The following is a 57,671-nucleotide window of genomic DNA, read 5'->3' as shown; positions in this document are numbered from 1 at the left end:
TATATTCCATACAAGAAATTTGTCAAGAAGTATGATAGAATGGAAAAAAACTTGTCATTTGGAGGCAATTATGTCAGAACGTTTTCAACATATTCATCCTTCATACTTACAACTGACGAAATGGACAGCTGCTAATCCACAACTGAAAGCAGGTATGACGACTAGGCTTGGTGGAGAAGGGGTTGCACCGTATGACTCATTTAATTTAGGATGGCACGTACCAGATGCACACGAAATAGTGCTTCGCAATCGACAAAAGCTCGCTCAATTGTTGGAATTCCCATTACAAAATTGGGTAAGTGGACAACAAGTGCATGGAACGTTAATTCATCAAGTAACTAAGCAAGACGTAGGCAAAGGAGCATTATCTCAAGCTAGCGCCATTCCCCAGTGTGATGGCTTACTTACGAATGAAAAGGGTGTTCTATTAACGGCATTTTATGCTGATTGTGTTCCGTTATTATTTCATGACCCTATAAATGGATGGATTGGTATTGCTCATGCCGGCTGGCGAGGAACGGTTGCCGGCATAGGCTCAAAAATGGTACAAGCGTTAATAGAGCGCGGGGCAAAGGCTAGTAATATACGTGTTGCAATCGGGCCTTCTATTACAGGTGAAGCGTATGAAGTAGATGATCACGTAGTAAAGCACATCCCTTCTTGCTATCGGCAAGAACCTTTTGTTGTCGAGAAACATGACGGGAAATATATGCTTTACTTGCAACGCTTTCATAAGCAATTATTGTTAAATGAAGGGTTGAGCGAACATCATATTGATATTACGCAGTACTGCACATATCGAAATGAAGAGTTGTTTTTTTCTTACCGTAGGGATAATGGACAGACAGGTAGAATGTTAGCTTTCATTGGAATGAAGAGGTAATGGATTGACGTGGAAAGGAGCATGTTAGTGGTAAACGTAGCACAAAATGCAGATGCAATACAACAACAAATAAACCTAGCTTGTGAACAATGCAGGCGATCCCCGGCGGACATAACGACGATAGCTGTTACGAAGTATGTTTCTGTAGAGAGAGCACAAGAAGCGTTGAATATAGGAATAGCGCACATCGGTGAAAACCGTGTAGAAGGATTTCGGGAGAAGCATGACGCTGTTGGAAATCAAGCAAATGTTCATTTTATTGGGACGCTGCAGTCTAGAAAGGTGAAGGAGATTATTGATGATGTGGCGATGATCCATTCCTTAGATAGAATGTCCCTAGCAAAAGAAATTCAGAAGCGAGCAACTCGAAAGGTGGCTTGTTTTGTTCAAGTGAATGTTAGTGGAGAACAATCCAAGCAAGGTATTTCACCTGAAGAAGTAGTGCCATTTATAGAAGAACTGAGAGTTTACACGAATGTGGAAGTAGTAGGATTAATGACGATGGCACCTGCTATAACAGATGAAACTCAATTACGTTCTATATTCTCAACCTTACGAGCTTACAAGGAAGAAGTGGAGAGGCAAGGTTGGGAGCATGCCCCGTGTCATTACCTTTCTATGGGGATGAGTAATGACTTCCGCATTGCTATCGAAGAAGGGGCTACTCATATTCGCATCGGTTCTAAATTGGTAGGGAAACAATTTGAATAAAAAGGGGTGAAGGAGATGAGTTTTAAAAATAAAATTAAAAATATTTTTGCTCTTGATGATGAATATGAATACTACGAAGAAGAAAAGCAAGAACAAGAAGAAAAAGGCTATTATCAACAGGAACCCGCTCACCAAGAAACGAAAAAACAAAATGTTGTCAGCCTTAAGAGTATGCAGCAATCATCCAAAGTTGTTTTGTGTGAGCCTCGCACGTATAATGAAGCTCAAGAAATTGCTGACCATTTAGTGAACCGCCGTGCAGTTGTCATTAATCTACAACGTGTAGATAATCAAGCAGCAAAACGAGTAGTAGATTTTTTGAGTGGAACCGTTTATGCTATAAATGGAGACATTCAAAAGCTCGGTGACAAAACATTTCTATGTACACCAGATAATGTCGATGTTTCTGGTACAATAACAGAAGTAATAAATGAAAGTGAACAAGGTGATTTTAGACAAAGGTGGTAGAAAAGATTGGCAGCATTTAGCGTAATAAATACGATTTTAGATATTATAGGCTTGTTATTTCAACTGTATTTCTTCGCATTGATTGGATATATATTAATGTCGTGGTTCCCAGGAGCGCGTGATTCTTCCATTGGGCAATTTTTAACGACCATTTGCGAGCCGTATTTAGAACCATTTCGTAAAGTAATTCCTCCGTTAGGAATGATTGATTTTTCCCCTATCGTTGCGATTTTTGTATTGAATTTTGCAAGTAGTGCAGGTATATCGGCTTTACGATCATTTTTATTTAGTCTGTTCTACTAGGTGATCATCATGAATGGTCTCCTTTTTTAATTGTTTGAAGTGAGGGAAAGAAAGTGGAAATTTATCAACATTTTCGTAAAGAAGAACATGCGTTTATTGATCAAGTCATTCATTGGCGTGAAGCGGTAGAGCAACGATATGTGCCGAAGCTAACGGATTTCCTGCATCCACGGGAGTTGTTTATTATTCAATCCATTATAGGTCAAGCCAACGATATACAATGGCAAGCGTTCGGTGGACTGCAGAATGCGGAACGAAAGCGAGTCGTCATTGCGCCTTATTATGAAACGATTGAAGAGCAGGACTACGAGCTTGTGTTGTTAGAAGCATCCTATCCTAATAAATTCGTCACTATTGAGCATCGAGATGTTCTAGGCTCGTGTATGTCTCTAGGCGTGAAACGAGAAAAAACAGGAGATATGTATGTTCATGAAGACCGAATTCAAATAGTAGTTGCCAAAGGAATAGCGCCATATGTTATGATGAATTTAACAAATATTAAAAAGGCAACTATTCAGTTTGAGGAAAAATCGCTTGATTGCATCGTATCGAAACAAGAAGATTGGCTTGACACAAATGGTACTGTTTCCTCTTTACGTCTTGATACTGTCTTAAATGAAATCTATCATTTATCCAGACAAAAGGCTTCTCAATATATTCAAAAAGGCTACGTTAAAGTGAACTTTCGTATTGTAGAAGATCCGGCCTTTTTGTTGCAAAAAGATGATATGATTTCTTTACGTGGGAAAGGAAGAAGTCAAATAAAAGATATAGAAGGAAAAACGAAAAAAGATAAATGGCGAATTACAACAGCCATATTAAAATAATTGCTAAAGAATAGAAGGAAAAACGCAAGTGGTGTCGAAACAAATAATAACCATTACTGAACAAGAAAGTATTATACACATATTTTAACTCTTCAAGGAGGTGGCCCCTGTGGCACTTACACCATTAGATATTCATAATAAAGAATTTACTAGAGGTTTTCGTGGATACGATGAAGATGAAGTAAATGAATTTTTAGATCAAATTATTAAAGATTATGAAATGGTCATACGTGAGAAAAAAGGTTTAGAAGCCAAAGTTGAACAAATGGAAGAGAAATTAGGACACTTTAGTAATATTGAGCAAACGTTAAATAAATCGATTTTAGTAGCTCAAGAAACGGCTGAAGATGTAAAAGAAAATGCGAATAAAGAAGCGAAACTTATTGTGAAAGAAGCGGAGAAGAATGCTGATCGTATTATTAACGAGTCGCTTTCTAAATCTCGTCAAATCTCCATCGAAGTGGAAGAATTGAAGAAACAAGCTAAAGTGTTCCGTACCCGTCTGAAGATGATGGTAGAAGCACAATTAGATATGATTCATAATGATGACTGGGATGAATTGTTTAATGAAGAAGTAGAAGAGAGTATGGAGCAAATGACAGAAAGTAATGTATAACGGCGAAGGGAAATGCACTTGTAAGCCATTGCAATCATTTATGTTATCATGATGACATTGTATAATGAAAAGACCTTCTTATTCTTTTTTTATAAAGGATGAGAAGGCTTTTTTTATGTAGCAATATAGGCTTTGCTTTATGGTATGTAAAGTACGCCGTTCATTAAACCTTGAAATAAAGCATAAATACATGATGTATGATAAAATGCAAAAGGATAGTATATACGAATGATCGGAGGAAAGATTGTGTGGTATTATATGATAGCAGTTGTGGTTGTGATTATAGACCAAATCACAAAATGGATAGTTGTACAAACAATGGAAATCGGTGAACAAATACCGATTATAGAACCATTTCTATATTTGACATCCCACCGAAATACAGGAGCAGCTTGGGGAATATTAGAAGGAAGAATGATGTTTTTCTATATAATCACGACAATTGTGATCATTGGTATTGTTTATTATATGCAGACATATGCGAAGAATAGTAAATTGCTTGGAGTTTCTCTTGCTTTACTATTAGGAGGGGCTATTGGAAACTTTATTGATCGCCTCTTTCGTAAAGAAGTAGTGGACTTTGTTGATACGTATATAGGAAGTTATAATTATCCAATATTTAATGTTGCAGATGCCGCGCTTGTCGTCGGAGTAGCGCTTGTTTTTATAGCGACGCTGATGGATGAACGAAAGGTAAGAAAGGAAGCTAAATACAAATGAATGAACAGCAGTATAACATTACACAAGAAGAGCAAGGCACACGACTTGATAAATGGTTAACAGGGCATTTAGAAGAGACATCACGCTCACAAGTTCAGTCTTGGATTACAGACGGACATGTATTGGTGAATGGACAATCTGTAAAAAGTAACTATAAATGTCAGCTCGGTGATGATATTGAATGGAGTATTCCTGAACCTGAGCCACTTGAAATACAACCAGAAAATATACCGTTAGATATTGTGTATGAAGATGAAGATGTCATTGTTGTGAATAAGCCGAAAGGTATGGTCGTACATCCTTCTGCTGGCCATGAAAGCGGGACTTTGGTACACGCATTACTGTATCACTGCACGGATTTATCTGGCATAAACGGTGTTATGCGCCCTGGAATTGTCCATCGAATTGATAAGGATACGAGTGGATTGCTGATGGTTGCCAAAAATGATAAAGCGCACGCTTCTTTAGCGGAGCAACTCGTGAATAAAACAGTAGACCGGAAATATATAGCTATTGTTCATGGGGAAATTTCGCATGAATATGGTACGATTGAAGCACCAATTGGACGAGATTTGAAGGATCGTCAAAAGATGGCCGTTGTGGAAGGTGGAAAAGAGGCAACAACGCATTTTCGTGTGTTACATGTATACAAACAATTTAGTTTCGTGGAATGCGTATTAGAAACAGGAAGAACACACCAGATTAGGGTTCATATGAAATATATTGATCATCCACTAGCCGGTGACCCAAAATATGGACCGCGTAGAACACTAGATTTAAATGGACAAGCACTCCATGCTGGCCACATTGCGTTTACCCATCCAACTACGAATGAGCGTTTATCGTTTGACCGTGAAGCACCTGAAAGTTTTCAATTGGCATTACAGCAATTAGAGAAAAAAGCTTGACGTGTAACATACAATCTGTCATAATTCTTAATTAGAGAATAACATTAAGCCCTTTAACATAGTCCTGTGAGGCTAAGAAGGAATTCGGATAAAAGAGCAGAGTACTATACGTATGTATATCTGCATCCAAATCCCCTCTTGCCAATAGCGAGAGGGGATTTTTTTGGGGCGTAAAGTAGGAGGGAGTCCTTTTGGAACAAAAAGCAATTGTACTAGATGATGCAGCAATACGGCGTGCTTTGACAAGAATTGCCCACGAAATTTTGGAGAAGAACAAAGGAGTAGAGGGACTTATTCTAGTTGGTATTAAGACGCGTGGTGTTCCGCTAGCGAAGCGATTAGCGGAGAAAATTGCCGAAATTGAAAAGGTTGAAATTCCGTTTGGAGAAATTGATATTACGCTATATCGTGACGATTTAACGAAACAAAATGGAATTGAAGACCCTCAAATTAACGGTACCAATTTACAAAATGATTTAAATAAAAAGAAAGTGATACTCGTTGATGACGTCCTTTATACAGGCCGAACAGTAAGAGCAGCAATGGATGCATTGATGGATATTGGCAGGCCTTCCCAAATACAATTGGCAGTATTAATTGATCGAGGTCATCGTGAATTACCGATACGTGCTGATTATGTTGGGAAAAATGTACCAACGTCTCATGAAGAAGTGATTGCGGTTCAATTAGTTGAAGCAGATGGAGACGATCAAGTAAGTATTTATAACCCTTAAAAAAAAGACCTTTAAAATTAGTCCAGTGAGGCTGAAAAGGTCGCGATGGAGAATAGCATACGTATATCTTATAAAGGATACGTATACCTCCTTGCGAGCTTTTCGCAAGGAGGTTTTTTTGTGGAAAGAAACCGAGGAGGAATAAAGATGAGTCAACAAGAACGAGTGATGGATGTACGAGACGTCCCCGCTTTGCATAAATGGATTACATTAAGTTTACAGCACTTATTTGCAATGTTTGGTTCAACAATTTTAGTACCTTTTTTAACAGGATTATCACCAGCCGTTGCGTTAGTATCAAGTGGATTAGGAACGCTTGCTTACCTTCTAATCACAAAGGGAAGAATACCAGCGTATTTAGGTTCAAGCTTTGCGTTTATAACGCCTATTATTGTAGCTACGAACGTATCAGGAATAGAAGGAGCTATGATAGGAAGTTTCTTTGCCGGAATCGTATATGGGATTGTCGCTTTGATGATTAAGGCGTTAGGTCTCAATTGGATTGTTAAGATATTACCACCTATTGTAGTAGGGCCAGTCATTATGGTAATCGGTTTAGGATTAGCGTCGACCGCAGTTGATATGGCAACTTACGATGCAGACGGAAATTACTCGATTACGTACTTAACAGTAGCATTGATCACGTTAGGGGTAACGATTATTGCAACGATTTTCTTTAGAGGATTTATGAGTATTATCCCCATTTTATTCGGAATTGTCACAGGCTATATCGTGGCACTAACACAAGGTATTGTAGATACTTCTGGTATAAAAGCAGAATGGAATGAGATTACATCGGCAAGTAGTATCGGAGAATTTTTTGGAGCCGTGTTCGAAATGCCGGAGTTCGTTATCCCATTTGTTACGTATGCACCAATGGAAGTGTTCAGCTTACAACTGTTATGGATATTAGTACCTGTCGCTTTCGTAACGATTGCTGAACATATCGGAGATCAAATGGTACTGTCGAAAGTAGTCGGCAATAACTTTTTACAACAACCAGGTTTACACCGTTCCATTGCTGGTGACGGGGTGGCAACAATTATCGCATCCATGCTTGGTGGCCCACCAAATACAACATATGGTGAGAATATTGGTGTGTTAGCGATAACGCGAGTGTTTAGCGTCTTCGTTGTTGGAGGAGCGGCAGTCATCGCCATCTTCTTCGGGTTTATCGGTATCGTAACAGAGGTCATTAGTGCCATTCCTTCTGCAGTCATGGGTGGTGTATCCATTCTACTATTTGGAATTATCGCATCAAGTGGTTTGAGAATGATGGTCGATAATGAAGTAGATTTAGGGGAAAAACGTAACTTAATTATTGCGTCTGTCATACTAGTCATTGGAATTGGCGGAGCGACGATACAATTAGGGGATAATTTAGAAATCACTGGCATGTCCCTTGCAGCTTTAATCGGGGTCATCTTAAATCAGGTGCTACCAGGACAAGATAAAGGTCAAGGTAATGGCAACATGTTTCAGAAAAAAGATGAATTAAATAAAGATGGATCAGCAGCATAACGTCGAGATAACACATTTTAATAAAGTCCAGAGAGGCTTTCAAGGGTGTTAGGTCGATTGATGTCACATGGGGAGAAAGTATACCCAGGTCACATCGATTAACCAGCATTCCTGTAAGTAGGGGTGCTGGTTTCTTTTATCTCAAAATGGAAGGATGGGGTCGATATGCAGCATTTGTTAAAAATGAGCGACGTTACCGAACTAGAAATTTACAACATTTTAAAAAGTGCGAAAGAATTACAATCAACAACTATACCGTTCAATACTCAAGGGTTTATCGCTAACCTTTTCTTTGAACCAAGCACAAGAACGAAATTGAGCTTTGAAGTAGCGGAGAAGAAGTTAGGGTATGAAACGATTGATTTCACATTAGAATCTTCGAGTGTACAGAAAGGTGAATCGCTTTATGACACGGTTCGAACAATAGAGTCCCTTGGTGCATCCGCAGTAGTAATCCGACACCCAGAAGATAATTATTTCGAAGCTTTAAAAACAAACATACAAATTCCGATTATTAATGGAGGGGACGGAAAGGGAGAGCATCCAACCCAATGCTTGCTAGATCTCTACACCATTTATGAAGAATTTGGGACGTTTACTGGTTTAAAAGTCGTTATTGCTGGTGATATAAGGCATAGTCGAGTAGCACGTTCGAACGCGTTAACGTTGCAACGACTTGGAGCAAATGTTGCTTTTTCTGGTCCAAGTGAGTGGCAAGATAACAACTTACAATTTCCATATGTGTCCATGGGGGAAGCTGTATCCACTTGTGATGTGCTTATGTTGTTACGTATTCAAAATGAGCGTCATGATGCGGAATTAGGTGGTAGCGATTATTTAACACAATATGGTCTTACAGTAGAGCGAGAGAAGAAGATGAAAGAAAAAAGTATTATCATGCATCCAGCACCTGTGAACAGAGGAGTTGAAATTGCAGATGAATTAGTGGAATGTAGTCGATCGCGAATTTTTCAACAAATGAAAAACGGAGTGTTCATTCGTATGGCGGTCATTCACATGTTATTACATAAAGGGGGAGTATCAAATGAAACAACAACTAAAAAACGTTCGCTTATTTGAAGGAGAGGAAATGGTGGAGCGCCATATTACGATTGAAAATGGTGTCATTGCATCCGTCCATACCGAATTGCAAGAAGTAGAGGAAACGATTGATTGTGAAGGGCTACTATTATCGCCAGGTTTTGTTGATGTACACATTCATTTGCGAGAGCCAGGTGCAACGAATAAAGAAACAATTGCAACTGGAACACAAGCTGCTGCACGTGGAGGTTTTACAACGGTATGTGCCATGCCTAATACACGACCTGTTCCTGACAATGAAGAAAATATGCAGCTCGTATTAGACTTAATAAAGGAGAATGCAGTTGTAAACGTACTACCATATGCCTCTATTACGGAAAGACAAATTGGCAAACAGTTAACACCAATGGATCGACTTCAACAAATGGGGGCTGTTGCTTTCACAGATGACGGTGTAGGGGTACAGACAGCGAGTGTAATGTATGAAGCAATGGAACAAGCTGCTTCGCTGAATGCCTCCATTGTAGCCCATTGTGAAGATAATTCTTTGATTTATGGCGGTGCCATGCATAAAGGGAAAGTGAGCGAAAATCTAGGCATTCCAGGTATTCCAAATGTGTGTGAATCGGTGCAAATTGCGCGAGACGTACTACTTGCAGAAGCAACAGGGTGTCATTACCACGTCTGTCATGTGAGTACAAAAGAGTCCGTACGAGTGATTCGAGATGCGAAAGCTGCTGGTATTCCTGTTACAGCAGAAGTGACACCGCACCATTTATTATTAACGGAAGAAGACATTGTTGAAAATGATGCCATGTATAAAATGAATCCACCACTTCGCTCAAAGGAAGATAGAGAAGCATTATGTCAAGGACTACTAGATGGCACCATTGATTGTATTGCTACTGATCATGCACCACATACAGAAGAAGAAAAGCAACAACCAATGGAAGGAGCACCATTTGGAATTGTCGGTTTAGAAACGGCTTTTTCCTTACTTCATACACACCTTGTGAAAACAGGATTTTGTAGCTTAAAGCAATTACTCGATTGGTTGACGATTAAACCGGCAAGCGTATTCGGTATTAACGCTGGTGAAATAAAAGTAGGGGGAAAAGCAGACCTTGTTTTACTCGATGTAACGAAGCAAGCGGAAATTAATCGTCATGCGTTCGTTTCAAAAGGAAAAAATACTCCATTTCACAGCTGGAATGTAATAGGAGCACCGAAATGGACGATGGTAGCAGGAGAAATTGTTTGGGAAGGGGATGGGCAACATGGCAAAGCGTAAATTAATTTTAGAAGATGGCACGACATTTGTAGGGGAAGCGTTAGGAAGTGTGAAAGAATCGATTGGAGAGGTAGTCTTTAATACAGGGATGACAGGGTATCAAGAAATTATGTCTGACCCATCCTATTGCGATCAAATTGTTACATTCACATATCCTCTTGTAGGAAACTACGGTATTAATCGAGAAGACTTTGAAACGATTCATCCTTCTGTCAAAGGTATTGTCGTGAAAGAAGCTTGCCATACTCCTAGTAATTTTCGCTCTGAAGAATCGTTGCACACCTTTTTGCAGGCGAAAGGGATACCAGGAATTAGTGGTATAGATACACGTAAGTTAACGAAAATAATCCGCCAGCACGGGACAATGAAGGCGAAATTGACTGCTGCAGATGCATCCTCCTTAGCAGCAGTACAGGAACTACAATTAAGTGAGCTCGCAACAGATCAAGTGAAACGTGTATCTACTATCAAGCCTTATGTTGTACCAGGTAGAGGGGAGCGTATCGTACTTGTTGATTTCGGAATGAAGCACGGAATATTGCGAGAGTTTACAAGGAGAAATTGTCATGTAACAGTCGTACCATACAACATTACTGCTGAGGAGATTATTCAATTAAAGCCAGACGGTATTATGCTATCAAACGGTCCTGGAGATCCGAAGAGTGTACTTGTGGCTGTCGATATGATCAAAGGTGTGCTTGGTAAAATTCCATTATTCGGTATTTGTTTAGGGCATCAATTATTTGCATTAGCTTGTGGAGCAAATACACTGAAAATGAAATTTGGACACCGCGGTTCTAATCATCCGGTTAAAGATATTGAAACAGGAAAAGTATATATGACTTCTCAAAACCATGGGTATGCAGTCGAAGAGGCAACTATTGATGAACGCATTCTTACTGTTACTCAGTACGCATTAAATGATGGCAGCATTGAAGGATTGAAGCACAATCATTTCCCAGCATTTTCAGTACAGTATCACCCAGAGAGTGCTCCAGGGCCCCAAGATTCTAATGAACTATTTGATACGTTTATACAGATGATTCAACAGCACACGAAAAGGGAGAGAGTTTAATGCCAAAACGCACAGATATTCATAAAATACTAGTTATCGGATCAGGTCCCATTGTCATCGGACAAGCAGCAGAATTTGATTATTCAGGAACACAAGCGTGTCAGGCTTTAAAAGAAGAAGGGTATAAAGTCGTTCTTGCCAACTCGAACCCAGCAACCATTATGACGGACGAACAAATTGCCGATGAAGTCTATATGGAACCATTAACCGTTGAATTTATTGCAAAAATTATTCGCAAAGAAAAGCCTGATGCTTTACTGCCAACTTTAGGAGGCCAAACAGGTTTAAACATGGCAGTAGAATTAGATAAACGAGGAATATTAGAAGAGTTCGGTGTAGAGTTACTTGGTAGTTCCCTTGATGCTATTCAAAATGCAGAAGACAGAGAGAAGTTTCGCACATTGATGAATGAAATCAATGAACCAGTTCCAGAAAGTACAATCATTAACACGGTAGAAGAAGCTTTGACATTTGCAGATGAAATCGGTTATCCAGTCATTGTTCGTCCCGCGTATACGATGGGAGGTGCTGGTGGTGGCATGTGCTATAACGAAGAAGAGCTTCGTACTACTGCAAGCAACGGGTTAAGCCTTTCTCCAGTCCATCAGTGTTTAATTGAACGCAATATTGCTGGTTTTAAAGAAATTGAATATGAAGTGATGCGAGATAAACGGGATCATGCCATCGTTGTATGTAATATGGAAAACGTCGACCCTGTCGGTATTCATACGGGAGATTCAATCGTTGTAGCACCTAGTCAGACGTTAAGTGATCGTGAATATCAAATGCTACGTAACGCATCACTGAAAATTATTCGCTCCCTAGGGATAGAAGGCGGATGTAACGTGCAATTAGCACTAGATCCACATAGTTTCCAATACTACGTCATTGAGGTAAATCCACGTGTTAGTCGTTCATCGGCATTAGCATCGAAAGCAACAGGCTATCCAATTGCCAAGATTGCGGCTAAAATTGCAGTCGGATTAAGCCTTGATGAAATGAAAAACCCTGTAACAGGAACGACATATGCATGCTTTGAACCAGCATTAGACTACGTCGTTTCCAAAATTCCACGTTGGCCGTTTGATAAATTCACAAACGGCAATCGAGTGTTAGGTACACAAATGAAAGCAACGGGAGAAGTAATGGCAATTGGAAGAACGTTTGAAGAATCATTGCTTAAAGCTGGTCGTTCATTAGAAATTAGTGCAGAGGAATTTTTCTTAGAAGAGGCGTCCGAACTAAGTACAGAGGTACTAAACCATCGTTTAGAAAAAGCAGATGATGAAAGAATGTTCCTTATTGGTGAAGCGTTTCGTCGCGGGTACACTACCAACCAATTACATGAACTGACGAAAATCGATTTGTTTTTCCTAACGAAACTACACGCCATCGTGCAATTAGAGCAACAATTAGGTGATCACCCTTGGGACATAGATTTGATGAGAAAAGCGAAGGAAAAAGGATTCTCCGATCAAGCGTTAGCTCGAGTGTGGAAAAGCACAGAAGAAGAAATTTACACCTTTAGAATGAAGCATAGCTTAGTACCAGTATATAAAATGGTCGATACGTGTGCAGCTGAGTTTGCATCATCTACCCCTTATTTCTACAGTACGTATGAAGAGGAAAATGAATCGTCCGTTTCTTCACGTGAAAAAGTGCTCGTATTAGGTTCTGGACCTATCCGTATTGGTCAAGGCGTAGAATTTGATTATGCAACCGTTCATTCTGTGCTTGCCTTAAAGGAAGCGGGTTATGAAGCCATTATTATGAATAACAACCCAGAAACGGTTTCAACAGATTTCAGTATCTCTGACAAGCTTTATTTCGAACCACTTACACTAGAAGACGTGATGCATGTAGTGGATTTAGAAAAACCAAAAGGCGTTATCGTTCAGTTTGGTGGCCAAACAGCCATTAATTTAGCGGATGGCTTAGCAAAATTAGGGGTAGAAATTCTCGGCACGCCACTTGAAGCAATTGATCGTGCAGAAGATCGAGATAAATTTGAAACTACGTTATCCAAATTAAATATTCCACAGCCACAAGGGGTTTGTGTCACAAGTACGGAAGAAGCGATACACGCATCGGAAACGCTAGGATTTCCATTAGTTGTGCGTCCGTCTTACGTACTTGGAGGAAGAGCGATGGAAATTGTGTATGATTACTCCGATTTAAAACGCTATATGGATGAAGCTGTTCGCATTCACAAAGAGCATCCTGTGTTAATCGATCGTTATATGACAGGAATCGAAGTAGAAGTAGATGCCATTAGTGACGGAGAAACGGTTGTCATTCCAGGAGTTATGGAACATATCGAACGTGCTGGAATTCACTCGGGCGATTCCATTGCAGTATATCCAACGCAACGCATCTCTCAACGTCTTAAAGATATATGTGTAGAGAATACAGTAAGAATTGCAAAGGAACTCGGTATCGTCGGCCTAATTAACATTCAATTTGTACTGCATCAAGACAACGTGTATGTATTAGAAGTAAACCCGCGAGCTAGTCGGACAGTTCCGTTCCTAAGTAAAATTACCGGCGTAACAATGGCAAACATTGCAACCCAAGTTATGTTAGGGAAGAAACTTACAGATTTCGGCTTAACAGATGGCATTTTACCAGAGCCTGAGGATGTATATATTAAAGTACCAGTCTTCTCTTTCGAAAAATTGCGCAGTGTTGATACTTACTTAGGGCCAGAAATGAAATCAACAGGTGAAGTAATCGGTGCTGATAAAACGATTGAAAAGGCGCTATACAAAGGATTAACAGCATCAGGTATTCATATTCCAACAGCTGGAAGTGTGCTGTTAACTGTTGCGGATAAAGATAAAGAAGAAATGCTTGAGATTGCACAACGTTTCTATCAATTAGGATTTGATCTCTATGCAACAGGTGGTACAGGAACAGCTTTATTACATGCAGGTCTTCCAGTTCAAATCGTGGAGAAAATCGGCGCAGAAGGTAAAACCGTGCTAGATGTTGTGAAACAAGAACAAGCTCAATTTGTCATCAATACATTGACTGGTGGAAAACAGTCTCGATCAGATGGATTTAGAATACGACGAGAAGCGGTAGAGCATGGTATTCCTTGTTTAACTGCATTAGATACAGCAAAAGCAATTTTACGTGTAATGGAGTCGATGACATTCACAGCAAAGGCAATGCCAAAGAAAAAGGAGCAACACGTATGATTCATCAGGAAGCAGTAACGGTAATGAGTAATAAACAAATTGCAGAAGCAACGTTTGAAGTTGAACTAAAAGGCGCATGCGTAGAAGCTATGACGACGCCAGGACAATTTGTACATGTGCAAACAGGGGGCGGCTGGGAGCATGTACTCCGCCGTCCGCTCTCCATCGCGAATGTAGAAGATGATGTTGTTTCTATTGTCTATAAGGTCATTGGACAAGGAACCGAATGGCTTACGAATCAAAAGCCGGGTCAAATGATAAACGTGCTTGCACCATTAGGGAATGGTTTTCCGTATGAAGCAATCCATAACAAACGGATTCTATTAATTGGTGGTGGTGTCGGAGTACCCCCACTATATTACTTAGGTAAGAAACTACAAGAACGTGGAAATGAGATTACAACCGTTCTCGGCTTTCAACATAAAGCCGCCGTTTTCTATGAAGAAAAGTTTCAAAGCCTAGGCAATTGTTATGTTGCGACAAATGACGGTAGTTACGGTACAAAAGGATTTGTTACCGACATTACGAAAGAACTTTATCCTAATATGGATCACTACTTTACATGCGGGCCAACACCGATGCTACAAGCTGTTACAAAGCAGTTACCAATTCCAGGGCATGTTTCCTTAGAAGAGCGGATGGGCTGTGGAGTGGGCGCATGTTTCGCATGTGTGTGTAAGACGACAGATGCGCATGATCCAAAAGGGTACCGCAAAATTTGTCAAGATGGTCCTGTGTTTGAAGCAAATAAGGTGGTGTTAACATGAAGTTAGCTGTAAATTTACCTGGTTTAGCAATGAAGAATCCTATCTTACCAGCATCAGGTTGTTTCGGTTTTGGAAAAGAATATGGCGCTTTTTACGATTTAAATAAGCTAGGAGCAATTACGATTAAAGCGGCAACAGAGACTGCTAGATACGGGAACCCCACTCCAAGAGTCGCTGAAACGTCTAGCGGGATGCTGAATGCAATTGGCTTACAAAATCCTGGTGTTGACAGCATCATGGAAGAAGAGCTTCCTTATTTAGCGAATTTCGAAACACCAATAATTGCAAACGTGGCCGGGAGTTCGGAGGAAGAATATGCGTTTGTGGCTGAGAAATTATCTCAATCTCCATATGTTCACGCTCTTGAGTTAAATATCTCTTGTCCAAATGTTAAAGAAGGTGGAATTCAATTTGGGACTGATCCAACCTTAGCAGCCTCTTTAACGAAGCAAGTAAAGGCGGTTAGTTCTTTACCTGTTTATGTGAAGTTATCGCCTAATACAGCAAATATCGTAGGTATGGCCAAAGCGGTAGAAGAAGCCGGGGCAGATGGTTTATCAATGATCAATACGTTAGTTGGAATGCGTCTTGATTTGATGACAGGGAAACCGATTTTATCCAATAAGACGGGTGGTTTATCAGGCCCAGCCATTAAGCCTGTGGCGATTCGAATGATTCACGAAGTAAGCCAAGCAGTGAACATTCCTATTATCGGAATGGGCGGGGTGACAAATGCGGAAGATGTGTTGGAATTTCTTTTGGCAGGAGCAAGCGCAGTAGCAGTTGGAACAGCTAATTTCCGTAATCCATTTGTTTGTCCAGAGATCATAGAAGCATTACCAGGGGTGTTGGAACGGTATGGTTATGATTCAATAGAGTCATGTATCGGAAGGAGCTGGAATCATGTTAGCAACTAAACCGATGTTTATCGCATTAGATTTTCCAAGTGGCGAAGAAGCGTTATCCTTTTTAGATCAACTTGCTATAGAAGAGGTAGCAGTAAAAGTTGGGATGGAGCTGTTTTATAAAGAAGGCCCATCCATCATTGAGCAACTAAAACAGCGTAATTATAAAATATTTTTAGATTTAAAGCTTCATGACATTCCGAATACAGTAGAGCGCGCCATGAAAAACCTTGCTTCTTTAGGTGTCGATGTTGTGAATGTTCATGCTGCTGGTGGCAAACGAATGATAGAAGCAGCGCAAAAAGGATTGCAAGAAGGAGCTATTAATGGGCAGAAGCCGCTGTTGTTAGCTGTTACTCAATTAACTTCAACAGATGATGAAATGTTATCGGAACAGTTGCTTATTCAGGAAGAAATGGAGCAAGTCGTCAAGCATTATGCATACAACGCAAAGCAGGCAGGAGCAGATGGAGTCGTATGTTCAGTGTGGGAATCACGCTTGGTTCATGACATATGTGGAACTGACTTTTATACGGTGACCCCAGGAATTCGGATGGAAAATCAACACAACCAAGACCAAGTACGTGTTGCGACACCTACTGTAGCTAATGAGCAAGGGGTTTCAGCAATTGTAGTTGGTAGAGGGATTACAAAGGCAGAAGATCCAGTACGTGCGTATCATCAATTTGAAGGAGCGTGGAACAATGGAAACGAAACAACAATTAGCTAAAGCGCTATATCAAATAGGCGCATTACAAGTAAATGATGTGACGCCGTTTAAATGGACGTCAGGTATTTTATCCCCAATATATTGTGATAATCGATTAACGATGAGTGAAGTGTCGTTACGCAACCAAATTGCTGATCAATTTGCTACATATATAAAAAAGAACTATCCAGATGTTGACGTCATTGCAGGTTGTGCAACAGCTGGCATTCCTCATGCGGCATGGGTTGCAGATAAGCTAGCTTTACCAATGGTTTATGTTCGTGATAAAGCAAAAGGGCATGGCAAACAAAACCAAATTGAAGGGTCTGTACAGAAAGGCCAAAAAGCAATTGTAGTAGAGGATTTGATTTCTACTGGAAAGAGTTCTTTAAACAGTGTACGAGCTCTTCAAGCTGCTGGAGTAGAAGTAGTGGAAGTAGTAGCCATCTTCTCTTATGAGTTAGCGGAAAGTGAAGAAGCTTTTGCAGAGGCAAAGGTGAAGTATCACGCTCTAACCAATTTCGTTGAATTGTTACATTTCATGAAAGAAGAGGGAACTTTATCGGAGGAACAAGTAGAACATTTACTTACTTTCAAGCAAGATCCTAGGACATTTTCTACCCACTTTTCTTCTTCAAATGACTAATATAAAAACTGCACCTTCCCTGGTTTTTATTAACCTTGAAGGTGCAGTTTGTTTGTTAATCGACTTTTGTATTTTCTTTTAATGTTTGGATAAAGTGTTCGTCAGGAGTAACGAATAACGTTTTTTGGTTATCATACGTTACAAATCCGGGTTTTGCTCCACTTGGTTTTTTAACGTGTCGAATACGTGTATAATCAACTGGAACGGTGGAGGATGCCCGTGATTTACTAAAGTATGCGGCAAGGATCGCTGCTTCTTGTAACGTTTCTTCACTAGGATCATCAGATCGAATGACGACGTGTGAACCAGGAATGTCTTTTGTATGCAACCATATTTCATCACGGCGGGCAAGTCGATTGGTCACATATTCGTTTTGCTTATTATTTTTCCCTACAAGAACGGTTGTGCCGTCAGATGAAACATACGTGTCAGGTTGTGGCTTTTGCGCTTTCTTTTTCTTCTTTTGTTGGTTTCTCGCCTTTAAATATCCTTCTTCTTGTAATTCATCTCGTATTTCTTCGATATCCTCTTCTCGAGCTGTTTCAATTTGTTGCATTAATTGCTCTAAGTAGCTCATTTCCGCTTCAGCTTTTTTCATTTCTTGTTGCACATACCGCTTCGAGTTTTTTAATTTATTGTACATTTGGAAATAGCTTTGAGCATTTTCGCTTGGGGTTTTATTCGGATTTAAACCAATTGTTACTTGTTGCTGTTCTGGATCATAATAGTCAATGACCGTAACGTTCTCGTCGCCTTTTGTAATTAAGTGCATATGTGCTGTCAATAGCTCCCCTTGCTTTTGATAATACTCCGCTTTTTCCGCCTTTTTTAACGTCTCTTGGTGCTTTTTCATTTTACGGACATTTTTGTTATGCTCATTTTTTAAGAAACGAGTTAAATCTCCGGCACGCTGTTTTACTCTGTCCCGTTCCGCTTTACCAGAATAAAAGCATTCTAGCATCTCATTAACGGTCGAGAACGGTTCTTTTTTGGCATCCTTCGACTGTAAATCTACTACGTAAAAATGTTCTTTTATCCCCGTGTAAATCGTTGGTTCGTAGTCATTTTGTAAAATGCGTTGTTGCATTGCTTCAAAGGCTTCTTTATACCGATCAATAGCACCAAGTCCAGCGCGGTGAACAATTTCATGCGCAATCATTGGGGAGAATCCTTGGCAAATGTCCATGATTTGTTTGTCGAGCTTTCCTTTGTTGAAATCTAATTTACGAATAAGGGTTTGCCCATCTATAGTTAAAGGATTATCCTTTCCTTGATTCGGTGGTAGGACGTAAGTATGTCCGGGCAATAAGGTACGATGACGATTGTGTGCTGTGGAAACGTGCTTAATACAATCTAATATCCTATCTCTTTCATCATCTACCAAAATAATGTTACTATGCTTTCCCATTATTTCTATTACTAATGTTTTCGTTGTTTCATCGCCAATTTCATCTTTACTACGTATGCGAAAGCGAATCAATCTTTCCATTTCTTCTTGCTCAATTGCTTCAAGGAATCCTCCTGTTAAATGTTTGCGTAGCAACATACAAAACATAGGAGCTTCCTTTGGATTTTTAAATTTCTCTTCTGTCAAATGAACGCGTGCATAGGAAGGGTGAGCAGATAACAGCAAGCTGTAATTCTGTCCTTTACTACGCACAGTGAAAATTAGTTCTGTTTGCGTTGGTTGATAAATTTTCATAATTCGTCCGGGTGTTATCTGCTCATGTAATTCATGAGAGATAGCCCGAGTGACAACGCCATCAAATGACATAACAATCACCTCACATTATTCCGATTATAGCATGTTTAAGGACGAGTCTGAATACATATAGAAAAGACTTGCTCACATGGAGGAATGCGTTGTGAAATGGTATCAATATCATACGGAAGATGTTGCTCGTAAGCTGTCAGTTGATGAGAAGGAAGGATTGACGGAAAAGCAAGTACAACAACGGTTGAAACAGTTCGGCTTTAACGTATTGGAAGAAGGAAAACAAACTAACCTTCTCATGTTATTTATTCGGCAGTTTCAAGATTTCATGGTATTAGTACTACTAGCTGCTACATTAGTATCGGGTTTGCTAGGGGAATATGTGGATGCAATTGCAATTATGGCAATTGTGATTATGAATGGTGTACTAGGGTTTATGCAAGAACAAAAAGCAGAGAAGTCATTAGCGAAGCTCAAACAATTATCTGCCCCTCAAGCGCATGTACGAAGAGAGGGAGAGTGGAGGAAAATACCTTCTGCCGAATTAGTAGCAGGTGACATTGTGAAACTGGCTACGGGAGATCGATTAAGTGCAGATGTTCGACTCGTCCGCGTCAACGGATTAGAAGTGGAGGAATCTTCCTTGACAGGCGAATCCATTCCCGTTGCCAAAAAAATCGAACCTTTATATGAAGATGTAGAACTTGGGGATCAATATAATATGGCCTTTAGTGGCACCCTTGTCACAAGGGGAAGTGGTACTGGTATTGTCGTAGGAACTGGAATGGATACGGCGATGGGGCAAATTGCATCATTGCTCGTACATACAGAAAGAGTTCCAACGCCACTAGAGCGTAAATTAGCGCAGCTTGGCAAAGTGCTTATTGTGACGGCGTTACTTCTAACAGCCTTCGTCGTGTTTTTAGGTGTGTATCAAGGCCATCCGCTGTACAATATGTTCCTTGCCGGTGTTTCGTTAGCGGTGGCTGCTATTCCGGAAGGGTTACCTGCTATAGTTACCGTTGCGTTATCTCTAGGTGTTCAACGCATGATTAAACGGAAGGCCATTGTCCGCAAACTGTCAGCAGTAGAAACATTAGGGTGTGCGACGGTCATTTGTTCGGATAAAACTGGTACGATGACGGAAAACGAGATGACGGTAAAGCAGTTGTGGACGATGGATGAGCACCTATCTGTTACAGGAGAAGGGTATGATGTGCAGGGGACATTTTATGATGGCTCTAGCCAAGTCCAACCTGCTAATATACACGATATTCAGCAATTATTAACATTCGGCGCTCTATGCAACAATACAACACTGCTTCATAAACAAGGGCGTTATACGATTGATGGTGACCCGACAGAAGGTGCGTTACTCGTTGCCGCACGAAAAGCAGGGATTACAGACGATGAATTGAATCGATTTAACGTCATTTATGAAATTCCTTTTGACTCGACGAGAAAGCGGATGAGCGTTGTGATTGAAGATGAATATAAGCAACGTTTCGTAATTACTAAAGGTGCACCGGACGTGTTAATACCGAGGTCATCTTATCGCAAACATATAGCAGGGTATGTCCCTTTAAAGCATAAGGACCAACAACGAATGAATCGTTCCATAAATAATATGGCAGAGCAAGCACTAAGAACGATTGCCGTTTGCTATAAGCCATTAAAAAAAGACAAGACGTACACAGATTTGGAGTTAGAGCAGGACTTAGTTTTCATCGGTTTTACTGGCATGATTGATCCACCTCGAAAAGAAGTAAAAGAGGCAATTGAACAATGCAAACAAGCAGGCATTAAAACCGTTATGATTACAGGTGATCACGCTAAGACGGCTGAAGCAATTGCGGGTGATTTACAATTAATACCTGAAGATGGAAAAGTGATGGAGGGCTATGAATTAAATGCCATGAATGAAGAACAATTGGCTGCTGCAATAGAAGATGTGTATGTATTTGCCAGGGTGACACCAGAACATAAATTGAAAATCGTTAAAGCATTTCAGCGAAAAGGACATGTCGTGGCAATGACTGGTGATGGCGTTAATGATGCACCCGCAATTAAAGCGAGTGACATTGGCATAGCGATGGGACGAAGCGGAACAGATGTAGCCAAAGAATCTTCTTCACTCGTTTTATTAGATGATAATTTTGCTACAATTAAAGCAGCGATTCATGAAGGACGTAACATTTATGAAAATATCCGCAAATTTATCCGATATTTATTAGCTTCTAATGTTGGAGAAATTCTCGTCATGTTATTTGCCATGCTGCTCGCTTTGCCTTTGCCATTAGTTCCAGTCCAAATTCTTTGGGTGAATTTAGTGACAGACGGCCTTCCTGCCATGGCATTAGGATTAGACAAATCAGAGGGAGATGTCATGAAGACACCGCCACGTAATGCACGAGAAGGTGTTTTCTCAAGAGGGTTAGGATTTAAAGTTATTTCCCGTGGCATTATGATAGGGCTCGTCACATTACTCGCGTTTATAATGGCTTATCAAGGAGATCCAGAACGTTTGGTGTATGCTCAAACAGTCGCCTTTTCTACTCTTGTGATGGCGCAGTTAATTCACGTATTTGATTGTCGTAGCGAACGTTCGGTTTTTGCCCGTAATCCGTTTGGTAACCTTTATTTAATTGCTGCTGTACTGTCATCAGTCGTCCTGCTGTTCATCGTCATTTACTACGAACCGCTACAAGGACCATTTCACACGACAGATTTAGCAGCGCGAGATTGGCTTGGTATATTAGGGCTGAGTGCGATTCCAACTTTATTATGGGGATATTCCAAAAGATAACTCGTTTCAAGAAGCACTTCGGAAATGGAGTGCTTTTTTGCATTTACTAAAGACAATTCAGCACTCACTATCAAAAAAAGAGGGTATTCGCTTATTCGCAAGTTCCTAATAAAAATATAAACTCTTGGAACAATAGGTTTAGCTTGGTCCATTTCGTCGGCTACCAAAAGTGGCGATTACCCAAGAATCCTCCACTTCAAGCAGCACGTAAGGGTGGTAAGTGGTGGGAGTAGTTCACGGGATTTACGTTCCAATAGCTCATACTATCATAAGGTAGTGTACATCATAATAAAATGATTTGAATTGAGAGATATGTTTCATATAAAGAAAATCCTTGCTTAGAAGATGGATATTTACGTTGAAAAATGACATGTACATAAAAAAACTATTGAAATCATGGTTGAAAACGAATATTATGTAACATGGTCTTAATAATTATTCGTGAATAGTGGTGTTTAATATGAATTTTTTGCATAAACGATTTCAATTAGCGGAGAATCATACAACCGTTCGTACGGAGGTAGTGGCTGGCTTCACAACCTTTTTGGCGATGGTCTACATTATTATTGTCAATCCTACCATCTTAAGTTCCGCTGGTGTTCCGTTTGATCAAGTATTTATGGCAACGATTATTTCAGCGGTAGTAGGTACTCTTATCATGGCATTTGCCGCGAATTATCCAATTGCGATTGCACCTGGTATGGGGTTAAATGCTTATTTTGCTTCTGTTGTAGCAACACAAGGGTTGTCCTATGAAATCGTGTTTGGTACAGTTTTTATGGCTGGTGTGTTATTTATATTATTGAGTTTCACGAGCTTCCGTGAGAAATTAATTGAAGCTATTCCGGCTTCGTTAAAATACGGTATTACATCAGGTATAGGTTTATTTATCGCTTTTATCGGTTTAGAAATGGCTGGTATTCTAGATAAATCAAATGAGACGAATTTCTTAGGTGATTTGTCTAATCCGATGGCACAGTTGTCGCTAGCAGGACTTGCAATTACGTTAATTTTATTAGCTCGACAAGTGAAAGGTGCTCTATTTATCGGGATGATGATTACGACTGCAATAGCGTTTTTTACAGGTCAAATTGGCTTGGGAAGTAGTGAAGGATTTGTCAGCTTACCACCTACACCTGTATTTTTTGAAATGGATATTGTAGGCGTGTTTACGAACAGTTTATACATTGTTGTGTTTTCTTTCTTGTTAGTGACGATTTTTGATACGACAGGGACGTTGGTAGGAGTCGCAGAACAAGCTGGTTTTATGAAGGATGGGAAGCTACCAAGAGCCAAGCCAGCATTAATGGCAGATGCGATTGCGACAACGACTGGTGCCATGTTTGGAACGAGTCCTTCAACTGCCTATGTAGAGTCGACAACAGGGGTTGCTGTAGGTGGAAGAACAGGCCTGACTTCTTTAGTCGTAGCAATGCTGTTCGCGTTATCTATGTTTTTCTCTCCTATAGTCGAAATGGTTGCGAGTACACCAGCAATTACAGCGCCAGTACTTATAATTGTTGGCTGTTACATGATTGAGGGGCTGGCTCGTATTGATTGGAAAACGTTTGATGAAGCTTTCCCAGCGTATGCTACCTTGTTAGCTATGCCTCTATCAGGTAGTATTGCAACAGGAATTGCTGTCGGATTTATCTCCTATCCATTAATGAAGATTGTAAGTGGAAAAGGGAAACAAGTCCACGGCTTGCTATATGTTTTTGCGATTATTTTCTTTATTTATCTCGCTTTTATGCCGATGTCTTAATTGGTTGAAGGACTCCTATTCATATGGGTCCTTTTTCTGTATTAACGATGCGTTATGACCATGTTTCGTGATAGGATAGACATATTGATAACGATTTAGTGGAAAAGGTGTGTTATGATTCGTGAAAAGCATGACAGGATATGGCAGGCATACAGTAACGATTGAAGATACAATGATAACGATAGAAGTGAAAACGGTCAATCACCGCTTTCTTGATATATCGACGAAAATCCCTCGTTCCCTATTGTATTTAGAAGGTGAGATACATAAGCGGATTAAACAATATATTCAACGAGGAAAAGTAGACGTTTATGTAACGTTTGAAGGAAGTGGTTTCCTTTCTAAACAAATACAAATGGATTGGGCATTGCTTGATCAATGGATGTCACAACTGGAACATGCGAAGAAACGGTATAAATTACAAGGAGAAGTGAATATTGACGCTTTAACGACATTGCCAGAAGTGATGACCCTCCAAGAGAAAGAAAACTATGAACCATTTGAGGGGGAGTTATTACAATATTTAGATATAGCACTTCAACATGTTTCTGATATGCGAAAAAAAGAAGGACAGGCGTTGTGTAATGATTTAGAGCAAAGACTTGAACGCATAAGAAGCATATTATATGATATGATGTCTAGGAGAAAAATTGTTATTCAAATGACACGTGAGCGCATTTTGAAACGGATGGAAGAATATGTGGACGTAAATGGACTGGAAGAAGAAACGCGCATGTATCAAGAAATTGCACTTATGGCTGAAAAAGGGGATATAACGGAAGAACTTACCCGTCTATTCAGTCACTTAGAACAATTTTGTGAGTTATTACAAGTGAAAGAGCCTATTGGCCGCCAACTAGAATTTATCGTTCAAGAAATACAACGTGAAATGAATACAATTGGATCTAAATCGAATGATACCGAGATAAGCTTATGGGTTGTTCAATTGAAAAGCGAAACAGAAAAAATAAAAGAACAGATACAAAATGTTGAATAATTATTGAGTTTAGTCTATAGTTTTTCATATAATTATTGTATTAGAATCATCATTTGTTTGTTTTGTTATTATGAAGGAGGAGCCATTTTGAGCTTACGTTTAATCAACATTGGATTTGGAAATGTTGTATCTGCAAATCGGATTATATCCATTGTATCTCCGGAATCTGCACCTGTGAAACGAATTATTACAGTTGCTCGTGACAATAATAAATTGGTAGATGCTACATACGGACGTCGTACAAGAGCGGTTATTATTACAGATAGTGACCATGTTGTGTTATCAGCTGTGCAACCAGAAACAGTTGGTGGTCGAGTAATTAGCAATGACGACATGTCAGACGAAGGGTAGGATTTTTATTGTGATTGAAGAAAGAGGAATATTATTTATCTTATCAGGGCCATCTGGTGTAGGAAAAGGAACGGTTCGTAAGTCTCTATTTGAGAAAGACACAGACTTGAAATATTCTATATCCATGACTACTCGTTCCCCTCGTGAAGGAGAAATTGATGGAGTGGATTACTTCTTTAAGTCTAAAGAAGAGTTTGAAGCAATGATAGAAGAACGCAAAATGATAGAGTACGCACAATATGTAGGTAATTATTACGGTACGCCGAAAGAATACGTGCAAGAACAATTGGAGAACGGAAATGACGTTTTTCTAGAAATTGAAGTGCAAGGCGCCTTACAAGTGAAGGAAAACTTTCCGGAAGGTGTATTTGTTTTCCTTATTCCACCAAGTTTTGAAGAGTTAAAGGACCGTATTATAAATCGCGGGACAGAAACAGAAGAAAAGGTAAGAAATCGTTTAGCAGCCGCAAAGCAAGAAATTGAAATGATGGACTATTACGATTACGTTGTAGTGAATGATCGAGTAGATAAAGCAGTACAAACGATTCAATCGATTGTTCGAAGCGAGCACTGCAAACGAGAACGAGTAGCTATTCAGTATAAAAAAGCATTGGAGCGTGATGAATAATGTTAGAGCCATCTATTGATTCATTATTAAAAAATATTAATTCAAAATACACATTAGTCACTTTATCGGCGCGTAGAGCGCGTCAAATGCAAGAAACAAACAAGTATTTAATCGAGGATCATTTTTCTGATAAATACGTTGGCATTGCATTAGAGGAGATCAACAATGGCAATCTTCACTACACTTATGAAGGTGACGAAGCTCCAGAGATGAAATAACAACCTAATTTAGGTTGTTTTTTTATTTGTAAGTAGGTAATTCATGTATGATAACAAATAAATATTGGATTCGATTACATGGAGGATGATTACATGAACGTACAAGGAAAAAAAATAGTACTAGCAGTATCAGGTGGAATTGCTGCTTATAAAGCATGCGCATTAACGAGCAAATTAAAGCAAGCTGGTGCGGAAGTAATCGTGATGATGACGGAAGGGGCTAAACAGTTCGTCGCTCCTCTTACCTTCCAAGCTCTTTCAAGAAACCCAGTTTATACCGACACATTTGATGAGAAAGTTCCAAAACAAATTGCACATATCGATGTAGCAGATTGGGCCGATTTAATCATTATTGCACCTGCAACAGCGAACATCATAGGCAAGCTAGCAAATGGGATTGCGGATGATATGGTTACAACGACATTATTAGCTAGTAAAGCACCTGTTTATATTGCACCAGCAATGAATGTGCATATGTATGCTCATCCTGCTGTAGCGCGTAATATGAAGCAATTAGAGGAGGATGGTTATCGTTTTATCGAGCCGGGTGAAGGATATTTAGCTTGTGGTTACGTTGGAAAAGGCCGTTTAGAGGAGCCAGAAACGATTATTAAAGTACTTGAACAACAACTAACAACTGCCCAACTTCTTCTTGGGAAAAAGGTATTAGTAACTGCTGGTCCTACTAGAGAACAAGTAGATCCTGTTCGCTTTTTTACGAACCATTCGACAGGTAAAATGGGATATGCAGTGGCGAAGCAGGCGGCAAAATTAGGGGCAGAAGTTACGCTTATTTCTGGTCCTACCAATTTATCTACACCTAAAGGGGTACACCGCATCAATGTTCAGTCCGCTCAAGAAATGTATGAACAAGTGATGCGTCATTTTGAGCAGCAGGATATTATTATCAAGTCAGCAGCAGTTGCTGATTATCGACCGAAGCAAACCTATGACAATAAAATGAAGAAAACAGGTGGACCGCTCGTTATGGAAATGGAGCGTACACCAGATATTTTAAAAACAATTGGTGAACAAAAAACTTCTCAATATGTCGTAGGCTTTGCAGCGGAATCGACAGATGTATTGCATTATGGCGAGCAGAAGTTAAAGAAAAAAAATCTCGACGCTATAGTCATTAATAACATTCAAGAGCAAGGCGCAGGATTTGGCGGTGAAACGAATAAAGTAATTTATTTAACTGCAGTAGGCGAGCGTATTGACTTCCCGCTTCAGTCGAAAGAAGATGTTGCGCTCCACATTTTACAACGAATTGCTTTACAATTAAAGGATGATAGAAGGTGAATATAGCTCGTGTTATCGTAGACGTTCCATCGAGTCAAACGAATCGCTTGTTTGATTATCTTATACCGGAAGAACTACAATCAGTTGTTACGGTTGGCGTTCGTGTCATCGTCCCATTCGGACCTAGAAAAGTAATGGGATTTGTATTAGAAAAAACAACAGAAACAAATGTGCATAAATTAAAGCCAATCCAAGATGTAATGGATATTACTCCCGTTATCACTTCTGAATTAGTTGAAGTAGGGAAATGGCTATCGGATACAACACTATGCTTTTATGTGTCAGCGTATCAAGCAATGTTACCTCAAGTGTTAAAGGCAAAGTATGATAAGGAGCTTTGTTTGCTAGCAGAACATGATTCTATTTCTTATGAGCTTCAACACTTATTTGCAGGAAGAGGCATCATTCCCTATGAGGAAATAAAGCAAAGAAATGTAGCTTATTCCGTCATTCAAAAAGGGGTTCGGGAAGGAATATTAGAAGTCCAATACAACGTTCAAAGCAAAGAAACGAAGAAAAGGGAAACCTATATTTCCCCGGCAATAGAATCGCAACGACTAGATGAAATGTATGTGGATTTACCAAAGCAAGCCACGAAACAAAAGCGTATTCTTGCTCATTTTTTGCATAACCCGGCAGAAATAAGGCAAAAAGAGCTATTACACCAATTATCGACAACTAGAGCGTTAATAAAGACGTTGATTGATAAAGGGATATTAAAAGAAACGTATAGAGAAGTGTATCGAGATCCGTATAATCAACGGGAGTATAAACAAACTACTCCTTTTCCATTAACAGAAGAACAAACGAATGCTATTGAACCAATCCATTATGCTATTCATATGAATCAGCATGAAACGTTTTTATTGCATGGTGTCACTGGTAGCGGAAAGACAGAAGTGTATTTACAATCCATTCAACACGTGCTGGAAAAAGGGAAAGAAGCAATCGTGCTTGTACCGGAAATAGCATTAACCCCACAAATGGTCGAGCGTTTTAAAGGGAGGTTTGGTTCTAGGGTAGCTGTCTTACATAGTGCATTATCTGCTGGAGAGAAATATGATGAGTGGCGTAAAGTGCTAAGAAAGGAAGTACAAGTCGTTGTTGGTGCCCGTTCGGCTATATTTGCCCCATTTGAGAATCTAGGTATTATTATTATAGATGAAGAGCATGAGTCGAGCTATAAACAAGAGGACTACCCACGTTACCATGCAAGAGATGTGGCGATATATCGAGGGAAGTATCATCAGTGTCCTGTTGTATTAGGGAGTGCTACACCAACTTTGGAGTCATTTGCAAGAGCAAAAAAAGAAGTGTATACGTTGTTATCTTTAACGAAGCGTATGAATGATGCTTCAATGCCTGAAGTTGAACGTATTGATATGAGAGAAGAACTTCATGCAGGTAATCGTTCGATGTTTTCTCGTGTTTTACATGAGAAATTGCTAGATCGATTGCAAAAAGGGGAACAATCTGTTTTATTTTTGAACAGAAGAGGATACTCGACGTTTGTTATGTGTCGGGATTGCGGGCATGTGATAGAATGTCCCCATTGTGATATTGCATTAACGTATCATCGCAATACAGAGCGACTGAAATGTCATTATTGTTCGTATGAAGAAGCGATGCCACATGAATGTCCTGAATGTGAAAGTGATTCCATTCGTTATTTTGGCACAGGGACACAGAAAGTTGAAGAGTCTTTACAGCAGTTAATGCCAGAGGCGCGCATTATTCGGATGGACGTGGATACGACAAGAAGGAAAGGATCCCACGAACGATTACTAACGAAATTCGGTAATCATGGTGCGGATATTTTGCTAGGTACTCAAATGATTGCTAAAGGTTTGGACTTTGCAAAAGTAACACTTGTAGGCGTTTTAGCAGCAGATTCCTTGTTACACTTACCTGATTTTCGTTCGGCCGAAAAAACATTTCAATTGTTAACGCAAGTGAGTGGGCGAGCTGGAAGGCATAAGTTACCAGGAGAAGTAGTTATTCAAAGCTATACGCCTGAGCATTACAGTATTGATCTAGCTAGTCAGTACGATTATGACTCGTTCTTTCATAAAGAAATGTCTGTAAGAAAAATGTTTCAGTATCCGCCGTATTACTTTTTGACACTTGTAACGGTATCACATCCGAATCATTTGTACACAATGGATGTAACACAAAAAATCTCGCAACTATTAAGAGAGCAACTATCTTCCCAGTCGGTCATTCTCGGTCCTACACCGTCTCCTTTAACTAGGATAAAAGATAGATATCGATACCAATGCGTGATAAAATACAAAAATGAACCTACCTTATATAAAGTAATGAAACGGATTTTACAATTATATGAAGAAGCGATGCAAAAAAATGATTTACACATCACGATTGATTTTCAACCGCATCAAATGATGTAGTTTTAGAGAGGAGTTTGAAATAGATGAATCGTATTGTATTTATGGGGACGCCAGATTTCGCAGTACCAGTTTTACAGCAATTAATTCATGATCAATATAACGTAGTAGCAGTAGTGACACAACCTGATCGACCGAAGGGAAGAAAGAGGGTTTTAACACCACCGCCAGTTAAAATAGAAGCGGAGAAGCACAATATACCAGTACTACAGCCGGAGAAAATTCGCAATGAGTATGAAGACGTGCTCGCATATGAACCGGACCTTATCGTAACGGCTGCTTTTGGACAAATATTACCGGCACAATTGCTAGATTATCCGAAGTATCGTTGTATTAACGTTCATGCTTCTTTGCTACCAGATTTTCGTGGAGGCGCGCCAATTCATTATGCGATTCTAAAAGGAAAAGAAGAAGCTGGTATTTCGATTATGTACATGGTTGAAGCGCTAGATGCAGGAGATGTGTTAACACAAAGAAGTACTCCAATCGAAGACGATGATCATGTGGGGACGCTCCATGATAAGTTGTCCGTTATCGGTGCAGAACTATTAAGTGAAACTCTATCTAAACTAGAGAAGAATGAAATTACGCCAATGAAACAAGATGAAAATAAAGTAACGTTTGCTTCAAATATTAAAAGGGAGCAAGAGCAGTTGGATTGGGAACAAGATGCTAAGACGATTTATAATCATATTCGTGGCCTACACCCATGGCCAGTCGCCTTCACGAACTATCAAGGTAAGCCGATGAAGGTTTGGTGGGGGGAAACTGTGAATGAAACATTTACAGGCCAACCAGGAGAAATTGTTCGTTTAGAGGAGGATGGATTTGTTGTCGTTTGTGGAGATGGAAAAGCGTTAAAATTAACCGATATACAACCGTTTGGTAAGAAAAGAATGTCCGCAGGTGACTATCTTCGAGGTGCCGGTAAAGCATTGGAAATTGGAGAAGTGTTAGGTGAAAATGATGAGTAAAAATTCAGTGCGAGAAGTCGCGTTAGATATCGTGACGAGAGTAGGCCATCAAGGTGGATTCAGTCACTTATTGATTAACAAAACAATCCAACAAAAAGGGCTTAGTCATAAAGACACAGCCCTTTTAACGGAAATGGTATATGGAACAATCCAACGCAAAGACACGTTAGATTATTTCTTGAGTCCATATATTCATAATAAGAAAAAGCTAAAGCCTTGGGTGCTTTGGCTTCTTTACATGTCTTGCTACCAAATGGTTTATTTAGACCGTGTTCCCGACCATGCCGTCATTCATGAAGCGGTCGAGATAGCGAAGAAGCGAGGGCATAAAGGTATTGTGTCGATGGTAAATGGTGTGCTACGCAACTTGCAACGTAAAGGTCCAGCTTCATTAGAGGAAATAGCCGAACCAATGCAACGATTAGCTATTGAAACGAGTCACCCTCTATGGCTTGTGAACCGTTGGGTCGAGATGTATGGAATGGATGAGACAGCACGTATGTGTTATAAAAATCTAGAACGTTCCATGATGACCGTCCGTGTTAATACGACTCGAACCACTCGTGAAGAGGTTATCAAACATTTAACAGATGATGGGTTTAAAGTAGCTCCGACAACGTTAAGTGAACAAGGAATTGTAATCCATGAAGGAAATATTATTCAACATCCGCTCTTTCAAGAAGGGGCGCTAACGGTCCAAGATGAAAGCTCTATGCTTGTAGGAGAAATGATGGATGTACAAGAAGAAATGAATGTGTTAGATGCGTGTAGTGCTCCAGGTGGAAAATCTACTCACATTGCAGAGAAGATGAACAATACTGGTGCTGTTCACGCTTATGATTTACATGCGAAGAAAGTAGCGCTTGTTAAGCAAAAGGCGGAGCAATTAGGGTTAACGACGATTAAAACTGCAGCATCAGACGCTCGCATGCTACCGCAACAATACGATGAGCACACATTTGATCGTATATTGCTTGATGCACCATGTTCAGGTTTAGGTGTTGTCCGTGGTAAACCAGATATCAAGTATGCTAAATCTGAAGATGATGTCATCAAGCTCGCAAATATTCAATTACAATTGTTACAATCGGTTAGTCGGTTGTTAAAAAAGAATGGTAAACTAATTTATAGCACATGTACGGTCGACCGGAAAGAAAATGAGGAAGTAGTAGCATCCTTTTTACGTGAACATCCAGAATATGAAGTAGATCCTAGCTTCTTTACCGATTTACCAAAGGAAACGAACGGACTAGTGGGATTGTCACAATGGGGATTACAATTATTCCCTCATGATTTTGATAGCGACGGCTTTTTCTTAACGAGATTACAACGAAAGGATGGACATCATGGCTGAAGTGATGAAGAAGAAACGGGAGAAAAGCAATCGTCCGAATAAACGAGATTCTATTTATTCGATGACGTTTGATGAATTGCAACAATGGTTAGTAGATAATGGGGAGCCTAAGTTTCGTGCAACGCAAATCTTTGAATGGCTCTATCAAAAACGAGTAGAAGACTTTGAGGATATGACGAATTTATCTAAAGGGTTGCGTGAAAAATTAAAGGATTCCTTTAAGATAACAACGCTTGAGACAGTTGTCCAACAAAAGTCTTCTGATGGAAGAACAATGAAGTTTCTTTTTGAAATGAATGATGGGTACACGATTGAAACTGTACTAATGAAGCATGATTATGGTTACTCTGTTTGTGTAACGAGTCAAGTAGGCTGTCGCATAGGTTGTACGTTTTGCGCTTCTACGCTAGGTGGATTAAAACGCCAACTAGAGTCAGGAGAAATTGTTAGCCAGGTGCTTAAAGTTCAGCGCGCTTTAGATGAGCAAGGGGAGCGAGTATCTTCCATTGTATTAATGGGGATTGGGGAACCTTTTGATAATTATGAAGAAATTATGGCATTTTTACGTACAATCAATCATGATAAAGGAATCAATATCGGTGCTAGACATATAACACTTTCTACAAGCGGGATTGTACCTCGTATATATGATTTTGCTAATGAGAAATTACAAGTTAATTTCGCTGTTTCGTTACACGCTGTGACGAATGAACGGCGTTCTAAATTAATGCCGGTAAATAAAGCTTTTCCATTAGAAAAGTTGTTACCATCTGTAAAGTATTACAATGAAACGACCGGAAGACGTGTCACATTTGAATATGGTTTAATGGGTGGAGAGAATGATTCTGTTGAAGAAGCCCAAGCATTAGCGAAGTTAATTAAAGATTATCACTTAAATATACATGTTAATTTAATTCCCGTTAATTTCGTTCCTGAACGTAATTACGTGCGAACAGAGAGAAGTCAAATTTTTGAATTCGAAAGAACGTTGAAAGAAAATGGGATTAATGTCACCATTCGTCGTGAACAGGGACATGATATTGATGCAGCTTGCGGTCAGTTGCGAGCGAAGGAGCGTAAAAGTGAAACGAGGTGAATGATATGGACGCATATTTTTTAACAGATATCGGCCAAGTAAGAAGCCATAATGAAGATGCAGGTGGATTGTTCTATAATGAAGGTTACCAGTTGTTGGCGGTTGTTGCAGACGGGATGGGTGGTCATAAAGCAGGTGATGTAGCAAGTAGCATTGCTACATCATCCTTACATAATAAATGGAAATTCACTCCGACTATTTCAACACCGGAAGCTGCTGAAACATGGTTAGAAGAAGCTGTGAGGCACGTGAATTCAGAAATATATGAGTATGCCAGTCAACATGAGGACTGCCATGGAATGGGTACAACAATCGTAGCAGCCATATGTACAGAAGATTATGTAAGCGTTGCTCATATTGGAGATAGCCGATGCTATATGCATGTTAATAGTGAATTGAAACAAATCACAGAAGACCATTCGTTAGTCAATGAACTTGTCCGAACAGGCCAAATATCACCTCAAGACGCCAAGCACCACCCGAGAAAAAACGTACTGATAAAAGCGCTTGGAACGGAACGCGCTGTTGATATGGATGTAAGAACGATAACATGGGAATATCAACACAAATTATTGCTTTGTTCAGATGGACTTTCGAATAAACTAACTGACGATGAAATAGGTAGCTTTTTAACGGAGCCAGTACAAGTGCAAGAAAAAGTAGAAAAGCTTATCCAAGTTGCCAACAAACGTGGTGGAGAAGATAACATTTCCATCGCAATCGTAGAGCGTGAAACGGAGAGGGAAGCTGGTGATGTTTCATGCTAAGAGGCCACGTCATAAATGATCGCTATGAAATAAAAGAGATGGTCGGCGGTGGCGGTATGGCAAACGTCTATTTAGCTATTGATACTATTCTTAATCGTCACGTAGCGATTAAAGTACTGCGGTTAGAATATGCCAATGACGAAGAATTTATTGCCAGGTTTCGAAGGGAAGCACATTCCGCAACAAGTTTATCCAATCCGAATATTGTTAATATATTTGATGTTGGTGAAGAAGAGCATATTTATTACATCGTGATGGAGTATGTAGATGGAATGACGTTGAAGCAATATATTCAAAAGCATGGCCCACTTGATGTGAAGGATGCTGTTGATATAGCGAAGCAAATTACAGCGGCAATATCTCATGCCCATGACAATGATATAATTCATCGCGATATAAAACCGCAAAATATATTGATTAATAATTATAAACAAATCAAAGTAACAGACTTCGGCATTGCTATGGCGTTAAGTGCTACGTCACTAACACAGACGAATAGTGTATTAGGTACAGTTCATTACTTATCACCAGAACAAGCTCGTGGAGGTATGGCTACAAAGAAGTCGGATATTTATTCAATCGGCATCGTATTATTTGAAATGCTAACAGGACGCTTACCTTTCTCAGGTCAATCAGCGGTATCTATTGCAATCAAGCATTTACAAAGCGAAACCCCCTCTTTAAGACGATGGAATGAAGCGGTTCCTCAAAGCGTAGAGAATGTAGTATTGAAAGCGACAGCGAAAGATCCATTTCATCGTTATGAAGACATTTACGATATGGTCGATGATTTAGAGACAGTGCTACATCCGGATCGACTACATGAAGCGAAGTTTACTGTACCACAAGGGGAAGACGAAGAAATCACGAGAGCAATCCCTATTATAACGGATGATATGTATAAGGATCATGAAGCACAAGAGAACACCATTATTCATCATACTAATGCTTCGCAAACAGTACCGACGAAAGTTTCCAAACAGAACGAGCAAAATCATGCCAATAAGAAGGCCAAAAAAGCGAAAAAAGAAAGTACCTCATCAAAGAAATCCAAAAGAGCATGGAAAATTATTGTTGGGATTATTGCTTTTCTTACGTTAGTTCTTTTGGCGTTTTTTGTTTATATCAAAGTGACCATGCCGGAAGAAGTGCAAGTGCCAGATGTGACTGAAATGTCGTATGAAGAAGCTTATAGTGAATTAAGTGATTTAAAGCTTGCTGTTGAACAAGAAAAGGTGCATTCGGAGGAAATAGAAGAAGGGCTTGTCGTACGAACTAGTCCAGATGGAGGAAACACGGTTCGTGAAGGGGCGACAGTTTCGATTTACACGAGCTTAGGGAAAGAGAAAGTAGAATTTGCTGATTATACTGGAGAAGAGTTTTCTCAAACAAAAGAAACGCTTGAAGAAGAGGGATATAGTGTAATTAGTTACGAACAGTATTCGAATGAGCCAGTTGGCCAAATTATAGGACAAGTACAACCTTCACCAGGAGATGAAGTGCTTCCAGAAGATACAAAGGTGATTTTTGATGTTAGTAAAGGTCCTGAATTAATAACTATTAAGAAGCTTGAAGGTAAAACGCTAGAAGAAGCGCAACAGTATGGTGAGGAAGAGAGTGGGATATCCGTAAAAGATCCGAATTATGAGCATTCAGATTCGGTTCCTGAAGGGGAAATCATTCGTCAAGCTCCGGATCCTTACGAAGAGGTACAACCGGGTTCAGAGGTTGAAGTATGGGTGTCTAAAGGTCCTAAAGAGAAGCCACCAGTGACCAATTCGATTTCTTATACGGTAGAAATTCCTGAGGAATCATCTCCTCCTAAGAAAAAAGAGGAAGATGAGCAACAAAAGGAAGACAAACCTAAAGAAAATAATGAGCCAACCGATAAAGAAACGGAGAAAGGCCAAAAACAAAAAGAGTATGTCGTTCGCATTTATATAGAAGATATGAATCGGGATATTGAAGAAATTTCCATCGAAGAGCGGATTACGAAAACGACACAGTATGAATTTGACCTAACCATTGCAGATGGTCAAAAAGGGCAATATAAAATCATGCTTGATGATAAAGTAGTGAAGGAAGAAACTGTGCCTTATGAAGAGGGTGAGAGTGAATAAATGCCGAATGGACAAATTATGAAAGCATTAAGTGGATTTTACTATGTGCGATCGGAAGGAAACCTTTATCCTTGCAAAGGAAGGGGGAATTTCCGTAAGAAAAAAGTTACACCACTGGTGGGGGATTACGTAACATTTGAAACGGATGTAAATGATGAAGGGTACATTTTAGGTGTACAAGAGCGAAGAAATGAGCTCATTCGTCCTCCAATAGCTAACGTCGACCAAGCGATTGTTGTTGCTTCGGTCGTAGAGCCAGAATTTAAGACATTTTTGTTGGATCGTTTTCTAGTATTAGTAGAGTCGAAATCGATTCAACCAATCATTGTATTTACAAAAACAGATTTAGCATCCGAACAACAGATGGACCAAATGGAGCAATATAAACGAGATTATGAAGCATTAGGATATGTTGTAATCATGGGGTCAGTGAAAGTGGAACAGAATATGGAGATGATTATTCCTCATCTTCGCGGCAAAACATCTGTCGTTGCAGGTCAATCAGGTGTTGGGAAATCCTCCCTGTTAAATGCTTTACATCCGTCATTAGCGATTGAAACGAATGACATCTCAAAAAGCTTAGGACGGGGGAAGCATACGACAAGACATGTGGAATTAATTGAATTGGAGGAAGGGCTTGTTGCAGATACTCCGGGATTTAGTTCTTTAGAGTTGCATGATATTGAATTAGAAACGTTACGAGATTATTTTCCCGAATTGAAGCACTATGGTGAGCAATGTAAATTTAGAGGATGTATGCACCATAAAGAACCAAAGTGCGCCGTAAAAGAGGCGGTTGCTTCAGGGCTAATTTCAGCGTATCGTTACAATAACTACATGCAATTTTATGAAGATATACAAAATAGAAAGCCGAGGTATTAACTAATGACTAAAATAGCACCATCAATTTTATCAGCCGATTTTGCAAAGCTAGGAGAAGAAATTAAAGACGTAGAGCGTGGTGGCGCACACTACATTCACGTAGATGTAATGGATGGACATTTTGTACCGAATATTACAATTGGTCCTCTCATTGTAGAGGCGATTCGTCCAGTGACTGATTTACCTCTTGATGTACACTTAATGATTGAGAACCCTGACTTGTATGTTTCGACATTTGCAAAGGCTGGTGCCGATATAATTACTGTTCATCAAGAAGCGTGTACACACTTACACCGTACCATTCAATTAATTAAATCAGAAGGGTGTAAAGCAGGTGTCGTTTTAAACCCTGCCACTCCTGCAGAATGGATTAAGCCTATTTTACCTGATGTGGATATGGTATTGCTTATGACGGTTAACCCAGGTTTCGGAGGTCAGTCCTTTATTGATTCTGTTGTGCCGAAAATTGAACAAGTAGCTACATGGCGTAAAGAACTAGGGCTTTCTTTTGAAATTGAAATTGATGGTGGTGTGAAAGTAGGAACGGCTAAACAATGCGTAGATGCGGGTGCAGACGTTCTTGTTGCGGGCAGTGCTGTCTTTAATCAAGATGATCGTGCAAAGGCTATAGAAGCCATTATAGCAGATACACAGTCTAAATAGTTTTAACTTCTATTCATTCTAAAAAACTGCCTAAATGGCAGTTTTTTGCTACATATGTACATTTTGTGAGAAGGGTTGGTGTTTCACTTGACTAAGGTAGCGATTGTTGGCGGAGGCCCAATGAAACATATTCCGAATTTAACGGAATATAATGAAGAGAATATGATTTGGATAGGTGCAGATCATGGATGTAAGGTGTTAATTCAGCAAGGTATCCGTCCGAATTACTGTGTGGGAGATTTTGATTCAGTTACAGAGGAAGAGTTACAGTTGATTCGTGATGCATCACATAGCATAGAAGAATATGAAGCGGAAAAAGATGAAACAGATTTAGAGATTGCACTGCGCAAAGCGCTTAGTTTTCACCCGACTGTACTGTATTTTTTCGGTGTAACAGGTGGACGTCTTGATCACGAATTGGTCAATCTTCAACTATTGCACACAGTAGAACAACATAAGGTGAGAGGTATTATAGTGGATAATGGAAATTGGGTAGAATTAAAAGTTCCAGGGACATATAAGATAGAACACGATGACGCTTTCTCTAACCTTTCTTTTATCCCATTTACACCAGAGATTAAAGGGCTAACACTTTCCTCCTTTTACTACCCATTAGAAAATGCAACAGTTCAGTGGGGTTCAACGTTGAGTATATCCAATAAGCTTATTTCAGAAAGTGGTACTTTTTCATTTCGAGAAGGCATAGTATTACTAGTAAAGAGCCGCGATGTACTAGAACCATAACGGGTTGGCTTACTTTATATCGATTGTTGGATCTCTGTTAGAGGAGGGGAACCTATGAAGTTTTATACTATTAAACTCCCACGGTTCATTGGTGGTTTCGTCCGTGTTATAATGGGAACATTCAAGAAGAATTCCTGAAAAATGTATGTTTTCATTCATTAATGGCTTCATTCTTACAATTCGCATTTCATACTTCGTTAGGTAGTACAAAAGGAAAATGGAACCTTTCGTATGGAAATACAAAAAAAGCACCGTTTAACAGGTGCTTTTTTTGTATTTAATAAATGTCTAATTATACGCGTTTAAGTTTACCTGATTTAAGCTCACGAGCAGAAACGTAAACTTTTTGAGGTTTACCGTCAATCATAACACGTACCTTTTGAACGTTTGCTTTGAATTGGCGTTTAGATGCGTTCAACGCGTGTGAACGGTTGTTACCAGTTGTAGTTTTACGGCCAGAAACGACACATTTACGACTCATAATTTTCCCTCCTACTTGCAATAAAGCTCTTTTAAGCTTTATATAAATCTTCAAATACCTATTTAATTTATCACATGAAAAGTTGTTTTTCAACACTATTCCATAAATATATCAAGAAAACTTACTTGACAGATGGAGTGTTTTCGTCCATTGTAGAAAGGGGTTTTTGTGCGTAGACACGACGGATGCTATACTTATTATAGTTATAGCAATAACGGTTGACGTATGAAGTAGACGTGCATCCATACCTCACTGTCTTGAAAGATGGAAGGACGTCATTGGTGCATCATCCATAGCTATTTCGTGCTTACTTTTAAATTCATGAAGGTTGTAGTAAAATTGACCTTAAGTTTAAGAAGAACGAAGGAGGAAATAAAATGTCCATTGACTTAACAAACAATTATGGCCATGTAACGATTACGAATGAGGTAATTGCAACAGTTGCTGGTGGAGCTGCGATAGAATGCTATGGCATTGTCGGTATGGCTTCTAAAAAGCAATTAAAGGATGGAATTGCTGAGATACTTCGTAAAGAGAATTTTTCTCGAGGCATAATGGTACGACAAGAAGAAGGTCAAGTACATATTGACATGTACATTATTGTTAGCTATGGTACAAAAATATCGGAGGTTGCACATAACGTTCAATCTCAAGTGAAATATACATTAAATAAGACAGTAGGATTATCAGTAGACTCTGTAAACATTTATATTCAGGGTGTGCGTGTAACAAACGAATAAAATAGGGGATTCTGTAAGGAAATGAAGGAGGAAATTCGAGTGACGACACAAAGGTTAGATGGAGTTACTTTTGCAAAAATGGTACTCTCAGGAGCAAACCATTTAACGAATAATGCCAAGATGATCGACGCTCTTAATGTATTTCCAGTTCCAGATGGGGATACAGGAACGAATATGAATTTATCGATGACTTCTGGAGCGGAAGAAGTACGTAATGTTCAAGACGATCATGTAGGCATTGTTGCACAAAGGTTAGCTAAAGGACTTTTGATGGGGGCTAGAGGGAATTCAGGAGTAATATTGTCTCAATTGTTTAGAGGATTCGGTAAATCTGTTGCCGACAAAGAAACCATCACACCAACAGATTTTGCAGAAGCGTTACAAGCAGGCGTTCAGACAGCTTATAAGGCGGTGATGAAGCCTGTAGAAGGAACGATATTAACTGTTGCCAAAGATGCCGCTAATGCTGCAGAGACAATTGCTAACGAAGAAGTAGAAATGATTCCATTTTTAGAAAAAGTAATAACAGAAGCAAAAGCATCTTTAAAACGTACACCAGAGTTGTTACCTGTATTAAAAGAAGTCGGAGTAGTTGATAGTGGTGGTCAAGGGCTCGTAACGATTTATGAAGGATTTCTTGCTAATTTGAAAGGAGAGCCATTACCAGAATTAGGTGATACAACTCCGAGTATGAATGATATGGTTAATGCAGAACATCATAAATTAGCTCAAGATTTTATGGATACTGATGATATAGAATTTGGTTACTGCACAGAGTTTATGGTGAAGCTTGAAGAGGAGAAATTAAACGAGTATCCTTATGATGAAACAGCATTCCGAAATGAGTTATCTGAAATTGGTGACTCATTATTAGTTGTGTCAGATGAGGAGTTAGTGAAAGTACACGTTCATGCTGAGCACCCAGGGGAAGCAATGAACCTAGGACAACGATTTGGAAGCTTAGTCAAGATTAAAGTAGAAAACATGAGAGAGCAACATACTTCAATTGTCGGCGATAAGAAACAGGATAAGCAACCTAAGCAACGTGAAAAATCAGAGTTTGGTATTGTGACGGTAGCGATGGGGGCAGGGATTAAAGAGATATTTGAAAGCCTCGGGGCAACCTATGTAATTGAAGGCGGACAAACGATGAATCCAAGCACACAAGATATTACGCAAGCGATTAAAGAAGCAAATGCAAAGAACATCCTTATAATACCGAACAATAAAAATATTTGGATGGCTGCAGATCAAGCTGCTGCTTTAGCAGAAGAGAATGTGGCTGTCGTACCAACACGAACGGTTCCTCAAGGTATGAGTGCCCTTCTATCCTTTAATGCCGAGCAAACGTTAGAAGAAAATCAAGAAGCGATGAAAGCTGCTGCTAAAGGGGTTAAGACAGGTCAATTAACTTATGCTGTCCGTGATACTCAAATCGACGGAATGACGATTGAACAAGGAAACTTCATGGGTATTTTGGAAGGGAAGATTACTTCTACTCATGGAGATAAATTAGAAACAGCTAAACAACTTTTAAACACAATGATTGATGAGGAAGAAGATGAGATTTTAACGATTTTACGTGGGGAAGAAGCTACACAAGCTGAAGTAGAAGCGTTAGAAGCTTATTTAGAAGAAACCTTTGAAGATCTAGAAGTAGAAATACACAACGGCGAGCAGCCGATTTATTCATTTATTTTCTCTGTTGAATAATATGAAGCAGTCATTCTCTATTCTAAGGATGACTGCTTTTATGCGTAAAAAAGGAGTAAGCTCCGTCTAGGGAGTTACTCCTTTATAATTATCATTAGTGTCCAGACGCTTTCAAAATGAAATCTGCCAAAAACATACATGCAATAATGATAATAGGTATCGAGATTTCGTTTCTTTTCCCAATCGCTAACTTAACGATAGGGTAAGCAATAAATCCGAAAGCCATCCCGTCAGCAATGCTGTATGTGAACGGAATCATCACAATAATAAGAAAAGCTGGTATTGCTTCAGACATATCTTCTAATGAAATGTGCTGTATGCTTTGAACCATTAAAGCACCGACGATAATTAAAATCGGGCTAATTGCCATCGAAGGTATCCACGTAATAAATGGGATAATGCCAATGGTAAGCAAGAAAAGAATTCCAGTCGTAATAGATGCTCTTCCAGTTTTTCCTCCAGAGGCAATGATGGCAGCACTTTCTGCTGAAGAAACAGTTGGTGATGTTCCAAAAAAAGCACATGTCAATGCCGATAATGATGTCGTTTGGAAAGCACGATCGAATTTCTCTGGTTGACGAAGCATGTGTAGCTGTCCATTGATTAAACCGATATTCTCAAATACTAACACCATTGTTAGTGGGAACACGCTCAACCAAAATGTTAACTCATCAATAGCACTAAAAGAAGGTAGGAAAATCCAATCTGCGTCTAAGGAGAAAGTACTTGGATCCTCTCCTTCTAACACGCCAAAGAAAAAGGCAAGAATAGTTCCGCATAGCATCGTAATGAGGAAATTCCCTGGCACATTTCTGGCGAATAGAAAGATTCCAATAGCCAACGTTAATAAACTGACCATTACTATCGGAGAAGAGAAGTCTCCTATTGCTATAAGCGAATGGTCACCTCTTATTACGAGACCACCCTTTTCTAAACCAATCAGTGTGATAAACAATCCTAATCCAACTGTAATAGCGTGTTTTAATGAATCAGGTATCGCTAACTGTAACCAAGTAGCAAGTGGTGTGCTCGCTACAATAATAAAAAGTAACGAGGATATGGCAATTACGCCAAGCCCTTCTTCATAGCTAAGTCCGCCGTTTTGTACGATGGAGTAGGCGAATAACGCATTTACACCCATACCCGGTATAAGAACCATTGGGGCATTTGCCCATAATCCCATTAGCATACAGCCTACAAAACTGGCGAGAATCGTTGCAATCATAGCGTTTTGCTCTGATATTCCCGCTTCACTTAAAATCGAACTATTGACGGCTACAATATACACCGAAGTTAAATAACCAACTACTCCGGCACCAATCTCTTTCCTTATCGGGGATGCAGTGTTGTGTATGGACTGATGTTGTTTCATTTGCATTCCTCAATACATATTTAGCCCTCTCCCACCCGATTATGCCGAACATAATCCACAGTGTACCATTATACTGGATAGGCTATTCGTTTGACAACTGGAACAATGATACACCTCTAATTCTATTTTTGTTATAATAATTAGGCAAGATGAGACGAAAAACGTGTATGCGTTTTCAATGCTTGTGTTTTTACAAATATATCACATTAATGATACGTTTAAAGTATGTGTAAAGAATAGTGAATTTATAAGAAGAGGATGGTGGCTATGAAATATAAATCCGTTTTTGATATAATCGGTCCAGTAATGATTGGTCCTTCTAGTTCTCATACGGCAGGAGCGGCACGTATTGGTCGTGTTGCAAGAGATTTGTTCGGGAAAGAACCAACTTGGGTAGAGATTCGCCTATATGGTTCTTTCGCTAAGACGTATAAAGGACATGGCACAGACGTTGCGTTAATTGGAGGAATATTAGACTTTGAAACGTACGACCCACGTATTGCTGAATCTATGGATATAGCAAGAGCTAAGGGGATTACGTTTGAATTTATAGAAGAAGATTCGCACACTGATCATCCTAATACAGCAAGGGTGAAAGTTGGCGATGAACAGTCGGATTTAGAGCTAGTCGGCATTTCTATCGGCGGAGGAAAAGCAGAGATCATCGAATTGAATGGTTTTGAATTACGATTATCGGGAAGTCATCCAGCTATTCTCGTTATGCACAATGATCGATTTGGTGCAATTGCTGAGGTGACACAGCTGCTTGCTAAGTATGAAATTAATATTGGTCATATGGAAGTATCTCGTAAAGAAGTTGGCAAAGAAGCTTTAATGGTGATTGAAGTAGACCAAAATATAAGTGAGCAACAGCTTGAAGAATTAGCAACATGTGAACATATTCTACAAGTAGCACGTGTTGTAGAATAATAAGGAGGCGCAAAATATGAAGATACTATTTCGTAATGTAGCAGAGCTAGTAGAACGGTGCGAAAGTGAGCAGCTTTCTATATCCGATGTTATGATACAGCAAGAAATGAATGTGCGGGAACAGACATTTGAAGAAGTGTACAGTCAAATGGAAAGAAACCTTGAAGTTATGGAAAAAGCAGTGGAAGACGGCTTAAAGGGAGTACAATCTGTCTCTGGTTTGACAGGTGGAGATGCGGTGTTAATTCAAGAATATATGAAGAACCATACTCCGTTATCGGGACATACGGTGATGGATGCAGTAAGTAAGGCTGTTGCAACGAATGAAGTAAATGCAGCTATGGGGACGATTTGTGCCACTCCAACTGCAGGAAGTGCTGGTTGTGTTCCTGGCACTTTGTTTGCCGTGAAGCATCAGCTCAATCCGACACGTGAACAAATGGTGCGCTATTTATTTACTTCTGGTGCTTTTGGCTTTGTCGTGGCAAACAATGCTTCTATTTCTGGAGCGGCTGGTGGATGTCAAGCAGAAGTGGGCTCGGCGGCAGGTATGGCAGCAGCTGCTATTGTAGAAATGGCTGGAGGTACACCAGCACAATCAGCAGAAGCAATGGCGATTACGTTGAAGAACATGCTCGGTTTAGTCTGTGATCCTGTTGCGGGATTGGTAGAAGTGCCGTGTGTCAAACGAAATGCAATGGGGGCGTCCAATGCGGTCGTTGCTGCGGATATGGCTTTAGCTGGCGTGACAAGTCGTATTCCATGTGATGAAGTAATTGATGCCATGTATAAAATAGGACAAACAATGCCTGTGGCGTTAAGAGAAACGGCTCAAGGTGGACTTGCAGCCACACCTACAGGGCGTGAATTAGAGGCGAAAGTATACGGAGTGAATTTAAAGAAAGAGTGAGGCACGTGTTACAACAATCGGTGTTACAACTTACAGGTATCGGCGAGAAGATGCAAGAAACATTAGCAGCTATGGGGATTCATACAATTTATGATATGTTGTTTTATTTCCCGTTTCGTTACGATTATCATGAGGTAAAGCCGTTAACAGAGTTGGTTCATGAAGAGAAGGCTACGATTGAAGGAGAGGTTTTAGGTGAACCTCTTCTTACCTTTTATGGGAAGAAAAAATCGCGTCTAACCATAAACCTGAAGGTAGGAAATGCAGCAGTAAAAGCAGTAATGTTCAATCGTGCCTTTGCAAAAAAACACTTTTCATCGGGAGATACAGTGACCGTTATAGGAAAGTGGGACCAACACCGCTTACAAATAACGGTTAGTCAATACTATAAAGGGAAAGCGAAAAAGCAAACCCCCATCCAACCAGTGTATTATGTGAAAGGAAATCTCAAGTTACCTACTTTTCGTAAATGGATGGAACAAGCTGTCAACGATTACCGAGACGATATTCCAGAAATTTTACCGGAATCGTATTTAACTACATATAAATTACCTAGTCGTGGAGCTGCTTTATATACGATGCATTTTCCAGAGAATAGAGTACAGTTAAAACATGCTAAACGCCGTTTTGTATATGAAGAGTTCTTGTTATTTCAATTGAAAATGCAATTACTTAGAAAGATGAATCGAGAAGCGACAAGAGGCAATCAAGTACAATATGACAAAGAATTAGTGCAACAGTTTATGGAACAATTACCGTTTCAGCTTACAGGAGCCCAACAAAAAGCGTTACAAGAAGTGATGGAGGATATGGCATCTCCGTATCGAATGAATCGACTGTTACAAGGGGATGTTGGTTCGGGCAAAACGGTTGTTGCTGCAATTGCGCTATATGCTGTCATCACATCTGGAAAGCAAGGAAGCCTTATGGTACCTACGGAGATTTTAGCGGAGCAGCACTATCAATCATTACAAGAAATGTTCTCGGATAAAGTAAAAGTAGTGCTGTTAACAGGTTCTATAAAAGGGAAGAAACGTAAAGAAGTATTAGAGCTAATCGCGAATAAAGAAGCACATATTGTCGTTGGTACCCACGCCTTAATTCAACAAGAAGTAGCCTTTTGTGATTTAGGATTAGCGATTGTCGATGAGCAACATCGATTCGGTGTAAATCAACGACGGGCCCTGCGGGAAAAAGGGCTATACCCAGATGTATTATTTATGACGGCAACGCCGATACCAAGAACGTTAGCCATTACTGCTTTTGGGGATATGGATGTGTCGGTTATTGATGAAATGCCATCTGGTCGTAAACAGGTAGAAACGTATTGGATCAAAGAACATATGTTAGACCGAGTACTGACCTTTATTGAAAAAGAAGTCGCCAATGGACATCAAGCGTACGTCATCAGTCCATTAATTGAAGAATCCGATAAATTAGATATACAAAATGCTGTCGACGTTTATCACCAATTACAAACGTATTATGGTGAGAAACTACAGGTGGGGTTAATGCACGGACGACTTTCACCGGGTGAAAAAGAAGAAGTAATGAAGCAATTCGCTCAAAATGAAGTGCAAGTACTAGTGTCTACAACCGTAGTAGAAGTAGGGGTCAATGTACCAAATGCAACGGTGATGTTAATTTATGATGCGGAACGTTTCGGTTTATCTCAGCTTCATCAATTACGTGGCCGAGTGGGAAGAGGAGCTAATCAGAGCTATTGTATTTTATTAGCAGATCCTAAAGGGGACGTCGGTAAAGAACGCATGCGGATTATGACAGAAACCGCTAATGGATTTGAATTATCAGAGCAAGACTTACAATTAAGGGGACCAGGTGACTTCTTTGGTAAGAAACAAAGTGGTGTGCCAGAATTTCAAGTAGCTGATATGGTTCATGACTATCGGGCGTTAGAAACGGCAAGAAAAGATGCAGTAGCTATAATACAATCGAATACATTGCAAACGAATAAGCAATACGTAGAACTTTATCATTTATTAAAAAAAGATCCAGTTTTGCAAGGGGAAGTACTTGATTAATCTTTAATAACCTCTTGCATTCAATGGCTAGCTATTATATATTACTATTAGTACCTAGTCATAAATGGACGGTGTAGCTATCATGAAACTTAATAAAAAAGAGCGTCAAGAGCGCTTGCAAAATACAATTGATCAAACCCCATTCATAACGGATGAAGAACTAGCAAAGATGTATCTCGTTAGTATTCAAACCATTCGTTTAGATCGAATGGAGCTAGCAATTCCTGAGTTAAGGGAACGCATTAAATCAGTAGCCACACATCAGTGGAATGAGACAGTTAAAGCATTGCCGATTGATGAAGTTATTGGTGAAATTGTCGATTTAGAATTAGATGAAAAAGCAATTTCTATTTTAGATATAAAAGAGGAACATGTATTTTCTAGAAACCGAATTGCGCGAGGGCATCATATTTTCGCTCAAGCGAATTCTTTGGCAGTAGCAGTTATAAATGATGAATTAGCTTTAACAGCTAAATCAGAAATTCGTTTTAAGCGTCAAGTGATAGAAGGCGAAAGAGTCATTGCTAAAGCAACGGTATCGGGAAATGACGAAAAAGGTCGAACGATTGTGAACGTACAAAGCACAGTAGAAAATGAAACGGTCTTTACAGGGACTTTTGTAATGTTTCGTTCAAATGACCAAAAAGGAGATGCGAAGTTGTGAGAATTGCAATAGATGCAATGGGAGGAGACAATGCTCCCAAGGCAATTGTAGAAGGTGCGCTTGAAGCGATTCAAGGCAATAATCAATTAGAAGTTACATTAATTGGTGATGAGAAGCAAATCAATCCACTTTTACCTCAAGACGGTTCAAGAATCCACGTGTTACATACAGATGAAGTGATTACTTCTGAAGACGAGCCGGTACGTGCAGTACGTCGAAAAAAGAACGCCTCAATGGTGCTAATGGCTAAAGAAGTGAAAGAAGGGCGGGCTGATGCTTGTATCTCCGCTGGGAATACAGGGGCGCTCATGAGTGCAGGATTGTTTGTCGTCGGACGTATAAGTGGTATTGATCGACCTGCTTTAAGTCCGACTTTACCAACTGTCGATGGACAAGGGTTTTTGTTATTAGATGTTGGTGCCAATGTCGATGCGAAGCCGCAACACTTATTGCAATACGCCATCATGGGTTCTATTTATACACAAAATGTAAGAGGGATGGATAAGCCTAAAGTGGGACTGCTTAATGTCGGAACCGAAGAAGGAAAAGGAAACGATTTAAGTAAGAAAGCGTATGATTTATTACAAGATGCACCGATTCATTTTATCGGTAATGTTGAATCTAGAGATTTACTAAATGGTGTGGCAGATGTTGTTGTAACGGATGGTTTTACCGGTAACGTCGCCTTAAAAACGGTCGAAGGTACTGCATTATCTATGTTTTCTATGATGAAAGAAGTATTTATGTCTAATTGGAAAAGTAAATTGGCGGCAGGGATGATGAAATCGGAGCTTCGCGGCTTAAAGAATAAGCTTGATTACTCTGAATATGGCGGCGCGGCATTGTTCGGTTTAGCTGCTCCTGTCATAAAAGCGCATGGATCGTCGAATAGTAGGGCAGTTTATAGCGCTATTAAGCAAGCTATGTATATGGTAGATCATAACGTAAATGAAACAATAGAACATACAGTTCAGCAATTGAGACAAAAGGAAGGAGACGCTTAATGAAAAAAGTAGCATTTATTTTTCCAGGGCAAGGCTCGCAGGCAGTTGGGATGGGGAAAGCACTTTACGATTACTCAAATGACGTACAAGCGGCGTTTCAACAAGCCGACACACTATTGAACACACCTCTTTCTTCATTTATATTTGAAGGACCAGAAGCGACGCTGACAAAAACAGAACATGCCCAGCCTGCTTTATTGCTTGTTAGTTCTTTACTTGTTAGACAGTTAAAGGAGCATGGTGTGAATCCGAGTATGGTAGCTGGCCATAGCCTGGGAGAATATAGTGCTCTAGTTGCTGCAGGCGCATTATCAATGGATGATGCTCTTAAACTTGTCCAAACTCGAGGACGTTTAATGGAGCAAGCTGTTCCTACTGGTCAAGGTGCAATGGCTGCCATATTGGGATTAGATGCAAAGTCTATCCAAGAGGTTACAGAAAGCATAACGAAACAAGGGGAAGTTGTAGAAGTAGCGAACTTCAACTGTCCTGGGCAAATTGTGATTTCAGGTACCAAAATGGGTGTTGAGCAGGCATGTGTACAGTTAAAAGAAAAAGGTGCTAAACGCGCAATTGCATTAAATGTTAGTGGCCCGTTCCACTCTAGTTTAATGAAACCTGCGAGTAGAGAGTTTCAAGTGGCTTTAGAACAAGTAACGTTTCATGATGCTGAAGTACCGGTATATGCAAATGTGACAGCTGAACCTGTTCAAGAAAAAGCGGTTATCCCTAATCTTTTAATTGAACAGCTTTATTCTCCAGTGCGGTTTGAGGAAATATTACAGCGTATGATGGAACAAGATTTAGATGCAATCGTCGAAGTAGGGAATGGCAAAGTGTTAAGTGGTTTAGTTCGCAAAGTAAACCGCCGAATGAAGACATTTGCCATTCAAGATCCTGAAAGTTTACAAACATTTATGGATTGGTATAAGGAGGACTAAATGATGCTAGAAGGCAAAGTGGCATTAGTAACAGGGGCTTCACGTGGTATTGGGCGTGCTATCGCATTGGAATTAGCGAAAAACGGCGCTAAAGTAGCTGTCAACTATGCAGGGAGTGAACAAAAGGCTCAAGCAGTAGTGGAGGAAATCATTGCAGCAGGATCTGAAGCGATCAAAATACAAGCGAATGTATCCATAGAAGAAGAAGTAAAAGGTATGATAAAACAAGTTACAGAACATTTTGGTCGTATTGATATATTAGTCAATAACGCTGGTATTACAAGAGATAATTTACTTATGCGTATGAAGGAAGACGAGTTTGACCAAGTTATAGATACGAATTTAAAAGGAGTATTTCTAACAACAAAGGCCGCAACTAGACCAATGATGAAGCAAAAAGGCGGTAAAATTATCAACATTGCTTCGATTGTTGGAGTTAGTGGTAACCCTGGTCAAGCGAACTACGTTGCAGCAAAAGCTGGTGTAATCGGATTAACGAAGACATCTGCGAAGGAATTAAGCTCTCGCAATATATTAGTCAATGCTGTTGCACCAGGGTTTATTGAAACAGATATGACAGATCAGCTTTCAGATGAGCAGCGAGAGAACATGCTTTCGATGATACCGTTATCCCGTCTAGGAAAAGGAGAGGACATAGCAAGAGTAGTCCGTTTCTTAGCTTCAGATGATGCCAATTATATGACGGGGCAAACGATTCATGTTGATGGTGGAATGGTTATGTAACCACATTACTTGATATGAAAAAACTTGATTAGCTAGTTTTTTTCGTATATATCTTCTATAATTACTGAAGGGAGGTGAGAAACGATGGCAGACGTATTAGAGCGAGTAAAAGGTATTGTAGCAGAGCGTCTAGATGTTGATGCATCTAAAGTGACGATGGAAGCTTCTTTCAAAGAGGATCTTGAAGCAGATTCTTTAGATGTTGTTGAGCTTGTAATGGAACTTGAAGATGAGTTCGACATGGAAATTTCTGATGAAGATGCAGAGAAGATTTCTACAGTAGGCGATGCTGTGAATTACATAAACAGCAAATCATAAAGGATGAAGAGTCTCGCATAGGTAGCGGGACTTTCTCTGTATTCGATTGTCTGTATTATGTGGAATTAATAGGATAGGTGGCATGAACAGTGGATTTTCAAACATTTCAACAGCAGATTGGGGTAACATTTCAACAGCAATCATTATTAGAACAAGCTTTTACCCATTCATCCTATGTGAATGAGCATCGTTCCAAAGATTATGAAGACAACGAAAGATTAGAGTTTTTAGGAGACGCAGTTTTAGAATTAGCCATATCACAATATTTATTTCGTAAATATCCTGAAATGGCAGAAGGGGAATTAACGAAATTTCGCGCATCTATTGTGTGTGAGCCTTCCCTTGTTCGATTTGCGAATGACCTTCATTTCAGTGATTTAATTTATTTAGGTAAAGGTGAAGAAATGACTGGTGGTCGAACTCGCCCTGCGTTATTAGCGGATGTTTTTGAAGCTTTTATCGGTGCTCTTTACTTAGATCAAGGATTTGACGCTGTTATTTCGTTTCTACAAACTTTTGTGTATCCTAAAATTAAAAAAGGTGCTTTTTCGCATGCGATGGATTATAAGAGTCAACTTCAAGAAGTAGTACAACGTGAGAGAAATGGCTTAATTGATTATAATATTGTCGAAGAAAGAGGGCCTGCGCATAATCGAGAATTTGTTGCCCATGTTACGGTTCAAGGGGAACGATTTGGGATTGGTATTGGTCGTACGAAGAAAGAAGCGGAACAACATGCTGCTAAAGAAGCTTTGCAACTTTTTGACGTAGAAGTGTAAAAGAACGCTGCCGGATATATGTGCATCCGGCAGCGTTCTTTTATTAGGCTTTACGAATCTTACCTAGTTCTCCTACAATAGTTTGAATTTCTGATACACTTAATTGTTGCTTCATTTGCACTATATCATATATTTCTTTTAACAGATCGTAATGTTGCAAATCGTAATCCTCTGGGTCCATTAACCCTCGGTTTACGACTTGTAACTGTTCCGCCAATTGTTGGATGATATAGTGCAGGTTTTCATTTGTAGCTTCAGATAGATTCATCATAGTCCTCCTTAAAGTAGCCAATTATCAATCGTTATCTTCTATGACCTTCTTGTTTATGATAAAATAAATAGGTTGAAATTGAAAACAACATCTTAGAAAAAATGAAAAAAGAATCAATACATAGGAGGAAAATGACATGTTCCTCAAACGTTTAGATACAGTTGGATTTAAGTCGTTTGCCGACCGAGTTACCGTTGATTTCGTTCCGGGGGTAACAGCGGTGGTTGGACCAAATGGAAGTGGAAAAAGTAATATTACAGATGCAGTTCGCTGGGTATTAGGAGAGCAATCTGCAAAATCGCTAAGAGGGGCAAAGATGGAGGATGTTATATTCTCTGGTAGCGAAACGCGCAATGGATTAAACTTCGCGGAAGTAACATTAGTATTAAATAACGAAGATGAAACGCTTCCCCTTGACTATCAAGAAGTATCGATTACTCGTCGAGTGTATCGTTCTGGTGAGAGTGAATTTTATATTAATAAACAAGCTTGTCGCTTAAAGGATATAGTGGAATTATTTATGGATTCAGGCCTTGGAAGAGAAGCATTCTCTATTATTTCTCAAGGAAAAGTGGAAGAAATCTTAAGTTCTAAGGCAGAAGATCGCCGTACGATTTTTGAAGAAGCCGCTGGCGTGTTAAAGTATAAACAACGTAAGAAAAAAGCGGAGTACAAGCTAGCCGAAACACAAGAGAATTTAAATCGTGTAGAAGATATCGTGTATGAAATAGACAATCAGTTAGAACCTTTGAAAGAACAATCGGCTATCGCCAAAGACTATTTGGAAAAAAAAGAAGAGTTAGAGCAATACGAAGTGTCGTTGCTCGCATCCGAAATTGAAACTTTGCATGAGCAGTGGGAGAACCTTTTAGCGATAATAGCGCAGCAGAAGGACTCAGAAAGTAAAGTGAGTAGCTCGATGAAGCAAGAGGAAGCTACCATAGAAGAAGAGAGAAGTCGTATTCATGATTTAGATGAATCGATTGAGCAATTACAAGAATCTCTATTAATCGTTACGCAAGAATTAGAGAACTTAGAAGGTAAAAAAGAGCTTTTTTCCGAAAGACAGAAGCACTTTACTGAAAATCGTGGCAAACTGCTCGAGGATGTAGCTACATTAGAAGAACGGATGAAGCAATTAGAAGATACGTATCAGCAGGAAATGGAGAAACAAACTGAGTTTGAACAGAAACGAGATGAAACGAAAGCAAAGCAACAGCAAGTAAAGCAAAAGCTCGCTCAATTAAGTGAAAATCAGGAAGAAGTCATTGAAGAGTTAAAGAGCGATTATATTGAATATTTAAATGAACAAGCTGCTAAACGAAATGAACGCAAATCGATTCAGCAGCAACTCGATCAAACTGGTATGAAAAACACTCGTTTAGAAGATAAGTTTAAAGGGATGCTCCAAGAACGACAAGCGCTTCAAGAGCAAAAAAAGGCAGCGCATAGTGATGTGGAAGCTATTACAGCTAAAAGCGAGCATTTAAAACAGAAATTGGAGGAGTTACAAGTAAAACTTGAGCAACTTCAAGGGCAATATGAAGAAAATCAGTCTAAGTTGTATAAAGGCTATCAACATATTGAAAAGATTCGCTCAAAAAAAGAAATGCTAGACGAGATGAAAGAAGACTTTGCAGGATTTTATCAAGGAGTAAAAGAAGTATTAAAAGCACGTCAAAATCAGCAATTAACAGGGATTGAAGGTGCAGTAGCTGAATTAATCGATATTCCGAATGAGTATATGATGGCGCTAGAAACGACGTTAGGCGCACAAGCGCAACATATTGTTGTGCAAAGTGAGCAACATGCTCGGGAAGCGATAAAATGGTTGAAAAAGCACAACAAAGGGCGTGCTACGTTTTTGCCATTGTCGACTATTCAATCACGGTACGTACCAAATGAACGACTATCCGCCGTTAGAAGTCATCAAGGCTTCGTTGGTGTAGCAGCAGAGTTAATTCGCTATAACAAAAAGTATGATCACGTCATTAAGCATTTATTAGGACATGTTCTTATCTCGAAAACGTTGAAAGATGCAAACGATATAGCGGCCGCTACGGGGAGAAAATATCGCATTGTGACATTAGATGGTGATGTGGTGAATCCAGGTGGATCGATGACAGGTGGGGCCCAAAAGAAAAGCAATCAATCGTTATTTACGAGAGATAAAGAGCTGAAAGAATTGGAAGACAGGCTATATCATTATGAGGAACGTGCTCGCCAATTTGAATCAGAAGTGCAACAACGAAAAGAGCAAGTCGCTTCAACAGAAAATCAATACAAGGAATTGCGTAAGCAGCTTGATGTGTGCAAAGAAGAAGAGCAACAAGCGAAGAGTAAGTTAAGAGAGCTTGAATTAAAAATGCAAAATTTAAACGATCATCTCCATTTGTATGATCAGGATAAAGCTCAATTTGCTTCTGATGAGCAATCACTTAAAGCGCGTAGTGAAGCTTTATATGAGGAATTGCTACAAATTGAACAGAAGTTGCAATCGATTCAGCAACAAATTGATCAAGCGACTGCTTTGCAGAATACGCAAAAAGAAAGTAAAGCACAGTTGCAACAAGATCTTCACCAGCTTCACGTAATGTTAGCTGAACAACAAACTAAAGTAGAAAATCAAGTAGATAAAACAATTTCTTTACAAAAACAGTTACAAGAGTTGAAGGGTGCGTATTCTAAACAGAATCAGCAGCTAGAACAATTCAACCAAATGATAGAAAGTGGAGAAACAAAGCAAGAGATTGATAACAAGATTGAAGAGAAGCGTAAACAGAAAGCAAGCAACAACGAATTGATTCAATTGCGAAGAGCCGAACGACAGGAAAGATTCCAATTTGTTGAAGATGCAGAACGTAATGTAAAAGAAACAAAACGAAATCATAAATCCCTCGTTCAAGATATTCAGGATAAAGAAGTAAAGGCAAACCGTTTAGATGTGGAGTTAGAGAACCGTTTAGAGCGTTTACGTACAGAGTATATGCTTACGTTTGAAAAAGCCAAAGCCACGTATTCGCCTGTGGAAGATATAGAAGCTACTAAAACGAAAGTAAAGCTAATTAAACGAGGGATTGAAGAGTTAGGAACTGTTAATATTGGAGCGATTGATGAATATGAACGTATTTCAGAACGTTATACTTTCTTAACCGAACAGCAGAATGATTTATTAGATGCGAAATCTACATTGTACAACGTGATAGCAGAAATGGATGAAGAGATGGAGCGTCGCTTTGAACATACTTTTTCCCAAATAAAAGAAAAGTTTACAGTAGTATTCCGAGAATTGTTTGGTGGCGGAAAAGCGGACCTTCGCCTAACAGATCCGGATAACATCTTAGAAACCGGAATCGATATCGTTGCTCAACCACCTGGTAAGAAATTGCAACATTTAGGGTTGTTGTCAGGAGGAGAACGAGCGCTAACTGCTATTGCGCTACTGTTTGCTATTTTGAAAGTTCGCCCAGTACCGTTTTGTATACTAGATGAAGTAGAAGCTGCTTTAGACGAAGCGAACGTAAATCGTTTTGCTCAGTACTTAAAAGCATTTAGTGAGCATACACAGTTTATTGTGATTACGCACCGCAAAGGTACGATGGAAGAAGCGGATGTGCTTTACGGTGTAACGATGCAGGAGTCAGGCGTGTCTAAATTAGTATCCGTTCGATTAGAAGAAACGAAAGACCTTGTTCAAGGAAACAAATAGAAAGGCAGGATGAATGATAATGAGCTTTTTAAAAAAACTAAAAGAAAAGATAACGAAAAAAGAAGAAAAAGAACAAGTAATGACAGTAGAGACGAATGATGAAGTGTCTGATGCAGAGGTAGAGCAAGATCAAGCAAAAGAACGAGAAAGTATCGCTGATAAATTTATTTCAGGTCTTTCAAAAACCCGTGACTCTTTTGCAGAGAAGCTGAATGATTTAGTTGCTCAATATCGAACGGTTGATGAGGATTTTTTTGAAGAACTTGAAGAAATTCTAATTACAGCAGATGTTGGAGTCAATACGGTAATGGAATTAATAGACGAACTGAAAATGGAAGTGAAGCGTCGTAACATAAAAGATAGTTCAGAAATGAAAGAAGTTATTTCTGAGAAACTTGTTGAGATTTATTATGGCGACGATACAGAAGAAATGGAGGAGCTCCAATTAGCGGAAGAAGGTTTATCCGTTATTTTAATTGTTGGGGTAAACGGTGTCGGAAAGACGACCACTATTGGTAAGCTTGCTAAACGATTAAAGGATCAAGGAAAGAATGTTGTCTTAGCTGCTGGTGATACGTTCCGTGCTGGGGCAATTGATCAATTAGAAGTATGGGGAGAGCGAGTAAATGCTTCAGTAATTAAGCATAGTGAAGGTAGTGATCCAGCTGCTGTTATTTACGACGCTATTCAGTCTGCGAAGTCAAAAGGTGCGGACGTATTGCTATGTGATACTGCAGGTCGATTACAAAATAAAGTAAATTTAATGAATGAACTTGCTAAAGTAAAGCGGATTATTGAAAGGGAAGTACCAGGAGCACCTCATGAAACGTTACTTGTGCTTGATGCGACAACAGGTCAAAATGCTTTAAGTCAAGCCAAGACATTTTCTCAAAGTACGGATGTCTCCGGTATTGTGTTAACGAAGTTAGATGGTACGGCTAAAGGTGGTATCGTCATGGCAATCCGCAATGAAATGGATATTCCTGTTAAATTCGTCGGGCTAGGTGAGAAAGTGACTGACTTGCAATCTTTTGACGCACATGCCTTCGTATATGGCTTGTTTGCAAATATGCTAGAAGAAACTGAACAATAATCCTATAGTTAACAAAGTAGAGGACTTGACAGAACACGTTTGATTTTGTATTTTAATATGTAAAGGCATTTCACTTAACAAGGAGTGCTCAACTTGCTAGAAAAAACAACTCGAATGAATTATTTATTTGATTTTTATCAACAATTACTTACTGAGAAGCAACGTAGTTACATGCAGTTTTACTATTTAGAGGATTACTCCTTAGGTGAGATATCTGAAGCTTTTGATGTAAGTCGTCAAGCCGTATATGACAACATTAAGCGAACAGAAGCGATGCTTGAGGAATACGAAGGTAAATTGTTGCTGTATGATCGTTTTCAAAAACGTAGGCAACTGCTAAATCAATTAAAAGAAGCGATTCATCAAGGCGAGGATAATGTTATGCAACTTATTCACGCTATTGAGAATTTAGATTAGGAGGACGGCTTATATGGCATTTGAAGGGTTAGCCGACCGACTGCAACATACGTTTCAGAAGATTAAAGGCAAAGGGAAAGTTACCGAGGCCGACGTAAAGGAAATGACACGCGAAGTTCGTCTTGCATTGCTAGAGGCAGATGTTAACTTTAAAGTTGTTAAAGACTTTATTAAGCGTGTTAAAGAACGTGCGGTTGACCAAGAGGTTATGGCAAGCTTAACACCTGGACAACAAGTCATTAAAGTTGTTAAAGAAGAGCTAACAGACCTAATGGGAGGAGAGCAGAGCAAAATTGCTGTTGCAAATCGCCCGCCAACTGTTATTATGATGGTTGGTTTACAAGGTGCAGGTAAGACAACAACGACAGGTAAATTAGCAAATCATTTGCGAAAGAAGCATAACCGTAATCCTTTGCTTGTTGCTGCCGATGTATATCGCCCTGCAGCTATTAATCAGTTGGAGACACTTGGTAATCAATTAGATATGCCAGTGTTTTCGAAAGGAACGGAAGCAAGTCCGGTAGATATTGCAAATGAAGCGATTGCACATGCTAAGGACAATCATAATGATTATGTCATTATTGATACAGCTGGTCGTTTGCATGTTGATGAGCATTTAATGGATGAATTAAAACAAATCCGCACGAACGTTCAACCAGATGAAATTTTTCTAGTGGTTGATGCAATGACTGGACAAGATGCAGTGAATGTAGCCGAATCATTTAACGATCAACTAGATGTAACAGGAGTTGTATTGACGAAGCTAGACGGTGACACACGTGGTGGTGCGGCACTATCCATTAAGGCTGTTACAGATAAACCGATTAAGTTTGCTGGTATGGGAGAAAAGCTAGATCAACTAGAGCCTTTCCACCCAGATCGTATGGCTTCAAGAATTCTCGGCATGGGAGACGTACTAAGCCTAATCGAGAAAGCGCAAAATGAAGTGGATGAAGATCAAGCTAAACAGTTGGAACAGAAAATGCGTGATGCTTCCTTTACATTAGATGATTTTCTTGACCAAATGGGACAAGTGCGTAATATGGGGCCGCTTGATGAACTGTTAGGCATGATTCCTGGCGCTGACAAGATGAAAGGGCTCAAAAATGTCCAAGTCGACGAGAAGCAATTAAATCACGTTGAAGCGATTATTAAATCAATGACGAAACAAGAACGAGAAGATCCGGGCATCATTAATGCTAGCCGCAAGAAACGTATTGCAAAAGGATCAGGTCGAAATGTATCTGAAGTCAACCGCTTATTAAAGCAATTTACAGATATGAAGAAAATGATGAAACAAATGACAAACCAAAAAGGGAAGAAAGGTAAAGGCGGTTTTGGTGGTTTCAAGCTTCCTTTTTAACAAGTAACCGAGCATTTCTTCCTGTTTTATTCGTTTTTTTATCATAATGTAATGTAAAAACACTTTACA

At 39.5% G+C, this 57,671-nt stretch carries 54 protein-coding genes; 50 read left to right on the top strand and 4 right to left on the bottom strand.

The features are described from left to right. Positions 1–70 precede the first annotated feature (70 nt). The 18 genes from pgeF (at position 71) to pyrE (ending at position 17,325) form a co-directional block, all read left to right on the top strand. Positions 71–883, top strand: a complete 813-nt coding sequence (gene pgeF / locus N784_RS03170) for a peptidoglycan editing factor PgeF (protein WP_052127102.1) — start codon at positions 71–73, stop codon at positions 881–883. Between the two features lie 21 nt (positions 884–904). Continuing rightward, positions 905–1,594 (top strand): YggS family pyridoxal phosphate-dependent enzyme, encoded by a 690-nt coding sequence (locus tag N784_RS03165; RefSeq protein ID WP_036832333.1) that lies wholly within the window; start codon positions 905–907, stop codon positions 1,592–1,594. Positions 1,595–1,609: 15 nt separating this feature from the next. Continuing rightward, positions 1,610–2,062: a cell division protein SepF gene (locus N784_RS03160; protein WP_036832137.1), complete on the top strand. Its 453-nt coding sequence runs from the start codon at positions 1,610–1,612 to the stop codon at positions 2,060–2,062. A gap of 24 nt (positions 2,063–2,086) precedes the next feature. After that, on the top strand, positions 2,087–2,365 hold the full coding sequence (locus N784_RS03155) for a YggT family protein (RefSeq protein ID WP_036832330.1): 279 nt from the start codon (positions 2,087–2,089) through the stop codon (positions 2,363–2,365). 53 nt (positions 2,366–2,418) lie between these two features. After that, a complete protein-coding gene (locus N784_RS03150; RefSeq protein ID WP_036832134.1) occupies positions 2,419–3,192 on the top strand; it encodes a YlmH family RNA-binding protein in 774 nt (257 codons plus the stop codon). A gap of 109 nt (positions 3,193–3,301) precedes the next feature. Next, positions 3,302–3,808 (top strand): DivIVA domain-containing protein, encoded by a 507-nt coding sequence (locus N784_RS03145; RefSeq protein ID WP_036832131.1) that lies wholly within the window; start codon positions 3,302–3,304, stop codon positions 3,806–3,808. A gap of 243 nt (positions 3,809–4,051) precedes the next feature. Continuing rightward, complete coding sequence (gene lspA / locus N784_RS03140) at positions 4,052–4,528, top strand: signal peptidase II (protein ID WP_198134387.1); 477 nt, start codon at positions 4,052–4,054, stop codon at positions 4,526–4,528. Continuing rightward, entirely contained in the window at positions 4,525–5,436 is a 912-nt protein-coding gene (locus tag N784_RS03135) for an RluA family pseudouridine synthase (RefSeq protein ID WP_036832128.1), read from the top strand. The genes lspA and N784_RS03135 overlap by 4 nt, the downstream gene beginning before the upstream one ends. A 191-nt stretch (positions 5,437–5,627) precedes the next feature. Then, entirely contained in the window at positions 5,628–6,170 is a 543-nt protein-coding gene (gene pyrR / locus N784_RS03130; protein ID WP_036832126.1) for a bifunctional pyr operon transcriptional regulator/uracil phosphoribosyltransferase PyrR, read from the top strand. A 147-nt stretch (positions 6,171–6,317) separates the two neighbouring features. Next, positions 6,318–7,691, top strand: coding sequence for a solute carrier family 23 protein (locus N784_RS03125; RefSeq protein WP_036832123.1), 1,374 nt, complete (start codon positions 6,318–6,320; stop codon positions 7,689–7,691). A gap of 165 nt (positions 7,692–7,856) precedes the next feature. Further along, positions 7,857–8,771: an aspartate carbamoyltransferase catalytic subunit gene (locus tag N784_RS03120; RefSeq protein WP_036832121.1), complete on the top strand. Its 915-nt coding sequence runs from the start codon at positions 7,857–7,859 to the stop codon at positions 8,769–8,771. Further along, the gene (locus N784_RS03115) at positions 8,737–10,023 is read left to right on the top strand and encodes a dihydroorotase (RefSeq protein WP_036832118.1); all 1,287 of its coding nucleotides are present in this window, start codon (positions 8,737–8,739) and stop codon (positions 10,021–10,023) included. The genes N784_RS03120 and N784_RS03115 overlap by 35 nt, the downstream gene beginning before the upstream one ends. Further along, complete coding sequence (locus N784_RS03110) at positions 10,010–11,098, top strand: carbamoyl phosphate synthase small subunit (protein ID WP_036832117.1); 1,089 nt, start codon at positions 10,010–10,012, stop codon at positions 11,096–11,098. Before N784_RS03115 ends, N784_RS03110 begins: the two co-directional genes overlap by 14 nt. Next, positions 11,098–14,298 (top strand): carbamoyl-phosphate synthase large subunit, encoded by a 3,201-nt coding sequence (gene carB, locus N784_RS03105; RefSeq protein ID WP_036832115.1) that lies wholly within the window; start codon positions 11,098–11,100, stop codon positions 14,296–14,298. The genes N784_RS03110 and carB overlap by 1 nt, the downstream gene beginning before the upstream one ends. After that, complete coding sequence (locus N784_RS03100; protein ID WP_036832113.1) at positions 14,295–15,065, top strand: dihydroorotate dehydrogenase electron transfer subunit; 771 nt, start codon at positions 14,295–14,297, stop codon at positions 15,063–15,065. The genes carB and N784_RS03100 overlap by 4 nt, the downstream gene beginning before the upstream one ends. Further along, the gene (locus tag N784_RS03095; RefSeq protein ID WP_036832111.1) at positions 15,062–15,982 is read left to right on the top strand and encodes a dihydroorotate dehydrogenase; all 921 of its coding nucleotides are present in this window, start codon (positions 15,062–15,064) and stop codon (positions 15,980–15,982) included. The genes N784_RS03100 and N784_RS03095 overlap by 4 nt, the downstream gene beginning before the upstream one ends. Then, on the top strand, positions 15,969–16,700 hold the full coding sequence (gene pyrF / locus N784_RS03090) for an orotidine-5'-phosphate decarboxylase (RefSeq protein WP_052127101.1): 732 nt from the start codon (positions 15,969–15,971) through the stop codon (positions 16,698–16,700). The genes N784_RS03095 and pyrF overlap by 14 nt, the downstream gene beginning before the upstream one ends. After that, positions 16,675–17,325, top strand: coding sequence for an orotate phosphoribosyltransferase (pyrE, locus tag N784_RS03085; RefSeq protein ID WP_036832109.1), 651 nt, complete (start codon positions 16,675–16,677; stop codon positions 17,323–17,325). The genes pyrF and pyrE overlap by 26 nt, the downstream gene beginning before the upstream one ends. Before the next feature lie 55 nt (positions 17,326–17,380). Here the strand turns inward: pyrE and N784_RS03080 are convergent, their stop codons facing one another. Further along, the gene (locus N784_RS03080) at positions 17,381–19,099 is read right to left on the bottom strand and encodes an Rqc2 family fibronectin-binding protein (RefSeq protein WP_036832106.1); all 1,719 of its coding nucleotides are present in this window, start codon (positions 19,097–19,099) and stop codon (positions 17,381–17,383) included. A 91-nt stretch (positions 19,100–19,190) separates the two neighbouring features. On the opposite strand from N784_RS03080, the gene N784_RS03075 reads away from it, so the two are divergent. The 17 genes from N784_RS03075 to spoVM all read left to right on the top strand — a co-directional run bounded on the left by N784_RS03075 (position 19,191) and on the right by spoVM (position 38,249). Continuing rightward, entirely contained in the window at positions 19,191–21,845 is a 2,655-nt protein-coding gene (locus tag N784_RS03075; protein WP_036832103.1) for a calcium-translocating P-type ATPase, SERCA-type, read from the top strand. A 460-nt stretch (positions 21,846–22,305) separates the two neighbouring features. Then, the gene (locus tag N784_RS03070; RefSeq protein WP_036832101.1) at positions 22,306–23,610 is read left to right on the top strand and encodes an NCS2 family permease; all 1,305 of its coding nucleotides are present in this window, start codon (positions 22,306–22,308) and stop codon (positions 23,608–23,610) included. Between the two features lie 130 nt (positions 23,611–23,740). Continuing rightward, positions 23,741–24,607, top strand: a complete 867-nt coding sequence (locus tag N784_RS03065) for a YicC/YloC family endoribonuclease (protein WP_036832323.1) — start codon at positions 23,741–23,743, stop codon at positions 24,605–24,607. An 87-nt stretch (positions 24,608–24,694) separates the two neighbouring features. Next, a complete protein-coding gene (remA, locus tag N784_RS03060; RefSeq protein WP_036832099.1) occupies positions 24,695–24,958 on the top strand; it encodes an extracellular matrix/biofilm regulator RemA in 264 nt (87 codons plus the stop codon). A gap of 10 nt (positions 24,959–24,968) precedes the next feature. Beyond that, positions 24,969–25,586: a guanylate kinase gene (gene gmk, locus N784_RS03055; protein WP_036832097.1), complete on the top strand. Its 618-nt coding sequence runs from the start codon at positions 24,969–24,971 to the stop codon at positions 25,584–25,586. Continuing rightward, entirely contained in the window at positions 25,583–25,804 is a 222-nt protein-coding gene (gene rpoZ, locus N784_RS03050) for a DNA-directed RNA polymerase subunit omega (RefSeq protein WP_084600104.1), read from the top strand. The genes gmk and rpoZ overlap by 4 nt, the downstream gene beginning before the upstream one ends. Before the next feature lie 93 nt (positions 25,805–25,897). Continuing rightward, positions 25,898–27,106, top strand: a complete 1,209-nt coding sequence (gene coaBC / locus N784_RS03045) for a bifunctional phosphopantothenoylcysteine decarboxylase/phosphopantothenate--cysteine ligase CoaBC (protein WP_036832092.1) — start codon at positions 25,898–25,900, stop codon at positions 27,104–27,106. Then, positions 27,103–29,514, top strand: a complete 2,412-nt coding sequence (priA, locus tag N784_RS03040; RefSeq protein ID WP_036832090.1) for a primosomal protein N' — start codon at positions 27,103–27,105, stop codon at positions 29,512–29,514. Before coaBC ends, priA begins: the two co-directional genes overlap by 4 nt. 23 nt (positions 29,515–29,537) lie before the next feature. After that, positions 29,538–30,485 carry a methionyl-tRNA formyltransferase gene (gene fmt, locus N784_RS03035; RefSeq protein ID WP_036832087.1) on the top strand — a complete coding sequence of 316 codons (948 nt, stop codon included), beginning with the start codon at positions 29,538–29,540 and terminating at the stop codon, positions 30,483–30,485. Next, the gene (gene rsmB, locus N784_RS03030; RefSeq protein ID WP_036832321.1) at positions 30,478–31,839 is read left to right on the top strand and encodes a 16S rRNA (cytosine(967)-C(5))-methyltransferase RsmB; all 1,362 of its coding nucleotides are present in this window, start codon (positions 30,478–30,480) and stop codon (positions 31,837–31,839) included. Before fmt ends, rsmB begins: the two co-directional genes overlap by 8 nt. A 4-nt stretch (positions 31,840–31,843) precedes the next feature. Further along, on the top strand, positions 31,844–32,935 hold the full coding sequence (gene rlmN / locus N784_RS03025; RefSeq protein ID WP_036832319.1) for a 23S rRNA (adenine(2503)-C(2))-methyltransferase RlmN: 1,092 nt from the start codon (positions 31,844–31,846) through the stop codon (positions 32,933–32,935). A 5-nt stretch (positions 32,936–32,940) separates the two neighbouring features. Continuing rightward, entirely contained in the window at positions 32,941–33,702 is a 762-nt protein-coding gene (locus N784_RS03020; protein ID WP_036832084.1) for a Stp1/IreP family PP2C-type Ser/Thr phosphatase, read from the top strand. Then, positions 33,696–35,822 carry a Stk1 family PASTA domain-containing Ser/Thr kinase gene (pknB, locus tag N784_RS03015; protein ID WP_036832082.1) on the top strand — a complete coding sequence of 709 codons (2,127 nt, stop codon included), beginning with the start codon at positions 33,696–33,698 and terminating at the stop codon, positions 35,820–35,822. Before N784_RS03020 ends, pknB begins: the two co-directional genes overlap by 7 nt. Next, a complete protein-coding gene (gene rsgA, locus N784_RS03010; protein WP_036832078.1) occupies positions 35,823–36,704 on the top strand; it encodes a ribosome small subunit-dependent GTPase A in 882 nt (293 codons plus the stop codon). 3 nt (positions 36,705–36,707) lie between these two features. Continuing rightward, entirely contained in the window at positions 36,708–37,367 is a 660-nt protein-coding gene (gene rpe / locus N784_RS03005) for a ribulose-phosphate 3-epimerase (protein ID WP_036832075.1), read from the top strand. Positions 37,368–37,454: 87 nt separating this feature from the next. After that, positions 37,455–38,111: a thiamine diphosphokinase gene (locus N784_RS03000; protein ID WP_036832316.1), complete on the top strand. Its 657-nt coding sequence runs from the start codon at positions 37,455–37,457 to the stop codon at positions 38,109–38,111. 54 nt (positions 38,112–38,165) lie between these two features. Continuing rightward, entirely contained in the window at positions 38,166–38,249 is an 84-nt protein-coding gene (spoVM, locus tag N784_RS02995) for a stage V sporulation protein SpoVM (RefSeq protein ID WP_036832073.1), read from the top strand. A gap of 154 nt (positions 38,250–38,403) precedes the next feature. Here the strand turns inward: spoVM and rpmB are convergent, their stop codons facing one another. Continuing rightward, positions 38,404–38,592: a 50S ribosomal protein L28 gene (gene rpmB, locus N784_RS02990; RefSeq protein WP_036832070.1), complete on the bottom strand. Its 189-nt coding sequence runs from the start codon at positions 38,590–38,592 to the stop codon at positions 38,404–38,406. A 377-nt stretch (positions 38,593–38,969) separates the two neighbouring features. On the opposite strand from rpmB, the gene N784_RS02985 reads away from it, so the two are divergent. Then, positions 38,970–39,332 (top strand): Asp23/Gls24 family envelope stress response protein, encoded by a 363-nt coding sequence (locus N784_RS02985; protein ID WP_036832067.1) that lies wholly within the window; start codon positions 38,970–38,972, stop codon positions 39,330–39,332. A 39-nt stretch (positions 39,333–39,371) separates the two neighbouring features. Next, complete coding sequence (locus tag N784_RS02980; RefSeq protein WP_156965154.1) at positions 39,372–41,045, top strand: DAK2 domain-containing protein; 1,674 nt, start codon at positions 39,372–39,374, stop codon at positions 41,043–41,045. 94 nt (positions 41,046–41,139) lie between these two features. Here N784_RS02980 and N784_RS02975 read toward each other — a convergent pair whose 3' ends face one another. Continuing rightward, on the bottom strand, positions 41,140–42,417 hold the full coding sequence (locus tag N784_RS02975) for an NCS2 family permease (protein WP_036832313.1): 1,278 nt from the start codon (positions 42,415–42,417) through the stop codon (positions 41,140–41,142). Positions 42,418–42,684: 267 nt separating this feature from the next. Between N784_RS02975 and sdaAB the strand changes: the two genes are divergently transcribed. The 9 genes from sdaAB (at position 42,685) to rnc (ending at position 50,749) form a co-directional block, all read left to right on the top strand. Then, positions 42,685–43,347: an L-serine ammonia-lyase, iron-sulfur-dependent subunit beta gene (sdaAB, locus tag N784_RS02970; RefSeq protein WP_036832060.1), complete on the top strand. Its 663-nt coding sequence runs from the start codon at positions 42,685–42,687 to the stop codon at positions 43,345–43,347. 16 nt (positions 43,348–43,363) lie between these two features. Continuing rightward, positions 43,364–44,257 (top strand): L-serine ammonia-lyase, iron-sulfur-dependent, subunit alpha, encoded by an 894-nt coding sequence (gene sdaAA / locus N784_RS02965; RefSeq protein WP_036832057.1) that lies wholly within the window; start codon positions 43,364–43,366, stop codon positions 44,255–44,257. 5 nt (positions 44,258–44,262) lie between these two features. Next, entirely contained in the window at positions 44,263–46,299 is a 2,037-nt protein-coding gene (gene recG, locus N784_RS02960) for an ATP-dependent DNA helicase RecG (RefSeq protein WP_036832056.1), read from the top strand. Positions 46,300–46,381: 82 nt separating this feature from the next. Further along, positions 46,382–46,963: a transcription factor FapR gene (gene fapR / locus N784_RS02955; RefSeq protein WP_036832054.1), complete on the top strand. Its 582-nt coding sequence runs from the start codon at positions 46,382–46,384 to the stop codon at positions 46,961–46,963. Then, positions 46,960–47,967, top strand: coding sequence for a phosphate acyltransferase PlsX (gene plsX / locus N784_RS02950; protein WP_036832052.1), 1,008 nt, complete (start codon positions 46,960–46,962; stop codon positions 47,965–47,967). The genes fapR and plsX overlap by 4 nt, the downstream gene beginning before the upstream one ends. After that, a complete protein-coding gene (gene fabD, locus N784_RS02945) occupies positions 47,967–48,908 on the top strand; it encodes an ACP S-malonyltransferase (protein WP_036832051.1) in 942 nt (313 codons plus the stop codon). The genes plsX and fabD overlap by 1 nt, the downstream gene beginning before the upstream one ends. Before the next feature lie 3 nt (positions 48,909–48,911). Beyond that, positions 48,912–49,652, top strand: coding sequence for a 3-oxoacyl-[acyl-carrier-protein] reductase (gene fabG / locus N784_RS02940; protein WP_036832310.1), 741 nt, complete (start codon positions 48,912–48,914; stop codon positions 49,650–49,652). 84 nt (positions 49,653–49,736) lie between these two features. Next, positions 49,737–49,970 (top strand): acyl carrier protein, encoded by a 234-nt coding sequence (gene acpP / locus N784_RS02935; protein ID WP_036832048.1) that lies wholly within the window; start codon positions 49,737–49,739, stop codon positions 49,968–49,970. Between the two features lie 89 nt (positions 49,971–50,059). Beyond that, complete coding sequence (gene rnc, locus N784_RS02930) at positions 50,060–50,749, top strand: ribonuclease III (protein ID WP_036832046.1); 690 nt, start codon at positions 50,060–50,062, stop codon at positions 50,747–50,749. 43 nt (positions 50,750–50,792) lie between these two features. Here the strand turns inward: rnc and N784_RS02925 are convergent, their stop codons facing one another. Next, positions 50,793–51,017, bottom strand: a complete 225-nt coding sequence (locus N784_RS02925; protein WP_036832043.1) for a DUF1128 domain-containing protein — start codon at positions 51,015–51,017, stop codon at positions 50,793–50,795. Positions 51,018–51,156: 139 nt separating this feature from the next. Here N784_RS02925 and smc point away from each other — a divergent pair, with 139 nt between their 5' ends. From smc to ffh, 4 genes are all read left to right on the top strand, one after another. Next, positions 51,157–54,729, top strand: coding sequence for a chromosome segregation protein SMC (smc, locus tag N784_RS02920; protein ID WP_036832042.1), 3,573 nt, complete (start codon positions 51,157–51,159; stop codon positions 54,727–54,729). A 19-nt stretch (positions 54,730–54,748) separates the two neighbouring features. Further along, positions 54,749–55,822: a signal recognition particle-docking protein FtsY gene (gene ftsY, locus N784_RS02915; RefSeq protein ID WP_084600103.1), complete on the top strand. Its 1,074-nt coding sequence runs from the start codon at positions 54,749–54,751 to the stop codon at positions 55,820–55,822. 93 nt (positions 55,823–55,915) lie between these two features. Continuing rightward, entirely contained in the window at positions 55,916–56,239 is a 324-nt protein-coding gene (locus tag N784_RS02910) for a putative DNA-binding protein (RefSeq protein ID WP_036832040.1), read from the top strand. A gap of 13 nt (positions 56,240–56,252) precedes the next feature. Beyond that, complete coding sequence (gene ffh / locus N784_RS02905) at positions 56,253–57,602, top strand: signal recognition particle protein (RefSeq protein WP_036832038.1); 1,350 nt, start codon at positions 56,253–56,255, stop codon at positions 57,600–57,602. Positions 57,603–57,671 lie beyond the last annotated feature (69 nt).

The sequence above is a fragment of the Pontibacillus litoralis JSM 072002 genome, assembly GCF_000775615.1.
GTDB lineage: Bacteria > Bacillota > Bacilli > Bacillales > BH030062 > Pontibacillus > Pontibacillus litoralis.
The sequence above is the reverse complement of the archived record's forward strand: the minus strand, read 5'-3'. Positions and strand labels throughout refer to the sequence as shown.

What these genes read in the sequence shown, in the direction of transcription:
- pgeF (WP_052127102.1), top strand. Translation starts at nt 71, where the DNA reads ATGTCAGAACGTTTTCAACATATTCATCCTTCATACTTACAACTGACG.
- N784_RS03165 (WP_036832333.1), top strand. Translation starts at nt 905, where the DNA reads ATGTTAGTGGTAAACGTAGCACAAAATGCAGATGCAATACAACAACAA.
- N784_RS03160 (WP_036832137.1), top strand. Translation starts at nt 1,610, where the DNA reads ATGAGTTTTAAAAATAAAATTAAAAATATTTTTGCTCTTGATGATGAA.
- N784_RS03135 (WP_036832128.1), top strand. Translation starts at nt 4,525, where the DNA reads ATGAATGAACAGCAGTATAACATTACACAAGAAGAGCAAGGCACACGA.
- N784_RS03125 (WP_036832123.1), top strand. Translation starts at nt 6,318, where the DNA reads ATGAGTCAACAAGAACGAGTGATGGATGTACGAGACGTCCCCGCTTTG.
- N784_RS03120 (WP_036832121.1), top strand. Translation starts at nt 7,857, where the DNA reads ATGCAGCATTTGTTAAAAATGAGCGACGTTACCGAACTAGAAATTTAC.
- N784_RS03115 (WP_036832118.1), top strand. Translation starts at nt 8,737, where the DNA reads ATGAAACAACAACTAAAAAACGTTCGCTTATTTGAAGGAGAGGAAATG.
- N784_RS03110 (WP_036832117.1), top strand. Translation starts at nt 10,010, where the DNA reads ATGGCAAAGCGTAAATTAATTTTAGAAGATGGCACGACATTTGTAGGG.
- carB (WP_036832115.1), top strand. Translation starts at nt 11,098, where the DNA reads ATGCCAAAACGCACAGATATTCATAAAATACTAGTTATCGGATCAGGT.
- N784_RS03100 (WP_036832113.1), top strand. Translation starts at nt 14,295, where the DNA reads ATGATTCATCAGGAAGCAGTAACGGTAATGAGTAATAAACAAATTGCA.
- N784_RS03095 (WP_036832111.1), top strand. Translation starts at nt 15,062, where the DNA reads ATGAAGTTAGCTGTAAATTTACCTGGTTTAGCAATGAAGAATCCTATC.
- pyrF (WP_052127101.1), top strand. Translation starts at nt 15,969, where the DNA reads ATGTTAGCAACTAAACCGATGTTTATCGCATTAGATTTTCCAAGTGGC.
- pyrE (WP_036832109.1), top strand. Translation starts at nt 16,675, where the DNA reads ATGGAAACGAAACAACAATTAGCTAAAGCGCTATATCAAATAGGCGCA.
- N784_RS03080 (WP_036832106.1), bottom strand. Translation starts at nt 19,099, where the DNA reads ATGTCATTTGATGGCGTTGTCACTCGGGCTATCTCTCATGAATTACAT.
- N784_RS03070 (WP_036832101.1), top strand. Translation starts at nt 22,306, where the DNA reads ATGAATTTTTTGCATAAACGATTTCAATTAGCGGAGAATCATACAACC.
- N784_RS03065 (WP_036832323.1), top strand. Translation starts at nt 23,741, where the DNA reads ATGACAGGATATGGCAGGCATACAGTAACGATTGAAGATACAATGATA.
- coaBC (WP_036832092.1), top strand. Translation starts at nt 25,898, where the DNA reads ATGAACGTACAAGGAAAAAAAATAGTACTAGCAGTATCAGGTGGAATT.
- fmt (WP_036832087.1), top strand. Translation starts at nt 29,538, where the DNA reads ATGAATCGTATTGTATTTATGGGGACGCCAGATTTCGCAGTACCAGTT.
- rsmB (WP_036832321.1), top strand. Translation starts at nt 30,478, where the DNA reads ATGAGTAAAAATTCAGTGCGAGAAGTCGCGTTAGATATCGTGACGAGA.
- rlmN (WP_036832319.1), top strand. Translation starts at nt 31,844, where the DNA reads ATGAAGAAGAAACGGGAGAAAAGCAATCGTCCGAATAAACGAGATTCT.
- N784_RS03020 (WP_036832084.1), top strand. Translation starts at nt 32,941, where the DNA reads ATGGACGCATATTTTTTAACAGATATCGGCCAAGTAAGAAGCCATAAT.
- pknB (WP_036832082.1), top strand. Translation starts at nt 33,696, where the DNA reads ATGCTAAGAGGCCACGTCATAAATGATCGCTATGAAATAAAAGAGATG.
- rsgA (WP_036832078.1), top strand. Translation starts at nt 35,823, where the DNA reads ATGCCGAATGGACAAATTATGAAAGCATTAAGTGGATTTTACTATGTG.
- rpe (WP_036832075.1), top strand. Translation starts at nt 36,708, where the DNA reads ATGACTAAAATAGCACCATCAATTTTATCAGCCGATTTTGCAAAGCTA.
- spoVM (WP_036832073.1), top strand. Translation starts at nt 38,166, where the DNA reads ATGAAGTTTTATACTATTAAACTCCCACGGTTCATTGGTGGTTTCGTC.
- rpmB (WP_036832070.1), bottom strand. Translation starts at nt 38,592, where the DNA reads ATGAGTCGTAAATGTGTCGTTTCTGGCCGTAAAACTACAACTGGTAAC.
- N784_RS02985 (WP_036832067.1), top strand. Translation starts at nt 38,970, where the DNA reads ATGTCCATTGACTTAACAAACAATTATGGCCATGTAACGATTACGAAT.
- N784_RS02975 (WP_036832313.1), bottom strand. Translation starts at nt 42,417, where the DNA reads ATGAAACAACATCAGTCCATACACAACACTGCATCCCCGATAAGGAAA.
- sdaAB (WP_036832060.1), top strand. Translation starts at nt 42,685, where the DNA reads ATGAAATATAAATCCGTTTTTGATATAATCGGTCCAGTAATGATTGGT.
- sdaAA (WP_036832057.1), top strand. Translation starts at nt 43,364, where the DNA reads ATGAAGATACTATTTCGTAATGTAGCAGAGCTAGTAGAACGGTGCGAA.
- fapR (WP_036832054.1), top strand. Translation starts at nt 46,382, where the DNA reads ATGAAACTTAATAAAAAAGAGCGTCAAGAGCGCTTGCAAAATACAATT.
- fabD (WP_036832051.1), top strand. Translation starts at nt 47,967, where the DNA reads ATGAAAAAAGTAGCATTTATTTTTCCAGGGCAAGGCTCGCAGGCAGTT.
- fabG (WP_036832310.1), top strand. Translation starts at nt 48,912, where the DNA reads ATGCTAGAAGGCAAAGTGGCATTAGTAACAGGGGCTTCACGTGGTATT.
- acpP (WP_036832048.1), top strand. Translation starts at nt 49,737, where the DNA reads ATGGCAGACGTATTAGAGCGAGTAAAAGGTATTGTAGCAGAGCGTCTA.
- N784_RS02925 (WP_036832043.1), bottom strand. Translation starts at nt 51,017, where the DNA reads ATGAATCTATCTGAAGCTACAAATGAAAACCTGCACTATATCATCCAA.
- smc (WP_036832042.1), top strand. Translation starts at nt 51,157, where the DNA reads ATGTTCCTCAAACGTTTAGATACAGTTGGATTTAAGTCGTTTGCCGAC.
- ftsY (WP_084600103.1), top strand. Translation starts at nt 54,749, where the DNA reads ATGAGCTTTTTAAAAAAACTAAAAGAAAAGATAACGAAAAAAGAAGAA.
- ffh (WP_036832038.1), top strand. Translation starts at nt 56,253, where the DNA reads ATGGCATTTGAAGGGTTAGCCGACCGACTGCAACATACGTTTCAGAAG.